Source organism: Kitasatospora sp. NPDC087314 (genome assembly GCF_044744365.1).
GTDB lineage: Bacteria > Actinomycetota > Actinomycetes > Streptomycetales > Streptomycetaceae > Kitasatospora.
Map to the genome: position 1 here is coordinate 340,644 of NZ_JBIUYE010000003.1, position 57,671 is coordinate 398,314.

The 57,671-nt window shown below is 72.6% G+C and carries 44 protein-coding genes and 3 tRNA genes (1 of these 47 only partly in view); 28 read left to right on the forward strand and 19 right to left on the reverse strand.

Going from position 1 to position 57,671, the window contains the following annotated elements; genetic code table 11:
• Window positions 1–428: 428 nt before the first annotated feature.
• From dnaA to ACIO5E_RS08105, 12 genes are all read left to right on the forward strand, one after another.
• Window positions 429–2,300: a chromosomal replication initiator protein DnaA gene (gene dnaA / locus ACIO5E_RS08050; protein WP_400664903.1), complete on the forward strand. Its 1,872-nt coding sequence runs from the start codon at window positions 429–431 to the stop codon at window positions 2,298–2,300.
• Between the two features lie 972 nt (window positions 2,301–3,272).
• Window positions 3,273–4,403: a DNA polymerase III subunit beta gene (gene dnaN, locus ACIO5E_RS08055; protein ID WP_280673898.1), complete on the forward strand. Its 1,131-nt coding sequence runs from the start codon at window positions 3,273–3,275 to the stop codon at window positions 4,401–4,403.
• Between the two features lie 158 nt (window positions 4,404–4,561).
• Window positions 4,562–5,437 carry a phosphogluconate dehydrogenase (NAD(+)-dependent, decarboxylating) gene (gene gnd, locus ACIO5E_RS08060; RefSeq protein ID WP_400664904.1) on the forward strand — a complete coding sequence of 292 codons (876 nt, stop codon included), beginning with the start codon at window positions 4,562–4,564 and terminating at the stop codon, window positions 5,435–5,437.
• A 44-nt stretch (window positions 5,438–5,481) separates the two neighbouring features.
• Window positions 5,482–6,615 (forward strand): DNA replication/repair protein RecF, encoded by a 1,134-nt coding sequence (gene recF, locus ACIO5E_RS08065; RefSeq protein ID WP_400664905.1) that lies wholly within the window; start codon window positions 5,482–5,484, stop codon window positions 6,613–6,615.
• 106 nt (window positions 6,616–6,721) lie between these two features.
• Complete coding sequence (locus tag ACIO5E_RS08070) at window positions 6,722–7,261, forward strand: DUF721 domain-containing protein (RefSeq protein ID WP_280673901.1); 540 nt, start codon at window positions 6,722–6,724, stop codon at window positions 7,259–7,261.
• 269 nt (window positions 7,262–7,530) lie between these two features.
• Window positions 7,531–9,546: a DNA topoisomerase (ATP-hydrolyzing) subunit B gene (gyrB, locus tag ACIO5E_RS08075; protein WP_400664906.1), complete on the forward strand. Its 2,016-nt coding sequence runs from the start codon at window positions 7,531–7,533 to the stop codon at window positions 9,544–9,546.
• Window positions 9,547–9,679: 133 nt separating this feature from the next.
• Window positions 9,680–12,217 (forward strand): DNA gyrase subunit A, encoded by a 2,538-nt coding sequence (gyrA, locus tag ACIO5E_RS08080; RefSeq protein WP_400665352.1) that lies wholly within the window; start codon window positions 9,680–9,682, stop codon window positions 12,215–12,217.
• Between the two features lie 150 nt (window positions 12,218–12,367).
• Window positions 12,368–13,099: a DUF3566 domain-containing protein gene (locus ACIO5E_RS08085; RefSeq protein WP_400664907.1), complete on the forward strand. Its 732-nt coding sequence runs from the start codon at window positions 12,368–12,370 to the stop codon at window positions 13,097–13,099.
• Between the two features lie 260 nt (window positions 13,100–13,359).
• The gene (locus ACIO5E_RS08090; RefSeq protein WP_400664908.1) at window positions 13,360–14,754 is read left to right on the forward strand and encodes a class I SAM-dependent methyltransferase; all 1,395 of its coding nucleotides are present in this window, start codon (window positions 13,360–13,362) and stop codon (window positions 14,752–14,754) included.
• A gap of 16 nt (window positions 14,755–14,770) precedes the next feature.
• Window positions 14,771–14,847: transfer RNA gene (locus tag ACIO5E_RS08095), tRNA-Ile, on the forward strand.
• A 481-nt stretch (window positions 14,848–15,328) separates the two neighbouring features.
• Window positions 15,329–15,457: a DLW-39 family protein gene (locus ACIO5E_RS08100; RefSeq protein ID WP_014137031.1), complete on the forward strand. Its 129-nt coding sequence runs from the start codon at window positions 15,329–15,331 to the stop codon at window positions 15,455–15,457.
• A gap of 211 nt (window positions 15,458–15,668) precedes the next feature.
• Window positions 15,669–15,741: transfer RNA gene (locus ACIO5E_RS08105), tRNA-Ala, on the forward strand.
• Window positions 15,742–15,844: 103 nt separating this feature from the next.
• Here ACIO5E_RS08105 and ACIO5E_RS08110 read toward each other — a convergent pair.
• Window positions 15,845–16,615, reverse strand: a complete 771-nt coding sequence (locus tag ACIO5E_RS08110) for a DUF5324 family protein (protein WP_400664909.1) — start codon at window positions 16,613–16,615, stop codon at window positions 15,845–15,847.
• A gap of 193 nt (window positions 16,616–16,808) precedes the next feature.
• Between ACIO5E_RS08110 and ACIO5E_RS08115 the strand changes: the two genes are divergently transcribed.
• Window positions 16,809–17,657, forward strand: a complete 849-nt coding sequence (locus tag ACIO5E_RS08115) for a rhomboid family intramembrane serine protease (RefSeq protein ID WP_400664910.1) — start codon at window positions 16,809–16,811, stop codon at window positions 17,655–17,657.
• A 335-nt stretch (window positions 17,658–17,992) separates the two neighbouring features.
• Here the strand turns inward: ACIO5E_RS08115 and crgA are convergent, their stop codons facing one another.
• Entirely contained in the window at window positions 17,993–18,241 is a 249-nt protein-coding gene (gene crgA, locus ACIO5E_RS08120; RefSeq protein ID WP_350876761.1) for a cell division protein CrgA, read from the reverse strand.
• Window positions 18,242–18,411: 170 nt separating this feature from the next.
• Between crgA and ACIO5E_RS08125 the strand changes: the two genes are divergently transcribed.
• The 5 genes from ACIO5E_RS08125 to ACIO5E_RS08145 all read left to right on the forward strand — a co-directional run bounded on the left by ACIO5E_RS08125 (window position 18,412) and on the right by ACIO5E_RS08145 (window position 22,170).
• Window positions 18,412–19,176 (forward strand): DUF881 domain-containing protein, encoded by a 765-nt coding sequence (locus tag ACIO5E_RS08125; protein ID WP_400664911.1) that lies wholly within the window; start codon window positions 18,412–18,414, stop codon window positions 19,174–19,176.
• Between the two features lie 69 nt (window positions 19,177–19,245).
• Window positions 19,246–19,425 carry a hypothetical protein gene (locus ACIO5E_RS08130; RefSeq protein ID WP_280673909.1) on the forward strand — a complete coding sequence of 60 codons (180 nt, stop codon included), beginning with the start codon at window positions 19,246–19,248 and terminating at the stop codon, window positions 19,423–19,425.
• Window positions 19,426–19,488: 63 nt separating this feature from the next.
• Window positions 19,489–20,151 (forward strand): aminodeoxychorismate/anthranilate synthase component II, encoded by a 663-nt coding sequence (locus ACIO5E_RS08135; RefSeq protein WP_280673910.1) that lies wholly within the window; start codon window positions 19,489–19,491, stop codon window positions 20,149–20,151.
• A gap of 5 nt (window positions 20,152–20,156) precedes the next feature.
• A complete protein-coding gene (locus ACIO5E_RS08140) occupies window positions 20,157–21,299 on the forward strand; it encodes a class E sortase (protein ID WP_400664913.1) in 1,143 nt (380 codons plus the stop codon).
• A gap of 37 nt (window positions 21,300–21,336) precedes the next feature.
• Window positions 21,337–22,170 carry a class E sortase gene (locus ACIO5E_RS08145; protein WP_400664914.1) on the forward strand — a complete coding sequence of 278 codons (834 nt, stop codon included), beginning with the start codon at window positions 21,337–21,339 and terminating at the stop codon, window positions 22,168–22,170.
• Between the two features lie 101 nt (window positions 22,171–22,271).
• On the opposite strand, the gene pknB is transcribed toward ACIO5E_RS08145, so the two are convergent.
• The 6 genes from pknB to ACIO5E_RS08175 form a co-directional block, all read right to left on the reverse strand.
• Window positions 22,272–24,413: a Stk1 family PASTA domain-containing Ser/Thr kinase gene (gene pknB / locus ACIO5E_RS08150; protein ID WP_400664915.1), complete on the reverse strand. Its 2,142-nt coding sequence runs from the start codon at window positions 24,411–24,413 to the stop codon at window positions 22,272–22,274.
• A gap of 259 nt (window positions 24,414–24,672) precedes the next feature.
• The gene (locus tag ACIO5E_RS08155) at window positions 24,673–26,130 is read right to left on the reverse strand and encodes a peptidoglycan D,D-transpeptidase FtsI family protein (RefSeq protein WP_400664916.1); all 1,458 of its coding nucleotides are present in this window, start codon (window positions 26,128–26,130) and stop codon (window positions 24,673–24,675) included.
• Window positions 26,127–27,503, reverse strand: coding sequence for an FtsW/RodA/SpoVE family cell cycle protein (locus ACIO5E_RS08160; RefSeq protein ID WP_400665354.1), 1,377 nt, complete (start codon window positions 27,501–27,503; stop codon window positions 26,127–26,129). Before ACIO5E_RS08160 ends, ACIO5E_RS08155 begins: the two co-directional genes overlap by 4 nt.
• A gap of 160 nt (window positions 27,504–27,663) precedes the next feature.
• Window positions 27,664–29,301: a PP2C family protein-serine/threonine phosphatase gene (locus ACIO5E_RS08165; RefSeq protein ID WP_400664917.1), complete on the reverse strand. Its 1,638-nt coding sequence runs from the start codon at window positions 29,299–29,301 to the stop codon at window positions 27,664–27,666.
• 53 nt (window positions 29,302–29,354) lie between these two features.
• Entirely contained in the window at window positions 29,355–29,894 is a 540-nt protein-coding gene (locus tag ACIO5E_RS08170; RefSeq protein ID WP_400664918.1) for an FHA domain-containing protein, read from the reverse strand.
• Window positions 29,895–29,940: 46 nt separating this feature from the next.
• Window positions 29,941–30,801, reverse strand: a complete 861-nt coding sequence (locus tag ACIO5E_RS08175) for an FhaA domain-containing protein (RefSeq protein ID WP_400664919.1) — start codon at window positions 30,799–30,801, stop codon at window positions 29,941–29,943.
• Window positions 30,802–31,220: 419 nt separating this feature from the next.
• Here ACIO5E_RS08175 and ACIO5E_RS08180 point away from each other — a divergent pair.
• A tRNA-Leu gene (locus tag ACIO5E_RS08180) sits at window positions 31,221–31,304 on the forward strand.
• Between the two features lie 81 nt (window positions 31,305–31,385).
• Here ACIO5E_RS08180 and ACIO5E_RS08185 read toward each other — a convergent pair.
• Complete coding sequence (locus tag ACIO5E_RS08185) at window positions 31,386–32,534, reverse strand: sensor histidine kinase (protein WP_400664921.1); 1,149 nt, start codon at window positions 32,532–32,534, stop codon at window positions 31,386–31,388.
• Window positions 32,531–33,181, reverse strand: coding sequence for a response regulator (locus ACIO5E_RS08190; protein WP_400665356.1), 651 nt, complete (start codon window positions 33,179–33,181; stop codon window positions 32,531–32,533). Before ACIO5E_RS08190 ends, ACIO5E_RS08185 begins: the two co-directional genes overlap by 4 nt.
• 342 nt (window positions 33,182–33,523) lie before the next feature.
• Between ACIO5E_RS08190 and ACIO5E_RS08195 the strand changes: the two genes are divergently transcribed.
• Complete coding sequence (locus tag ACIO5E_RS08195) at window positions 33,524–35,353, forward strand: phosphatidylglycerol lysyltransferase domain-containing protein (protein ID WP_400664923.1); 1,830 nt, start codon at window positions 33,524–33,526, stop codon at window positions 35,351–35,353.
• A 168-nt stretch (window positions 35,354–35,521) separates the two neighbouring features.
• Window positions 35,522–36,322, forward strand: coding sequence for a hypothetical protein (locus ACIO5E_RS08200; protein ID WP_400664925.1), 801 nt, complete (start codon window positions 35,522–35,524; stop codon window positions 36,320–36,322).
• A gap of 19 nt (window positions 36,323–36,341) precedes the next feature.
• Here ACIO5E_RS08200 and ACIO5E_RS08205 read toward each other — a convergent pair whose 3' ends face one another.
• A complete protein-coding gene (locus tag ACIO5E_RS08205; RefSeq protein WP_400664926.1) occupies window positions 36,342–39,131 on the reverse strand; it encodes a SpoIIE family protein phosphatase in 2,790 nt (929 codons plus the stop codon).
• 279 nt (window positions 39,132–39,410) lie between these two features.
• On the opposite strand from ACIO5E_RS08205, the gene ACIO5E_RS08210 reads away from it, so the two are divergent.
• The 4 genes from ACIO5E_RS08210 to ACIO5E_RS08225 all read left to right on the forward strand — a co-directional run bounded on the left by ACIO5E_RS08210 (window position 39,411) and on the right by ACIO5E_RS08225 (window position 44,870).
• Window positions 39,411–40,622: a rhodanese-like domain-containing protein gene (locus tag ACIO5E_RS08210; RefSeq protein WP_400664928.1), complete on the forward strand. Its 1,212-nt coding sequence runs from the start codon at window positions 39,411–39,413 to the stop codon at window positions 40,620–40,622.
• 99 nt (window positions 40,623–40,721) lie between these two features.
• Window positions 40,722–41,381, forward strand: a complete 660-nt coding sequence (locus tag ACIO5E_RS08215; protein ID WP_280673922.1) for a DUF5819 family protein — start codon at window positions 40,722–40,724, stop codon at window positions 41,379–41,381.
• A 218-nt stretch (window positions 41,382–41,599) separates the two neighbouring features.
• On the forward strand, window positions 41,600–42,715 hold the full coding sequence (locus tag ACIO5E_RS08220) for an HTTM domain-containing protein (protein WP_400665358.1): 1,116 nt from the start codon (window positions 41,600–41,602) through the stop codon (window positions 42,713–42,715).
• Between the two features lie 10 nt (window positions 42,716–42,725).
• Entirely contained in the window at window positions 42,726–44,870 is a 2,145-nt protein-coding gene (locus ACIO5E_RS08225; RefSeq protein WP_400664930.1) for an FUSC family protein, read from the forward strand.
• Between the two features lie 19 nt (window positions 44,871–44,889).
• Here ACIO5E_RS08225 and ACIO5E_RS08230 read toward each other — a convergent pair whose 3' ends face one another.
• Entirely contained in the window at window positions 44,890–45,570 is a 681-nt protein-coding gene (locus ACIO5E_RS08230) for a hypothetical protein (RefSeq protein ID WP_400664931.1), read from the reverse strand.
• Between the two features lie 98 nt (window positions 45,571–45,668).
• Between ACIO5E_RS08230 and ACIO5E_RS08235 the strand changes: the two genes are divergently transcribed.
• Together ACIO5E_RS08235 and ACIO5E_RS08240 are read left to right on the forward strand one after the other, a co-directional pair.
• Complete coding sequence (locus tag ACIO5E_RS08235; protein ID WP_400664932.1) at window positions 45,669–46,316, forward strand: TetR family transcriptional regulator; 648 nt, start codon at window positions 45,669–45,671, stop codon at window positions 46,314–46,316.
• Window positions 46,317–46,321: 5 nt separating this feature from the next.
• On the forward strand, window positions 46,322–47,071 hold the full coding sequence (locus ACIO5E_RS08240) for a TrmH family RNA methyltransferase (RefSeq protein WP_400664933.1): 750 nt from the start codon (window positions 46,322–46,324) through the stop codon (window positions 47,069–47,071).
• 76 nt (window positions 47,072–47,147) lie between these two features.
• On the opposite strand, the gene ACIO5E_RS08245 is transcribed toward ACIO5E_RS08240, so the two are convergent.
• The 5 genes from ACIO5E_RS08245 to ACIO5E_RS08265 all read right to left on the reverse strand — a co-directional run bounded on the left by ACIO5E_RS08245 (window position 47,148) and on the right by ACIO5E_RS08265 (window position 53,755).
• Window positions 47,148–48,503: a peptidoglycan-binding protein gene (locus ACIO5E_RS08245; protein ID WP_400664935.1), complete on the reverse strand. Its 1,356-nt coding sequence runs from the start codon at window positions 48,501–48,503 to the stop codon at window positions 47,148–47,150.
• 216 nt (window positions 48,504–48,719) lie between these two features.
• Window positions 48,720–49,643: a pyridoxamine 5'-phosphate oxidase family protein gene (locus tag ACIO5E_RS08250; RefSeq protein WP_400664937.1), complete on the reverse strand. Its 924-nt coding sequence runs from the start codon at window positions 49,641–49,643 to the stop codon at window positions 48,720–48,722.
• Between the two features lie 19 nt (window positions 49,644–49,662).
• On the reverse strand, window positions 49,663–50,133 hold the full coding sequence (locus ACIO5E_RS08255) for a VOC family protein (RefSeq protein WP_400664939.1): 471 nt from the start codon (window positions 50,131–50,133) through the stop codon (window positions 49,663–49,665).
• Between the two features lie 176 nt (window positions 50,134–50,309).
• Window positions 50,310–51,323 carry a hypothetical protein gene (locus ACIO5E_RS08260; protein WP_400664940.1) on the reverse strand — a complete coding sequence of 338 codons (1,014 nt, stop codon included), beginning with the start codon at window positions 51,321–51,323 and terminating at the stop codon, window positions 50,310–50,312.
• 287 nt (window positions 51,324–51,610) lie between these two features.
• Window positions 51,611–53,755: a protease pro-enzyme activation domain-containing protein gene (locus tag ACIO5E_RS08265; protein WP_400664942.1), complete on the reverse strand. Its 2,145-nt coding sequence runs from the start codon at window positions 53,753–53,755 to the stop codon at window positions 51,611–51,613.
• A 255-nt stretch (window positions 53,756–54,010) separates the two neighbouring features.
• Between ACIO5E_RS08265 and ACIO5E_RS08270 the strand changes: the two genes are divergently transcribed.
• A complete protein-coding gene (locus tag ACIO5E_RS08270) occupies window positions 54,011–54,577 on the forward strand; it encodes a CGNR zinc finger domain-containing protein (RefSeq protein WP_400664943.1) in 567 nt (188 codons plus the stop codon).
• 58 nt (window positions 54,578–54,635) lie between these two features.
• Here ACIO5E_RS08270 and ACIO5E_RS08275 read toward each other — a convergent pair whose 3' ends face one another.
• The gene (locus ACIO5E_RS08275) at window positions 54,636–56,126 is read right to left on the reverse strand and encodes an FAD-dependent monooxygenase (protein WP_400664945.1); all 1,491 of its coding nucleotides are present in this window, start codon (window positions 56,124–56,126) and stop codon (window positions 54,636–54,638) included.
• Between the two features lie 213 nt (window positions 56,127–56,339).
• A protein-coding gene (gene paaN / locus ACIO5E_RS08280) for a phenylacetic acid degradation protein PaaN (protein ID WP_400664946.1) crosses the window boundary here: on the reverse strand, window positions 56,340–57,671 show its 3' portion. It continues 369 nt past the right edge of the window; only the last 1,332 of its 1,701 coding nucleotides appear in the window; its start codon lies off the right edge, out of view; the stop codon is at window positions 56,340–56,342.

Sequence of the window (57,671 nt, forward strand, 5' to 3'; positions counted from 1 at the left end):
TGGCCGTCACCGTGCGTCCGCGTGATCTCCCCTGATACGGAAATCCGGCCCATCACCCCAGTTCGGCTGGGGTTTCAGGCAATCCACGGCGCCCGTGCTGCGCGCCTTATGGAGCGGGTGGACCCGCGGACATGCGGCAGCGGCCATCGACAACTCGACCTGGTTACGGTACGCGGGACGGGGCGCGAGGGTCAAACCAGCCTCTTCGAACGGTCCCCCACGGATGTCCGAAACCCGCTTCGCCCACAGCCTGTGGACAACGACTTGATCCGGCCCTGTTCGCTGACTACCGTTGCAGGACTTGTCTGGTTTGTTCTTAGTGTTTCGTTCCTCGTGGGGTCGGTCCGCCGGAGACGGGCCCACCGATCACTGTCTCCTGATCCACCACCCCCTGCTGGAGCCGCGGGGAACCGAGAAAGCGTGCACCAGTGGCTGATGTCAACAGCGACCTCGTCCCGGTCTGGGCGAGGGTCGTCGAGCGGCTGGTCAGCGACCCGGACGTCGGGGAGATGGACAAGCAGTGGGTGCAGCGCACCCAGCCGATGTGGATGATGCACGACACCGCCCTGCTGGCGACCCCGAACGAGCGGGCCAAGCAGGTGCTGGAGGGCCGGCTGCTGCCGCAGCTCACCGAGGCCCTCAGCCGCGAGCTCGGCCGTCCGGTCCGGATCGCCGTGATGGTCGACGCCAACGCCGTCCCGACCACCCCCGCACCCGCCGCCCAGGCCCCGGCCGAGCCGTACCCCGGCCCGTCCGACGAGGACACCGGCGGCTACGGCGGCCAGGGCTACCAGCAGCCGTACGAGCAGGACTACGAGCGGCCCCGCTACGACACCGGCGGCTACGAGCAGCGCCCGGCGCCGTACGGCGGCCCGGCGGCCGGTCCGACCTGGCCGGGCTACCAGGAGCAGGGCGGCTACCAGGAACACGGCTACCCCGACCAGGGTGGCTACCAGGAGCAGGGCGGGTACCAGGAGCAACCGCCCGCCTACCGCGAGCCCGACGAGCCCGCGCCCCGACCTGCGCCGCGCCCGATGCCCGGCCCGCCCGCGACCACCCAGGGCGACCTGTTCGGCGGCGCGTACGGCCCCGGCCCGAACGAGCAGCCCCGCGCCGGAGCCGGCCGCCGCTCCCCCGGCTCCCGCCCGGCCGGCGGCCGCCCCGCGGACAAGAACGCGCCGGAGCGCGCGACCGAGCGCCCCGCCGTCCCCGGAGTACCCGCCCCGCCGGGCGCCCCGCCGGCCGGCGGCTCGCGCAAGGACGAGCCGGCCGCCCGGCTGAACCCCAAGTACCTCTTCGACACCTTCGTCATCGGCGCGAGCAACCGCTTCGCGCACGCGGCGGCGGTGGCGGTCGCCGAGGCCCCGGCCAAGGCGTACAACCCGCTCTTCATCTACGGCGAGTCCGGGCTGGGCAAGACCCACCTGCTGCACGCCATCGGGCACTACTCGCGCAGCCTCTTCCCGGGCACCCGGGTGCGCTACGTGTCCTCGGAGGAGTTCACCAACGAGTTCATCAACTCGATCCGGGACGGCAAGGCGGACACCTTCCGCCGCCGCTACCGGGACATGGACATCCTGCTCGTGGACGACGTGCAGTTCCTCGCGAGCAAGGAGTCCACGCAGGAGGAGTTCTTCCACACCTTCAACACCCTGCACAACGCGAACAAGCAGATCGTCCTCTCCTCGGACCGGCCGCCCAAGCTGCTGACCACGCTGGAGGACCGGCTGCGCAACCGCTTCGAGTGGGGCCTGATCACCGACGTCACCCCGCCGGAGCTGGAGACCCGGATCGCGATCCTGCGCAAGAAGGCGATCCAGGAGCAACTCAACGCCCCGGCCGACGTGTTGGAGTTCATCGCGTCCCGAATCACCCGCAACATCCGGGAGTTGGAGGGCGCCCTGATCCGGGTCACCGCCTTCGCCAACCTCAACCGGGCGCCGGTGGACCTGGAGTTGGCCGGGATCGTCCTCAAGGACCTGATCCCGGGTGGGGACGAGGACGCCGGTCCGGAGATCACCGCGCAGGTCATCATGCAGCAGACCGCCGCGTACTTCGGGCTGGGTGTGGACGACCTCTGCGGATCCTCGCGCAGCCGCGTCCTGGTGACGGCGCGTCAGATCGCGATGTACCTCTGCCGGGAGCTGACCGACCTCTCGCTGCCGAAGATCGGCGCGCAGTTCGGCGGCCGCGACCACACCACGGTGATGCACGCGGACCGCAAGATCCGCTCGCTGATGGCCGAGCGGCGCTCGATCTACAACCAGGTCACCGAGCTGACCAACCGCATCAAGAGCTAGCGCCGCCGGCTCGGGAGAGCCGGCCCCGCCGTTGCGGGCCGCCGGCCCCGGCACCGCGGGAAAGGGCGTCAGGAGCGATCCTGACGCCCTTTTGGCATATCCACAGGTGTGTACCGCGCATCGGCTGGGCAGAGATGCCCTCGACGGACGTTCCGCCAGTCCACAGCCCGCGCCGAACATCTGACCGGCAATTCGAAAGCCGGGGCCGCGCAGGGCAGTTGTCCACAGGACGGGCGCCCTCCCCGTAGTCCACAGGCCGGGGAGTCCGAAGTTATCCAGAATTCGTCCACAGGCCCGTCACCGCTACGCTCTTCCGCGCAGGTCAGGTGCCTGTGGACTTGTGCACAACGGTTATCCACAGGCTGTGGACAATTGACGGGCCGCCAGTGGGCCATCCGGGTTATCCACCGGTTGTCCCCAGGATCGGGGCGGTTATCCCCAGGTTGTCCACAGAGTGGTCCACAGTTCGGCAACCGTGGGGTGGCGTTCATGCCCTGGTGTGAAAGGCGTCACGTAAAGTTGACCGGCGCCCGTGGATAACCGGGCCCGGATCTGGGGATAGCCCTGGGGATAACCTGTGGATACCCAGCGTGCCCTGTGGGTAACGCTCCGCTGTCCACAGCGAGGCCTGTCCGTCCACAGCCGCCGTCCACAGTCGCTGTGGACAAAAAAGTGGGCCTGACCTGCGGAAACGGGGTTATCCACGGTTTCCACAGGCCCTACTACTACCACTACACCTTTAGACCCATCGACTCGCTTGAAAGTGGGTGGGCCCCGAATCTGTGGACAACCGCCGCCCGACATCTGTTCGGGTTGCTTCCGCCCGTCTGCCCCGTCTGTCGGCGGAGTACGTCAGACTGTCCTCTGCGACTGGAAGCGGAGTGGCAGTGCTCGGTGGACAGCCGAACCGACGATCAAGATCAGACGAACCAGAGTGCGAGCGGGAGCGCTCGATCCAGGAGGCGGTTACCGGTGAAGTTCCGGGTGGAGCGTGACGTCCTCGCGGAGGCGGTGGCCTGGGCTGCCCGCAGCCTCCCGGCACGGCCGCCGGTGCCGGTGCTGGCCGGCCTGCTGCTGACGGCACAGGACGGCAGCCTGGCGCTGTCCGGCTTCGACTACGAGGTCTCGGCCCGGGTCGAGCTGGAGGCGGACATCGAGGAGGCCGGCACCGTCCTGGTCTCCGGCCGGCTGCTGAACGACATCTCGCGCAACCTTCCCAACAGGCCTGTGGAGATCTCCACCGACGGCCAGCGGGTCAGCGTGGTCTGCGGCAGCTCCCGGTTCACCCTCCCCACCCTCCCGGTGGACGAGTACCCGGCCCTGCCCCAGATGCCCACCGCCACGGGCACCGTCCCCGGCGACGTCTTCGCCTCCGCGGTCAGCCAGGCCGCCGTGGCCGCCGGCCGTGACGACACCCTGCCGGTGCTCACCGGCGTGCGGGTCGAGATCGAGGGCGACCGGATCACCCTGGCCGCCACCGACCGCTACCGCTTCGCGGTCCGTGAGCTGCTGTGGAAGCCCGAGCAGTCGGACATCTCCGCCGTCGCCCTGGTGCCCGCCAAGACCCTGCAGGACATCGCGAAGTCCCTGGGCAGTGGCGACAACGTCTCGATCGCGCTCTCCTCGGGCGGGGCGGGCGAGGGCCTGATCGGCTTCGAGGGCGCCGGCCGCCGGACCACCACCCGGCTGCTGGAGGGCGAGTTCCCGAAGTTCCGCAGCCTCTTCCCGACGGAGTTCAACGCCATCGCGGCGATCCAGACCCAGCCCTTCCTGGAGGCGCTCAAGCGCGTCTCGCTGGTCGCCGAGCGCAACACCCCGGTCCGGCTGAACTTCGAGGAGGGCGTGCTGACCCTGGAGGCCGGTTCGGGCGACGACGCCCAGGCCACCGAGCGGATCGACGCCTCCCTGGAGGGCGACGCCATCTCGATCGCCTTCAACCCGGGCTACCTGGAGGAGGGCCTCAAGGCCATCGACTCCGCCTACGCCCAGCTGAGCTTCACCACCCCGACCAAGCCGGCCCTGCTCAGCGGCAAGGCGTCGGTGGACGCCGAGGCGGACGAGGCCTACCAGTACCTGATCATGCCGGTCCGCCTCTCCGGCTGACCTCCCGGCTGACGACCCACAGGCTGTGCACACGGTCTGTGGACGGCCTCCCCCGGTCGGCCCGACCGCGGGGAGGCCCTGCCGCTTCAGCGCGTAGGCTCGGGGAGTGCGGCAACGGCGCCGCCGGCAGGCACGTCACCACAGGTAAGGACTTGGTCATGGAGCTCGGCCTCATCGGTCTCGGCAAGATGGGCGGCAACATGCGCGAGCGGATCCGCCGCGCCGGCCACACCGTCATCGGCTACGACCGCAACCCGGACATCTCCGACGTCGAGAGCCTGCAGGAACTCGTCACCAAGCTCCAGGGCCCGCGGGTGGTCTGGGTGATGGTCCCGGCCGGTGCCGCCACCCAGGCGACCGTCGACGAGCTCGCCGAGCTGCTCTCCCCCGGCGACGTGGTGGTCGACGGCGGCAACTCCCGCTGGACCGACGACATCAAGCACGCCGAGGCGCTGGCCGCCAAGGGCATCGGCTTCGTCGACTGCGGCGTCTCCGGCGGCGTCTGGGGCCTGGAGAACGGCTACGCCCTGATGTACGGCGGCGACGCCGAGCACGTCGCCCGCGTCCAGCCGATCTTCGACGCGCTCAAGCCCGAGGGCGACTTCGGCTCGGTGCACGCGGGCGCGGTGGGCGCCGGCCACTTCGCCAAGATGGTCCACAACGGCATCGAGTACGCGATGATGCAGGCCTTCGCCGAGGGCTGGGAGCTGCTGGAGGCCGCCCCCGAGGTCACCGACGTGCGCGAGGTCTTCCGCAGCTGGCAGGAGGGCACGGTCATCCGTTCCTGGCTGCTGGACCTGGCCGTCCGCGCCCTGGACGAGGACGAGCACCTGGCCAAGCTGCGCGGCTGGGCCGCCGACTCCGGCGAGGGCCGTTGGACCGTCGAGGCCGCGATCGACCACGCGGTGCCGCTGCCGGCGATCACCGCCTCGCTGTTCGCCCGCTTCGCCTCCCGCCAGGACGACTCGCCGCAGATGAAGATGATCGCCGCGCTGCGCAACCAGTTCGGCGGCCACGCGGTCGAGTCCAAGTAACTCCCCCAGGGTTTGTCCACAGAAGGCGAGCGCAGTCCACAGCCATGCACGTCGCGCATCTGTCGCTCGCCGACTTCCGGTCGTACGCCCGGGCCGAGGTCCCCCTCGACCCGGGCGTGACGGCCTTCGTGGGGCCCAACGGCCAGGGCAAGACCAACCTGGTCGAGGCGATCGGCTACGTCGCCACCCTGGGCAGCCACCGGGTCGCCACCGACGCCCCGCTGATCCGGCTGGGCGCCGAGCGCGCGGTGATCCGCACCTCGGTGGTGGACCGCGGCCGCTCCACCCTGGTCGAGCTGGAGCTGACCCCGGGCAAGGCCAACCGGGCCCGGATCAACCGCTCCGACAACGTCCGCCCGCGCGATGTGCTGGGCCTGCTGCGCACCGTCCTGTTCGCGCCCGAGGACCTCAGCCTGGTCAAGGGCGATCCGGGCGAGCGCCGCCGCTTCCTGGACGAGCTGCTGACCGCCCGGGCCCCCCGGCTGGCCGGGGTCCGGCAGGACTACGAGCGGGTGCTCAAGCAGCGCAACGCCCTGCTGAAGACCGCCGCGATGGCCCGCCGGGCCGGTGGCGGCAAGGGCGCCGACCTCTCCACCCTGGAGGTCTGGGACGGCCATCTGGCCCGGGCCGGCGCCGAGTTGACGGCCTTCCGGATCCAGCTGGTGGCCGCCCTGCAGCCGCTGGTGGCGGCCGCGTACGGGCAGCTGGCCCCGGGCGGCGGCGACACCGCCCTGGAGTACCGCAGCTCCTTCGAGGGCGGGCTGCCGACCAGCCGCGAGCAGGCCGAGGAACAGCTGCTGAACGCGCTGCAGGCGATCCGCAAGCAGGAGGTGGAGCGCGGGATCACCCTGGTCGGCCCGCACCGCGACGAGCTGGTGCTCAAGCTCGGCCCGCTGCCCGCCAAGGGCTACGCCAGCCACGGCGAGTCCTGGTCGTTCGCGCTGGCGCTGCGGCTGGCCTCGTACGAGCTGCTGCGCGCCGACGGCGGCGAGCCGGTGCTGATCCTGGACGACGTGTTCGCCGAGCTGGACGCGGCCCGCCGGGACCGGCTGGCCGAACTGGTGGCCGACGGCGAGCAGGTGCTGGTCACCGCGGCGGTCGCCGAGGACGTGCCGAAGGCGCTGGCCGGCGCCCGGTTCGCGGTCGCCGACGGCGCCGTCCGTCGGATCGACGCCTGACTCCCCCGGCACACCCGCAACCGCCGCCCGTGCACTCCCGTAGGCTGGACGGCTCATCGGCGCGCACCCGCGACCGTTGTCCACAGGCTGGGGAAAGGAGATCGCCGTGAGCGAGCCGGCGGAGCGCTCCCCCCAGCCGGGCGACCCGGCACCGACCGGCGCCGACCTCGCCCGCTCCGCCCTGCGGGCGGCCCGGGCCCAGGCGCGGCAGCGCGGCGAGCAGGTCCGGGAGAAGCGCGAGGCGAAGCGGTACGGACTGCGCAGCGGCGCCCGGTCGGACGGCCGCGACCCGGTCCCGTTGGGGGCGGCGCTGAACCGGCTGCTGACCGAGCGGGGCTGGGAGTCCTCGGCCGCGGTCGGCGGGGTGATGGGCCGGTGGCCCCAGATCGTCGGCCCGGACATCGCCGCGCACTGCCACCCCTCCTCCTACGACGACGCCGCCGCGGTGCTCACCGTGCAGTGCGACTCCACTGCCTGGGCCACCCAACTACGCTGGCTGGCAAGGCAGTTGGTGGCCCGTCTGAATCACGAGCTGGGCCACGGCACGGTCCGCACCATCAAGGTGCTCGGCCCGGCGGCGCCCGCCCGGGGCTACGGCCGGCTGCGCGCGCCGGGGAGCAAGGGGCCGGGCGACACCTGGGGCTGACCGCGGGGCCGGCCCCGCGGTGACCGACGCCGAGCGGACCACGATCTTCCGGAACCCCTGACAGCCCTTCCAGGCGCTCTGGGCCCCCGGGGCGAGTATCGGGACACGTGCAGAGGGGATTCAGGGCGGCATATCTGCCTTCAAGGGCTGCCAAACGCCCATCTCTGTCAGTCGTACCGGTAGACTGAGAGCCAAACACTGTTGCTAGTGGCAACCGAGTCTAAACGCCGTGGTCGCACGCCCGCCCGCACGGGGCGGGATTGCGGCCCGTGCTGTGCCAGAGAGGGCGCTTCGTGGCCGATTCCGGCAACCCCAGCCAGACCCCAGACCAGACCGACCAGGCTTCCTACACCGGTAGCAACATCCAGGTGCTGGAAGGCCTCGACGCCGTCCGCAAGCGCCCCGGCATGTACATCGGTTCCACCGGCGAGCGCGGTCTGCACCACCTGGTGCAGGAGGTCGTGGACAACTCCGTCGACGAGGCGATGGCCGGGTACGCCGACACCATCGACGTCACGATCATGGCCGACGGCGCGATCCGCGTCGTCGACAACGGCCGAGGCATCCCCGTGGACATCGTCCCCGGCCAGGACAAGCCGGCCGTCGAGGTCGTGCTCACCGTCCTGCACGCCGGCGGCAAGTTCGGCGGCGGCGGCTACGCCGTCTCCGGCGGCCTGCACGGCGTCGGCGTCTCCGTGGTGAACGCGCTGTCCACCAGGCTCTCCGTGGAGATCCACAAGGACGGCAACACCTGGACCCAGGACTACAAGATGGGCGCCCCGGTGGCCGCCCTGGCCAAGGGGGAGCCGACCGACCGCACCGGCACCACGGTCACCTTCTGGGCCGACAGCGACATCTTCGAGACGACCGTCTACTCCTTCGAGACGCTCTCCCGGCGCTTCCAGGAGATGGCGTTCCTCAACAAGGGCCTGTCGATCTCGCTCACCGACGAGCGCCCCGAGCACGTGGACGAGGAGGGCAAGCCGCTCACCGTCACGTACAAGTACGACGGCGGCATCGCCGACTTCGTCGCCCACCTCAACTCCCGCAAGGGCGAGGTGATCCACCCCTCGGTGATCGACTTCGAGGCGGAGGACAAGGACAAGGCGATCTCGGTGGAGATCGCGATGCAGTGGAACTCCTCCTACACCGAGGGGGTCTACAGCTTCGCCAACACCATCCACACCCACGGCGGCGGCACCCACGAGGAGGGCTTCCGCGCCGCGCTGACCGGCCTGGTCAACCGCTACGCGCGGGACAAGAAGCTGCTCCGCGAGAAGGACGACAACCTCTCCGGCGAGGACATCCGCGAGGGTCTGACCGCGATCATCTCGGTCAAGCTCGGCGAGCCGCAGTTCGAGGGCCAGACCAAGGACAAGCTCGGCAACACGGAGGCCAAGACCTTCGTCCAGAAGGTCGTCTACGAGCACCTCAACGACTGGCTGGACCGCAACCCCAACGAGGCCGCGGACATCATCCGCAAGTCCATCCAGGCCGCCACCGCGCGCGTCGCCGCCCGCAAGGCCCGCGACCTCACCCGCCGCAAGGGCCTGCTGGAGTCCGCCTCGCTGCCGGGCAAGCTCTCCGACTGCCAGTCCAAGGATCCGTCCGAGTGCGAGATCTTCATCGTCGAGGGTGACTCCGCCGGCGGCTCGGCCAAGCAGGGCCGGGACCCGCGCACCCAGGCCATCCTGCCGATCCGCGGCAAGATCCTGAACGTCGAGAAGGCCCGGATCGACCGGGTGCTGCAGAACACCGAGGTCCAGGCGCTGATCTCGGCCTTCGGCTGTGGCATCCAGGAGGACTACGACGAGTCCAAGCTCCGCTATCACAAGATCGTCCTGATGGCGGACGCCGACGTCGACGGTCAGCACATCCGCACCCTGCTGCTCACCCTGCTGTTCCGCTTCATGCGGCCGCTGGTCGAGTCCGGGTACGTCTACCTCGCCATGCCGCCGCTGTACAAGATCAAGTGGGGCAAGGACGACTTCGAGTACGCCTACTCCGACCGCGAGCGCGACGCGCTGATCGCGGCCGGGGTGGAGGCCGGGCGCCGACTCCCCAAGGACGACGCGATCCAGCGCTTCAAGGGTCTCGGCGAGATGAACGCCGAGGAGCTCCGGGTCACCACCATGGACGCCGAGCACCGGCTGCTGCTCCAGGTCACCCTGGAGGACGCCGCCCGTGCCGACGAGCTGTTCTCCGTGCTGATGGGCGAGGACGTCGAGGCACGCCGCTCCTTCATCCAGCGCAACGCCAAGGACGTCCGCTTCCTGGACGTGTGACGCCGCCCGACCGGCAGCGAACCACGTACCAGTCCGCGTGAAAGGAAACTGACCACCAGTGGTCGACGACAACCGTCCCGAAGGCGAACAGCCCGAGACCCCCGCGGCCCCCGAGGCCACCGCCCAGGCGACCATGCGGATCGAGCCGGTCGAGCTCGAGACCGAGATGCAGCGCTCCTACCTCGACTACGCGATGAGCGTGATCGTCAGCCGGGCGCTCCCCGAGGTCCGCGACGGCCTCAAGCCGGTGCACCGACGCGTGCTCTACGCGATGTACGACGGCGGGTACCGCCCCGAGAAGGGCTACTACAAGTGTGCCCGCGTCGTCGGCGACGTCATGGGCAACTACCACCCGCACGGCGACACCTCGATCTACGACACCGTGGTCCGCCTGGCCCAGCCGTGGTCGCTGCGGATGCCGCTGGTGGACGGCAACGGCAACTTCGGGTCCCCGGGCAACGACCCGGCCGCGGCCATGCGCTACACCGAGTGCAAGATGATGCCGCTGGCCATGGAGATGATGCGCGACATCGACGAGGAGACCGTCGACTTCGCCGCCAACTACGACGGCCGCTCGCAGGAGCCGACCGTCCTGCCCGCGCGCATCCCCAACCTGCTCGTCAACGGTGCCACCGGCATCGCGGTCGGCATGGCCACCAACATCCCGCCGCACAACCTCCGCGAGGTCGCCTCCGGCGCGCTCTGGGCGCTGGAGCACCCGGAGGCCTCCAACGAGGAGCTGCTGGAGGCCCTGATCGAGCGGATCAAGGGCCCCGACTTCCCCACCGGCGCGCTGATCGTCGGCCACCGCGGGATCGACGAGGCCTACCGCACCGGCCGCGGCTCGATCACCATGCGTGCCGTGGTCGAGGTCGAGGAGATCCAGGGCCGCCAGTGCTTGGTGATCACCGAGCTGCCATACCAGGTCAACCCGGACAACCTCGCGCTGAAGATCGCCGACCTGGTCAAGGACGGCAAGGTCGCCGGCATCGCCGACGTCCGCGACGAGTCCTCGTCCCGCACCGGCACCCGCCTGGTGGTCGTGCTCAAGCGCGACGCGGTCGCCAAGGTCGTGCTGAACAACCTCTACAAGCACACCGAGCTGCAGACCAACTTCGGCGCCAACATGCTGGCCCTGGTCGACGGCGTGCCGCGCACGCTGTCGCTGGACGCCTTCATCCGGCACTGGGTCAACCACCAGGTCGAGGTCATCGTCCGGCGCACCACCTTCCGGCTGCGCAAGGCCGAGGAGCGCGCCCACATCCTGCGCGCGCTGCTGCGCGCCCTGGACGTGATCGACGAGGTCATCGCGCTGATCCGGGCCTCGGCGAGCGCCGACGCCGCCCGCACCGGCCTGATGGGCCTGCTCTCCATCGACGAGCTGCAGGCCAACGCCATCCTGGAGATGCAGCTGCGCCGCCTGGCCGCCCTGGAGCGCCAGCGGATCATGGACGAGCACGACGAGCTGCAGCGCAAGATCGACGAGTACAACGCGATCCTGGCCTCGCCGATCCGCCAGCGGGAGATCATCTCTGAGGAGCTCACCGCGATCGTCGAGAAGTACGGCGACGAGCGGCGTTCCACCCTCATCCCGTCCGACGGCGACCTCTCGATCGAGGACCTCATCGCCGAGGAGGACATCGTCGTCACGATCACCCGTGGCGGCTACGTCAAGCGGACCCGCTCCGACCTCTACCGCTCGCAGAAGCGCGGCGGCAAGGGCGTGCGCGGCGCGCAGCTCAAGCAGGACGACATCGTCGACCACTTCTTCGTGACGACGACGCACAACTGGATCCTGTTCTTCACCAACCGGGGCCGGGTCTACCGCGCCAAGGGCTACGAGCTGCCGGACGCCGGACGCGACGCCCGCGGCCAGCACGTGGCCAACCTGCTGGCCTTCCAGCCGGAGGAGCACATCACCCAGGTGATGGCCGTGCGCACCTACGAGGACAAGCCGTACCTGGTCCTCGCCACCCGGGCCGGCCTGGTGAAGAAGTCCGCGCTGAAGGACTACGACTCGCCGCGTTCCGGCGGCCTGATCGCGATCAACCTGCGCCAGGACGAGGAGGGCCGGGACGACGAGCTGATCGGCGCCGAGCTGGTCTCCGCCGAGGACGACCTGCTGCTGGTCTCCAAGAAGGCCCAGTCGATCCGCTTCACCGCGACCGACGACGCGCTGCGCCCGACCGGCCGCGCCACCTCCGGCGTCAAGGGCATGGCCTTCCGCGAGGACGACGAACTGCTCTCGATGAACGTCGTCCGCCCGGGGACGTACGTCTTCACCGCGACCGATGGTGGGTACGCCAAGCGCACGGCCGTGGACGAGTACCGTGTCCAGGGGCGGGGCGGCTACGGCACCAAGGCGGCGAAGATCGTCGAGGGCCGGGGCTCGCTGGTCGGCGCGCTCGTGGTCGACGACAGTGACGAGATCATGGCCATCACCCTGTCGGGTGGGGTGATCCGGACGAGGGTTTCCGAGGTTCGTGAAACCGGACGTGACACGATGGGCGTCCAACTGATCAACCTCGGAAAGCGCGATGCGGTCGTGGGCATGGCCCGCAACGCGGAAGCCGAGGACGAGGAGACGGCGGACGACGAGGTCATGGACACCGAGTCCACCGAGACGGCCGAGGGTACGGAGACGACGGTCGGCGGCGACGCCGGGATCTGAACCGAACCACGGGCCGGTGCCGTCGCGTCCAGAGAGAGGACGCGGCGGCACCGGCCGCCGACCAGTTCCGGGCAATCCCGCCGGGCGCTGGATGACGAGTGACGAAGCAGGGCGGTGCCGCCGCCCTGGTGGGAAGTGCGGGAGGACCAGGTGAGTGGAGCCACGGGTGCTGCGGGAGGACCCTCCGGCGGCCGTCCGGGCGCGCAGGGCGGGGGTGGGTACGGCGTTCCGCAGCCGCCGGCCGAGCACTCGGCGTCCACCTCGCTGATGCCACCGGTCGGCGGCGGGGGCCAGGGCGGCGCGACCTACGGCGGCCAGACGCCCCCGCCGCCGCCGGGTGCACCGGCGCCGGGCGGCGGCTTCTCGCAGCCGACCACGTACGCCAAGGGGCAGCCGACCCCGGGCCGGGGCACCCGGACCAGCGGCAACACCCCGCCCGGCGGCACGCCCGTCCCGGGTGCGGCGCGCCGGCCGACCGCCGCGCCCGCGGCCGCCGGCCCGGGCCTCGGCCGGACCCGCAAGGCCCGGCTGCGGGTGACCAAGGTCGACCCGTGGTCCGTGATGAAGGTCAGCTTCCTGCTGTCGCTGGCGGTCGGGATCATCATCATCGTGGCCGCCGCGGTGCTGTGGATGACGCTGGACTCGCTCGGCGTCTTCAGCTCGTTGACCAAGACCCTCAAGGACGTCACGGGTTCGGACAGCACCGGCGGTCTGAACCTGATGGACTACGTGGGCTTCGGCAAGGTGATGACCTTCACCGCGCTGATCGCCGTGGTCGACGTCGTCCTGCTGACCGCGCTGTCCACGCTCTCGGCGTTCATCTACAACGCGGCGGCCGGCTTCACCGGCGGCGTCGAGCTGACCCTGGCCGAGGAGGACTGACCCCGGCCGGATCCTGACCCTGGGTCATCTCCCCGTCCACGGACGGAATGTCCGGGCCCCGCAGGCTGTTGCAGCCTGCGGGGCCCGTCGGCATTTCGGGTGACAGACGGCGACCCGCGGCGTGCCGTCCGGAAGCCGGTCGGCCGCGGTGGGATTAGCTGGATGGCGCCCGGTCCACGCCTGGGAGTGCCGCAGGCCGCCCCCGGTCCGCCCGACCGGGTCGGATGACGTTCCGTAGGACGGCTGGACGGAGGCGCGCGGTGGCGAAGCTCGCAGGTCAACTGGTCGAGGCCCTGGACGGGCTGTTGGGGGTCCCGGTACCGCTGCGGGTACAGGTCTGGGACGGCAGCGTCGCGGGGCCGCCGGGCGCCCCCACCGTGGTCCTGCGCAACCGCCGGGCGCTGCGCCGGCTGCTCTGGCAGCCGGGCGAGCTGGGCCTGGCCCGGGCCTACGTCGCGGGGGACCTGGAGATCGCCCCCGGCACCGACCTCTACGAGGTGCTGTCGGCCGTCGGTCGGTTCGCCGAGCGGCCGGAGATCCGTCGCCTCGACCTCGGCCCGCGCGACGTGCTCGGCGCGAGCGGTCGCCGGGTGCTCGCGGCCGCGCTGCGGGCCGGGGCGCTCGGCCCCGAGCCCACGCCGCCCCCGGAGGAGGTCCGCAAGGCCCGCGGGCGGCTGCACAGCCGCAGCCGGGACCGCGCGGCCATCAGCTACCACTACGACGTCGGGAACGACTTCTACGGGCTCGTACTGGGCTCCTCCATGGTCTACTCGTGCGCCTACTGGGCGCCCGGGGCGAAGAGCCTGGAGGCCGCCCAGGAGGCCAAGCTCGACCTGATCTGCCGCAAGCTCGGCCTACGGCCCGGGATGCGCCTGCTGGACGTCGGCTGCGGCTGGGGTTCGCTGCTGCTGCACGCGGCCGAGCACTACGGCGTCACCGCCGTCGGCGTCTCCATCTCGCGGGAGCAGGTCGCGCTGGCCCGCCGGCGGGTCGAGGAGGCCGGCCTGGCCGGGCGGGTGGAGGTCCGGCTCCAGGACTACCGGGAGATCGTCGACGGCCCGTTCGACGCGATCTCCAGCGTCGGGATGGCCGAGCACGTCGGCTCCGAGCAGTACCGGGTCTACGCCGAGGGCCTCTACGGGCTGCTGGTGCCCGGTGGCCGGCTGCTCAACCACCAGATCGCCCGCCGCCCCGACCACCCCGGTGAGCCGCACCGCACCAGCCCCTTCATCGACCACTACGTCTTCCCCGACGGCGAGCTCTCCCCCGTCGGTTCCACGGTGGCCCGGCTGGAGGAGGCCGGCTTCGAGGTCCGGGACGTCGAGTCGCTGCGCGAGCACTACGGGCTGACTCTGCGCGAGTGGGTGGCCAACCTGGAGGCGCACTGGACGGAGGCCGTCCGGTTGGTCGGCCGCGGCCGGGCCCGGGTCTGGCGGCTGTACATGGCGGCCAGCGCGCTCGCCTTCGAGCAGAACCGGATCGGGATCAACCAGATCCTCGCCGTCCGCAGCACCGAGCAGGGCGGGGCCGGCCTCCCGTCGACCCGCGAGGAGTGGCTGCTGCGCCCGGCCGCGGGAGTGCCGCAGATGGTCACCGGGGTGCCCGCCGCGGGCCCCGCCGACCCGGATTTGGGAGATCGGCCATCGGTCCGCTAATCTTTCAGTGCGGCAAGGGCCTATAGCTCAGACGGTTAGAGCGCTTCCCTGATAAGGAAGAGGCCACAGGTTCAAGTCCTGTTAGGCCCACCACCGCGAAGGGCCCGGAGTCATGCACTCCGGGCCCTTCGGCGTTTCCCCGGCCGCTCCGGGAACCGCGTGCCCCGCCCGGCTGTTCACCGGGGAAGGGACGTGTGGAGGGATGGTGGCGACGTGGCGGTCTTCTGGGCGATGAGCATTCCCGGACTGGTCTGCGCCCTGGTGGTGCTCGCCGCGCTCGACCAGCTCGCGTTACGGGCGCGCCGGTCGCGCTGGGTGCCGTGGCGGGGGCCCGGCCCACGCGGGCCGACCGTACGACAGGAGGTGCGGCGTCAATCCTTCGCCCGGACTGCCGGGTTGGCCGCAGCGGCGGCTGGTCACGATTGGGACACCGGTGTGTATCATCGGCCGCAAGGGCAGTCTGGCACCCGGCAGCCCGCTCGCGCTCGAAACACAACTGGACTCGTCGGCCCGGTCAGTCCGGCCGGAGCACCGACTCTTGAGTCCACCAACGCAAGAAGGACGAGGTCCCGCGGTGAAGAAGCTTCTCCTGGTCGCCCTGGTCGCCCTCGGCGGCTTCTTTGTCTACCGTCAGGTCCAGGCGGACCGCGCCGAGCAGGACCTGTGGACCGAGGCCACCGACCCGGTTCCGGCCGGTCGCTGAACCCCGGACGATCTGACGATCGACGATCTTCGGAGGCGCCCGAGCGCGCCTCCCGGGCCGGCCGGCCCGGTCATCCGACCGGATCGGCCGGACCCCAGGCACCGCCCGGACGCCGCCTCGGCGGCAGCTCCGGTCGGCCCCGGGGGAGGGCGCTGGGAAAAGCGCCGGAACCCGGTACGCTAGTGCCCGTCGGCACCCGCGGTGCCGTCGAGGGGCATTAGCTCAGTTGGTAGAGCGCTGCCTTTGCAAGGCAGATGTCAGGAGTTCGAGTCTCCTATGCTCCACAGCACGCGCGAAGCGGCTGACCTGCACTGGCGGGTCAGCCGCTTTCGCGTTTCCCGGCTCACGTCAGCATCGACATCGACACGCGCGGGTCTGGGCGCCGGGTCAGTGCGGCTTGCGCGGGTCGTGCGGCTTGGGGTGGTCGTCGTCGGGCTTGCCGGGCTCCGCGCCGGGCCCGGCGGTGGCGGGCGGGGCGCTCTGCGGGCCACCCGCGGCGTCCGGGAAGGTGCCGTTGACCGGTGCCGCGGCCGCCGCGCCGGCCGCGTGCGCGCCCGTGGGCCGGTCGGCCGGGGGCTCGACCAGCCACTCCGGGTTGCTGTGCCGGCGCCACCACTGCCAGGCCAGGACGCCGCTGCCGATCGCCAGCGCGCCGGCCACGGCGAGGCCGGTGGCCCAGCCGTTGCACCGCCCCTTCCTGGCGTTGCGGGCGGCGAGCTCGCTGATCTCGGCCGAGGTGACGTGGCCCTGCAGCGCGGTCAGCGCGGCGGCGCCCCGGGTCTGGGCCTCGTGGGCGACCGGGGTGACGGCGGCACGGGCCTCCTCGACGGCCTGGGCGACCCTGGGGCCGACCGTGGAGCGGGCCTGGTCGGCGGCGCGGCCGGCGGACAGGCGGGCCGCCAGAGCGGCCTCCTGGGCCCGGTGGAAGGCCTTCAGGGCGTTCTGCTGGGCTTCGGGCGGCAGGCTGGCGAAGGCGTGACCGAACTGCGGGGCGAGGTGCCGGTCATAGTGGACACGGAGCCCGTGGGCGGCCTGGGCGGCCTTCGGACCGAAGGCGTCCAGGGCAGGGCCCAGACGGTGCTTGGCGCCGTCCGCGAGCTGCACGGCGGTGTCCCGGGTCTTGGCGGCCGTCTCACGGGCCGAGTCCGAAAAGGTCACGAGTTCTCTCCTCCTGGGTGGCGTCCTTTATGCACATATCCACCTGAATGCTGATCATGCATGCTGATTTGTCCATCAGCATGTCGGAGTGGGCCGTACGCGGGGTTCGGAAGAGGTTCCGGGGGCGCCCGGCGCCGGACCGGCCGCAGTAGGCTGGCGATTTCGGTGGTCGCGTACGGGAAGGGAACACCTCATGCTGACCGGCTGCTACCGGCACCCGCAGACGGCCACCGGGGTCTCCTGCACCCGCTGCGAGCGCCCGATCTGCCCGCAGTGCATGGTGGGCGCCTCGGTGGGCTTCCAGTGCCCGGAGTGCGTCGGGGACGGGCACGCCGGGATGCGGCAGGCGACCACCCGGTTCGGCGGGGCGCTGACGCCGGACGGCGCGCTGGTCACCAGGGCGCTGGTCGGGATCAACGTGGTGGTCTTCGTCCTGGCCGCCTACGTGCTCGCGCCGCGGCTGGGCGAGACCTGGTCGCTGTTCAGCGCCGGGCGGGCCGTCCCGGGCGGCCCGGGCGGCGTGGCCGACGGCCCGGGCCAGTGGTACCGGCTGCTGACCGCCACCTTCGTGCACCTCCAGTGGTGGCACATCGGCATGAACATGCTGGTCCTGCTCTGGCTCGGCCCCGCGCTGGAGGAGGCGCTCGGACGACTGCGCTTCCTGGCCCTCTATCTGCTCTCCGGCCTGGCGGGGAGCGCCTTCGCCTTCCTGCTGGCCGGCAACTGGATGAACACCGTGGGCGCCTCCGGGGCGATCTTCGGTCTGATCGGCGCCACGGTGGTGTCGCAGCTGCGCAGCCGGGGCCCGATCGCCCCGGTGATGGCGTTCCTGGTCTTCAACCTGGTCATCACCTTCGCGCGGACGGACGTCATCGACTGGCGGGCGCACATCGGCGGTCTGGTGGTGGGCGCGCTGACGGCGGCCGGTCTGATGTACGCCCCGCGCGAGCGCCGCGGCCTGGTGCAGGGGCTGGCGGTGACGGGCTCGGCGGCCGTGGTGGCGGCGATGCTGCTGATCGGGATGGCCCGCTACGGCGCGTGACGCCGGGGGGTGTTTGTCCACAGCGGGTGCGGGGTTGTGCACAGGCTGTGCGTCGCCCCGGGTGTGGACTGCTGTTCTACGCGTGTCCTGCTGTGCGGTTTTCCCGTTCCCCGAGGGTTGTGCACAGCTGTGGAAAGTCCGCGGCCGCAAAGTTATCCACAGGCTGGGGAGACTTTTCCCCAGTGTGGATAACCATGTGGATAAGCGTGACAGTCCGATTGTGGGGATAGCCGACCGGTTTCCCGCCCGAGTCCGGGCATGCCTGACCGCCGCCCGGGGCGAGCGATCCGAAGCGGCGGAGGCGGCCCGAGAGGGACCTCAGGAGGAGCGGGGCGTCACTTCCACTGGGTGGAGACGCCGAACCCCGCGGCGATGAAGCCGAAGCCGACCAGGATGTTCCAGTTCCGCCAGCTCTCGACCGGGTAGCTGCCGCTGGTCACGTAATAGGTGACGATCCAGACCAGGCCGATCAGGAACAGTGCCAGCATCAGCGGTGCGACCCAACTGCGGCCCGAACTGATCTTCACCGCGGCCGTCGTCGGCGGGGTGTAGTCGGACTTCTTGCGGAGTCGAGACTTCGGCACGAGGAGCTCTCCTGTCGATGCGCTGTGAGACCGCGCAGAGGTGCAGCGGGGGGTCGGTAGGCGGGTGGTGGGCTGTGCGGAACGCAGGGGACCGCTCCCACACATGCCACCGGCGTCCGTTAGCGTAGTGGCTCGGCGGGTCTTAAGGAGATAAGGGTACGGTGCCTAATTTGTCGATTCCCCCTCGGCCGACCGGTACCCGCCGCTCCGGCACCCGAATTGTCGGACGTGCCCTGACGTGCGCGGTCTTCGCACTCGCCGGACTGCTCTTCTACATCAGCGCGCAGACCGCCCGTGGCACCGACCTGCGGACCGACAACTCGCTGCTGAGCCTCGGCGACGTGATACGCCAGCGCAGCTCGCAGAACCAGCAGGCGCAGTCCCAGCTGGCCGACCTCCAGGCCCGCGCGCAGGAGCTCACCGGACAGCAGAGCGGCAATCCCGCCGACGCGGCCCGACTGGACGGCCTGCGGCTCGGCGCGGCCCTGGAGCCGCTGCAGGGCGGCGGCCTGACCGTCACCCTCAACGACGCCCCGCCGAACGCCACCGCGCGCATCCCGGGCGTCCCCGAGCCGGGCGTCAACGACCTGGTCATCCACCAGCAGGACATCCAGGCCGTGGTCAACGCGCTGTGGCGGGGCGGTGCCGAGGGCGTGCAGGTGATGGACCAGCGGCTGATCTCCACCAGCGCCGTCCGCTGCGTCGGCAACACCCTGCTCCTGCAGGGCCGGGTCTACTCGCCGCCGTACGTGGTCAAGGCGGTCGGCCGCACGGACGGCCTGAAGGCCGCCGTGGACGCCGACCCGACGATCCGCACCTACCTCAAGTACGTCCAGGCCTACGGGCTCGGCTGGAAGGTCCAGGAGAGCGGTGACCTGACCCTCCCCGGGTACTCCGGCACCACCGAGCTGCGGTCGGCGGGCGGGCAGCAGTAGCGGACCGGCCCCGCGGTCGTTGATCCCGGGTCTACTCTTGACCCCAGTCCGCTACGTCGAGGGAGCACCATGTACGGCTGGATCTGGCGTCACCTCCCGGGAAACACCCTGGTTCGCGCCGTCATCTCGCTGCTCCTCGTCGTGGGGATCGTCTACCTCCTCTTCACCTACGTCTTCCCGTGGGCGGAACCGTTGCTCCCCTTCGGTGACGTCACAGTGGACGGCGGCGACGGTGCCGCGGCCGGCTGACCCGGCGGCCCTGCTCCGCCACCCAGCCGACCCCGCCCCGCATCCCACGGAGACCACGCGAGAATGACCACCCAGCCGACCGCGCCCCGCATCCTGGTCGTGGACAACTACGACAGCTTCGTCTTCAACCTGGTCCAGTACCTGTACCAGCTCGGCGCCACCTGCGAGGTGGTGCGCAACGACGAGGTGACCGTCGAGCACGCCGTCCGCCGCTCGGGCGAGGAGGGTTTCGACGGGGTGCTGCTCTCCCCCGGGCCCGGGGCGCCCGAGGAGGCCGGCGTCTGCATCGCGATGGTGCACCACTGCGCGGGGATCGGGCTGCCGGTGTTCGGCGTCTGCCTGGGCCTGCAGTCGATCGCGGTCGCGTACGGCGCGGTGGTCGGCCGGGCGCCGGAGCTGCTGCACGGCAAGACCTCGCTGGTCGAGCACGAGGACGGCGGGGTGTTCGAGGGCCTGCCCTCGCCGATGACGGCCACCCGGTACCACTCGTTGGCGGTCGACCCGGCCACGGTGCCGGACGAGCTGGTGGTCACCGCGCGCACCGGCAGCGGCGTGATCATGGGCCTGCGGCACCGCGAACTCCCCGTCGAGGGCGTGCAGTTCCACCCCGAGTCGGTGCTCACCGAGGGCGGGCACCGGATGCTCGCGAACTGGCTGGCGGAGTGCGGCGACCCACGGGCCGTGGACCGGTCGGCCGGGCTCGCCCCGGTGATCGGCCGGGGCTGAGCGGCGTGACCGCGCTGCGTCCGGAGGGGCGTTACCAGCCGGAGGCGGGCCCGTACGAGGGGCAGCCGTACGGCGGCGCGCAGTACGGCAACGGCCAGTACGGCGGCGCGCAGTACGACAACGGCCAGTACGGCAACGGCCAGTACGGCAACGGACAGCACTACGGCGACCGGCCGTACCCGGGGCAGGGTGCCGCCGAGGACGCCTGGGGCGTGTACGAGCAGGCCGAGCAGCCCGCCGCGTCAGGCCCCGAGTACCCGTGGCTGCCCGACCAGACCCTGCAGCTGCGCCTGCCCCTCGACGTCGGCGGGCCGGTGGCCGAGCCGGCCCCGCCCACCGGCGGCCGGGCCGAACGGCGGCGGGCCGCCCAGGGCCGGACCTCCGTGCGCGCGGGCGTGGGGCGGCGCCGGGCGGCCGGCCGCGGTGCCGGGGCGCGGGTGCGGCCCAAGGAATCCGCGGCCGTGGTGACCGCGCGGCTCGTCGGCGAGCTGTGCATCACGCTCGGCGTGGTCATGCTGCTCTTCGTCTCGTACCAGCTCTGGTGGACCAACGTGCAGGCCGACGCGGCCGCCTCCGGTGCCCGAAACCAGTTGGAGCAGCAGTTCGACGCCGCGCAGGCGCCGCCCCAGCCCGGGCAGCCGGCCCCGGACCCGGCCAAGCCGGAGGCGTTCGAGCCCGGCAAGGGCTTCGCCATCATCTACCTGCCCAAGCTGGGGCTGAAGTTCCCGATCGCCGAGGGCACCTCCAAGCCGGCGGTGCTCGACAAGGGCCTGGTCGGCCACTACACCGGCACCGGGATGCCGGCCGACAAGGCGGGCAACTTCGCGCTGGCCGCGCACCGCAACACCCACGGCGAGCCGTTCCGGTACATCAACCAGCTCGGCAAGGGCGACAAGGTCGTGGTGGAGACCGCCACGGCGTACTACACCTACGAGATCACCGGCGGCATCCCGGAGACCTCCCCCAACAACGTGAGCGTGATCAAGCCGGTCCCCAACGGCGCCGGGTACGCGGGCGCCGGCCGCTACATCACGTTGACCACCTGCACGCCCGAGTTCACCTCCAAGTTCCGCCTCATCGTGTTTGGCAAGATGACCGAGGAACGGCCGCGCAGCCAAGGCAAGCCGGCCGCGATCACGGGCGGGTAGCCGCCCGAGCACCCGGCACAGAGGGGGAGCAGCGGAGATGACGGACGAGACCGCGCAGTGGGCCGAGCCACAGGAGGAGGCCTTCCCGCCGCCCCGGCCCGGCCCGGCGCCCGCCCGGCGCGGCCGCGGCCGCGCGCTGGCCGCGCTCGGCGTCTTCGGCGAACTCCTGATAACTCTGGGCCTGGTGCTCGGTCTGTTCGTCGCCTACTCGCTGTGGTGGACCAACGTGGAGGCGGACCGCTCGGCGGCCACGGCCTCCGGCAAACTGCGCGACACCTGGGCCGCGAGCCCGACCGGCACCCCCTCGGCAGCCCCCGGTGCGACGCCCGGTGCGACGCCCGGCGCGACGCCCGGCGCGACGCCCACCGCGCCGTACGCGGCCGGGGACGCGGTCGGCTTCCTGCACGTCCCGGCGATGGGCAAGGACTACCAGGTGCTGATCCGGATGGGCACCGACAGCGCCACCCTGTCCGAGGGCGTGGCGGGGGTGTACGAGCAGCCCTACCGGGCCGCGATGCCCTGGGACGAGGCCGGCAACTTCGCGCTGGCCGCCCACCGGGACGGCCACGGCGCCAAGTTCCACGACCTGGACGCCGTCCACAAGGGCGCCGCGATCGTCGTCGAGACCAAGGACAAGTGGTACGTCTACCGGGTCGACAACACCCTGCCGGAGACCTCCAAGTACGACACCGGCATCGTCGCGCCCGTCCCGGCCGGCTCCGGCTACGCCGGCCCCGGCCGGTACATCACGCTGACCACCTGCACGCCGGTGTACACCTCGCGCTACCGGATGGCGGTCTGGGGCAGCCTGGTCCGGGTGGACGACGTGGACGCCAAGCGCACCCCGCCGCCGGAGCTGCGCTCCTCCTGAGCTCCGCGGAGAACGCCCGAGGGCCCGTCGCAGTCGTCGCGACGGGCCCTCGGGCGTTCCTGCTCAGGACAACCAGGCCTCAGAACCAGGGGAACCAGGGCTTAGTTGTTTCCCCCTTTGGTGTTGGAGGGTGTCGGGGGGACGGGGGGGAGGGGGTCGCCCCCTTTGGGTGGATCGGCCGGCTTCGTGACGAGCTGCACCTGGGTGTTCGGGTCCAGCTGGGTGCCGGCCGGCGGGTTGGTGTTCATCACGGTGGCGTTCGGGTCCGAGGGACCGGACACCACCGTGAAGCCCAGACCGGCCTTCGTCAGCTGCGAGATGGCATCCGACAGCTTGACGTTCTGCAGCGCCGGGACCTGGGGCTTGTCCTGCATCTTGTAGACCGTCAGCGTGATCTTCGTGTTGGCCGGGGCCTTGGTGCCGGCCGGGACGGACTGCTGGGCGACGGTGTTCACCTTGGTCGGGTCGTTGGTCTGTGTCGTCTTCGAGGCGTCGACCTGGAAGCCCTGGCCCTCCAGCTGGGCCTGCGCGACCTCCTTCTGCGCGCCGACCACGTTCGGCACGGGCAGCTTCGCCTTGCCCTGCGAGACGGTCAGCTTGACCGGTGCGCCCGGGTCGGCCGAGCCGGACGCCGGATCCTGGGCGGTGACCGTCTCCTGCGGGGCGGTGTCGTCGTCCTTGTACTCGGTGGTGACGTTGGTGAAGCCCGCGTCGTTGAACGCCTTCGTCGCCTGGTCCTTGGTCTTGCCGATCACGCTAGGCACCGGCGTCTTGGCCGGGCCCGAGGAGATCTGCACCGTGATGGTGGCGTTCTCGGCGACCTGACCGCCGACCACCGGGTTCTGGGTGCAGACCTGGTCCTTCTTGATGTTGGCGTCCGGGCAGGCGATCTTGTCGCCCTCGGTCACCACGAGCTTGGGACCGGCCGCGGCGGCGGCCGTCTTGGCGTCCGCCAGGCTCTTGCCGACCAGGTTCGGCACGGAGACCTTCGGGGCGTCCTTGGTGCCGCCGTTGCCGTTGAACATGGCCTGGGCCACGAAGAAGGTGCCGACCAGGACCAGCACGGCGGCCACCGCCAGCACGATCCAGGAGGTGTTGCTCTTCTTCGGCGGCTCCTCGCCGCGCCGGCCGCCCTCCCGGCCGTAGCCGTCGTCGGGACCGCCGCCCGCCGGGCCGCCGGCGTAGGTCTGGCCGTAGCCGTCGTCCTGGTAGCCGCCCTGCGGCCCGTAGCCGGGCTGTCCGCCGGCCTGCGGCAGGACGGTGGTCGGGCCGCCGCCGGGCTGCTGCGGGAGCACGTTGGTCTGGCCGTACGGGTCGTGCTGCTGCGGGTAGCCGTTCTGGTCGTAGCCGTACCCTGCGGCGCCCATGCCGTACGCGGCGGCCTGCTGGGCGGCGGCCACCGGCAGGCCGTCGAGGAAGCGCTCGATGTCGTCGCGCATCTCGTCGGCGGACTGGTAGCGGTAGTCGCGGTCCTTGGCGAGCGCCTTCAGCACGATCGCGTCGATCTCGGGGCGCACCTCGGGGTCGAACACGGACGGCGGCTGCGGCTCCTCCCGGACGTGCTGGTAGGCCACCGCGACCGGGGAGTCGCCGACGAACGGCGGGCGGACGGTCAGCAGCTCGTAGAGCAGGCAGCCGGTGGAGTAGAGGTCGGAGCGGGCGTCGACCTGCTCGCCCTTGGCCTGCTCGGGGGAGAGGTACTGGGCGGTGCCGATGACGGCCGAGGTCTGGGTCATGGTCATCCCGGCGTCGCCCATCGCGCGGGCGATGCCGAAGTCCATGACCTTGACGTTGCCCTGCCGGGTCAGCATCACGTTGGCCGGTTTGATGTCGCGGTGCACGATGCCGGCGCGGTGCGAGTACTCCAGCGCCTGCAGGATGCCGATGGTCATCTCCAGCGCGCGCTCCGGCAGCAGCCGGCGGCCGGAGTGCAGCAGCTCGCGCAGGGTGGACCCCTCGACGTACTCCATCACGATGTACGGGATGGAGATGCCGTCGATGTAGTCCTCGCCGGTGTCGTACACGGCGACGATCGCGGGGTGGTTCAGGGACGCCGCGGACTGCGCCTCGCGGCGGAAGCGGGCCTGGAACGACGGATCCCGGGCCATGTCGGCCCGGAGCGTCTTCACTGCGACGGAACGGCCGAGCCGGGTGTCATGGGCGAGGTACACCTCGGCCATGCCGCCGCGTCCTAGGACGCCGCCGAGCTCGTACCTGCCGCCGAGGCGACGAGGCTCTTCCATAGTTCCGACCCTCTCCCTCACCCGCCGGTGAGGTTGTGACGTAGGTGTCCCCGCACGCTCTGGGTGACGCCGCGCGGGCCTCGACCGGTTCTCCGGCAGGGCCGTGCGCCGTCTCGCGGGCGGCAACGGGCACACCCGCTGCTGGCGGATACGCTACCGGTCGTACCGCGCCGGGCCGGAGTCGGCCGTCGGCCGATATCAGACCGGTATCCGGACGAGGGTGCCGATCGTGACATTCGACTCACCACCGGGCCCCTCCCTACTTGCCGAGCACGGCCTGCATCACCGCCTTGGCGATCGGGGCGGCCAGCCGGCCGCCGCTGATGCCGTCGCGGTTGTCGGAGCCGTCCTCGACCACGACCGCGACCGCGACCGACTGGCCGTCGGAGGTCTTGGCCCAGGAGGTGAACCAGGCGAACGGCAGCCCGGCGTTGTCCTCGCCGTGCTGCGCGGTACCGGTCTTGCCGCCGACCTGCAGGCCGGGGATCTTGGCGTTCTTGCCGGTGCCGTTCTCCACCACCGAGACCATCAGGTCCTGCATCTTCTGCGCGGTGCTCGGGCTCATCGGCTGGGAGAACTGCTTCTCGGTGTGCTTGGAGATGGTGGTCAGCGAGGCCGAGCGCTCCTGGTCGACCAGGTACGGCTGCATCAGGCTGCCGTTGTTGGCGATCGCGGCGGAGACCATGGCCATCTGCAGCGGGGTGGCGCGGGTGTCGTGCTGGCCGATCGAGTCCTGCGCGGTGCCGTCCAGGCTCGCGCTGTCCGGGAAGATGCTCTTCTCGGAGCGGACCGGGGTGTCGATCGTGCTGTTGAAGCCGAACTTCTCCGCCTGCGCCCGCATCTTCTCCTTGCCGAGGTCGGCGCCCATCTTGGCGTAGACCGTGTTGCAGGACTGGTCCATGCCGGACTTGAGCGTGGCGTTCTCGCAGCGCTCGGTGGGGCTCTCGTTGTTCAGCACGGTGTTGGTGCCGGGCAGCTTGTACGGGTCCGGGGTCGAGGTGGCGTCGTTGATGTTCTGGTACAGGCCGTTCTCGAACGCGGCGGTCGCGGTGACCAGCTTGAACGTCGAGCCGGGCGGATAGGTCTCCTTCAGCGCCCGGTTCAGCATCGGCTTGTTCGGGTCCGCGTTGAGGTCCGTCCAGGCCTTGGAGTCACCGCTCTCGCTGCCGGCGATGGTGCCCGGGTCGTAGGACGGGGTGGAGACCAGGGCCAGGATCGCGCCGGTCTTCGGGTCCAGCGCGACGGCGGCGCCCTTCTTGTCGCCGAGGCCGTCCCAGGCGGCCTTCTGGGCCTTGGCGTTGATCGTCGTGACGACGTCGCCGCCGCGCTTCTGCTCGCCGGTCAGCATGTCCAGGGTGTTGCGGAAGAACAGCCGGTCGTCGGTGCCGGAGAGGATGCCGTCCTCCAGGCTCTCCAGCTGGTTGGATCCGAAGACCTGGGAGGAGTAGCCGGTGACCGGGGCGTACATCGGGCCGTCGGTCCAGGAGCGCTTGTACTTGTAGCGCAGGCCGTTGACGAAGTCGGACTTCGTGACCGGCTGACCGCCGACGATGATGTTGCCGCGCGGGTGGGCGTAGCGGTCGTACTGCTGGCGCTTGTTGTTCTTGTTGGTGGCCCAGGACTCGGCCTGGACGCCCTGCACCCAGTTGGTGCGCACCATCAGGGCCAGGATCAGGACGAGGCAGAAGATCGAGACCCGGCGGATCGGCTTGTTCATCGGGCGGGTCCTCCCTGGCCCTCGGTGGCCGGGGCCGGTTCGACCCCGGGTCGTCGCGCGCTGTCGCTGATCTTCAGCAGGATCGCGATCAGCGCCCAGTTGGCGACCACGGACGAACCGCCCTGGGCGAGGAACGGCATGGTCATACCGGTCAGCGGGATCAGTCCGGTGACGCCGCCGGCCACGACGAAGACCTGGATCGCCATCGCCGAGGCGAGGCCGACGGCGAACAGCTTGCCGAACGGGTCGCGGGCGGCGAGGGCGGTGCGCAGGCCGCGCTGCACCAGCAGCGCGTACAGCAGGAAGATCGCCATCAGGCCGGCCAGCCCGAGTTCCTCGCCGAACGAGCCCAGGATGAAGTCGCTCTTGGCGGCGAAGTTGATCAGCCAGGAGCGGCCCTGGCCGAGGCCCGAGCCGGTCACCCCGCCGGAGCCGAGCGCCATCAGCGACTGACCGATCTGCTCGGTGGCGCCCTTCGGCGGGTGCGGGCCGAAGGCGGCCATCGGGTCCAGCCAGGCGTCGATGCGGACCTTGACGTGGCTGGTGGTCATGGCGACCGCGACCGCGCCGCCGACCGACATCAGCAGGCCGAACAGGATCCAGCTGGTCCGCTCGGTGGCGACGTAGAGCATCACCACGAACAGGCCGAAGAACAGGAAGGACGTGCCGAGGTCGTTCTCGAAGATCAGGATCAGCAGGCTGAGCAGCCAGATGACGACGATCGGGCCGAGGTCGCGGCCGCGCGGCAGGTACAGGCCCATGAAGCGGCGGCTGGCCAGCGCCAGCGCGTCCCGCTTGACCATCAGGTAGCCGGCGAAGAACACGGTCAGGATGATCTTGGCGAACTCGCCGGGCTGGATGGAGAAGCCGCCCAACCGGATCCAGATCTTGGCGCCGAAGTCCTCCGCCCGGGCCGGGAAGAAGGCCGGCGCGGCGAGCAGGACCAGGGCCGCCACCATCGAGATGTACGTGTAGCGCTGGAGCACCCGGTGGTCCTTCAGGAAGACCATCACGGCGATGAACAGCCCGATCCCGAGGGCCGACCAGATCAGCTGGTTCCGGGCTGCCGGGAAGTTGGCGGTCAACAGCTTGCCGGCCTTGTCGAGCCGCCAGATCATCACCACGCCGAGCCCGTTCAGCAGGGTGGCGATCGGCAGTATCAGCGGGTCCGCGTACGGCGCGAAGCGGCGCACCAGCAGGTGTGCGATCAGGGCCAGCGCGCCCATGCCGAGGCCGTAGCCGAGCATGCCGGCGGGCAGTGCGGAGTCCATCGCGAGGCCCACGTTGGCGTACGCGAGGATCGGCAGCACGACGGCGAAGGCCAGCAGGGCCAGCTCGGTGTTGCGCCGGTTCGGCGTGCCCTGCGGGGAGATGGTGGTGTTGCCCCGGCGTCGGCCGGTGGCGCGCTCGGCCGCCGTCCGGCGTCGGCCGGCCCGGCCGGAGTCGCCGCTCAGGTCGTAGGTGCTCACGTGGTGACCGCTCCCTGACGGCCGGCAGCCCCGCTCGGGGCGGGCCTATGTCGGATCACGGAGGTCACTGCTTCGGGCAGGAGTCGGCCCGGCTGCGCTCCTCCTCGGTCAGCCCGGGCAGCTCGCCGGCCGAGCCGGTGTTCGGCGCGGTGGCGTTCGGCGCGGGGGCCGGCGTGCTCGGGGCGGTCGGGGTGGGGGTGGCCTGGGGGGTGCTGGTGGGGGCCGCCGCCGCCGGGCCGCGGGTCTTCTCGCCCGGGGTGGGCGTGGCGGCCAGGAACGTGGCGTGGGTGGCCTGGGTCGTCTGGGGGGTGCCCTGCGCGGCCGGGTTGGCCCGGGCGTCGGCGACCTTCTTGCAGAGCTTGACCCAGCCGTCGAGCTCCTGGACGGTCGTGTTGGCGTCGTTCAGGCTGCCGACCGAGATGGTCTTGCTGAGGTGGCCGCGCTGGTCCTGCGGCAGGTACCGGAGCTCGACGTCCTTGTACGAGGTGTGCACCGAGGACAGGCTCAGGCCGGCCAGGTTCTGGTTGATGCCCTGGTAGACCGCGACGTGGTCGCCGTCCTCGCCGACGTAGTACTGGTCCTGGGTCCACTGGTAGCCGAAGAACCCGGCGCCGCCGAGCAGGCCGAGGGTGACCAGGACGGCGAGCGAGACGGTGAGGCCCCGGCGCCTGCGCTTCGGGGGCGCCTCCTCGTCGAACTCCTCGGTGCCGTACACCGAGGGCTCGCCGGAGCCGTAGCCGTCGTACTCCCCCTCGTAGCCCTCGGCGGGGCCGAAGCCGCCCTGGGCGGCGCCGTAGCCGGCCTCGTAGCCCTCGGCCGGGCCGAAGGCGCCCTGCGGGGCGCGCCCGAGGCCGGCCGCGCGGCCGGCCGGGGTGTCGGCGATCGAGCGGTCCGCGGCGGTCGAGGACGGCGGGGTGTCGGCGACCGCGCCGACCACCACCGGGACGTCGTTGAACTGGCCGCTCATGGTGTCCGTGGCACCGACGTCGATGACGTCCGCCACGATGCAGGTGATGTTGTCCGGACCGCCGCCGCGCAGCGCGAGCTGGATCAGCTCCTGCACGGTCTGCTCGGGCGAGTAGTAGCTGCCGAGGGTGTCCTGGAGGGTCTGGTGGCTGACCGGGCCGGAGAGGCCGTCGGAGCAGATCAGGTAGCGGTCGCCGGCGCGGACCTCGCGGATCGACAGGTCGGGCTCGACCTGGCCGCGGCCGTCGAGCGCCCGCATCAGCAGTGAGCGCTGCGGGTGGGTCTCGGCCTCCTCCGGCGTGATCCGGCCCTCGTCGACCAGGCGCTGCACCCAGGTGTGGTCCTGGGTGATCTGCACCAGCGAACCGTCGCGCAGCAGGTAGGCGCGGGAGTCGCCGACGTGCACCAGGCCCATCCGCTGGCCCGTCCAGAGCATGGCCGTCAGCGTGCAGCCCATGCCCTCCAGCTGCGGGTCCTCCTCGACCATCTGCCGGAGCCGGTCGTTGGCGCCCTGGACGGCGTTGCCCAGCAGGGTCAGCAGGTCGGCGCCCGGCACGTCCTCGTCCAGCCGGACGATCGAGCCGAGCACCTCGGAGGACGCGACCTCGCCGGCCGCCGCGCCGCCCATGCCGTCGGCCACGGCCAGCAGCCGCGGCCCGGCGTAGCCGGAGTCCTCGTTCCCCTCCCGGATCAGTCCCTTGTGGGAGCCGGCGGCGAAGCGCAGCACCAGGGTCATGCGACCTGTGCCCCCCTCTGGGTCATGGACGGGATGCTGTCCCTCATGCGCTACTACTTCCGCAGTTCGATGACGGTCCTGCCGATACGGATCGGCATGCCCGGCTGGAGCGGGGTGGGCGCGGTCAGGCGCTGCCGGTCCAGATAGGTGCCGTTGGTGGAGCCTAGATCCTCGACCGTCCACTGCCCAGTCTGATCCGGATAGATCCTGGCATGCCGGGAGGACGCGTAGTCGTCGTCCAGCACGATGGTGGAGTCGTGCGCACGGCCCAGGGTGATGGTCTGGCCCTGGAGCGCGACGGTGGTGCCGGCCAGCGAGCCCTGCACCACCACGAGCTGGGTCGGGGCGCCGCGGCGGCGGCCACCGCCCTGGGTCTGGCCCGCGGCAGCGGCGGCCGGGGCGGGCGTGGCGCGCCCGGTGGCGGCCGTGGTGGCGGCACCGCCCGAGGGCGCAGCAGCGCCGCGACGGGAGGACCGGGGGTTCACCTTGGTCCCGAACAGGTCGCTGCGGATCACCTGGATCGCGACGATGACGAACAGCCACAGCACGGCCAGGAAGCCCAGCCGCATGACCGTGAGGGTCAGTTCTGACATGGCCGGCCCGCCTGTCGGTGAGCGAGGCGCGCGAACAACTCGGACACTACCCTTCGACCTGTCGGTAGACGATGGTGGTGGAGCCCACGACGATGCGGGAGCCGTCGCGGAGCGTAGCGCGCTGGGTGTGCTGGCCGTCCACCACGATGCCGTTGGTGGATCCCAGGTCGAGAACCATCGAAGGGGTGCCGGGGCGGATCTCGGCGTGCTTGCGGGAGACCCCGGGGTCGTCGATCCGCACGTCCGCCTCGGTCGAGCGGCCGAGCACGCAGGCCGCGCCGGTGATCTGGTGGCGGGCGCCGTTCACCTCGATCCAGCGGCGGACCGAGGCGCCGTGGCCGGCGCCGGGGAACGCGCGGACGTTGCCGCCGGACGTCGCGGGCGGGCCCGGGGGCATCGCCGGGGGCGCGGCCGGTGGCGGCGGGGGCGCGTTGAACTGGCCGGCGCCCTGCTGCTGCCACGGTGCGCCGGGGGCCGGGGCGGCCGGCTGGCGGTCGTAGCCGGGCTGCTGCGGGGCGTACTGCTGCGGTTCCTCGGCGGCCAGGGTGCGGCTGCGCACCCGGTACAGCCCGGTGTCCAGGTCGTCGGCCTTCTCCAGGTTCACCTGGAGCGGGCCCATGAAGCTGTACCGCTGGGCCTCCGCGTACTCGCGGACCATGCCGGCCAGCTCGGTGCCCAGCTGCCCGGAGTAGGGGCTGAGCCGCTCGTGGTCGTGCGGGCTCAACTCGACGATGAAGTCGTTCGGCACGACGGTGCGGTCGCGGTTCCAGATGCTCGCGTTGTTGTCGCACTCGCGCTGCAGCGCCCCGGCGATCTCCACGGGCTGGACCTCGGACTTGAACACCTTGGCGAAGGTGCCGTTGACGAGACCCTCAAGTCGCTGCTCGAACTTCTTCAGCACTCCCATGGGGCACCCCCTTCCAGGGTTCGTTCGCCTGCCTGCCGACCGGATCCCACCCGGGAGTCGGTCGTGCCTACTTGCGGTACTTCCGTACTGATCGTATCCACGCCGGGCCCTTCCGTACGGTTCCCGGACAGCGTGGTGCCCGGGGGTGGGCTCGGACACACAGGGTGACGCATACCGGGTACGGCACGCCAGGTGTGCCCGCCCGGACGGGCTCCCATCCCCCGCTCACCCGTTCGTCGTGCATCCGTTCGGATGCGGTTCGTCCCGCCGAAGAACGGATTCGGAGCGGCCCCCCGGGTCGTGCTACTGTTTTCCACGTCGGAAGGGCCGCCCGCAAGGGAAGCCGCTCCAAGGAAACGCGAAGACCACATGGTACCGAGCGGTTCCGAAGATCGGTCGGCAACGAAGACGACACCCATGCGCGGGTGGCGGAATAGGCAGACGCGCTGGATTCAGGTTCCAGTGCCCGAAAGGGCGTGGGGGTTCAACTCCCCCCTCGCGCACAGCGAAGCCCCGCAGATCTACGGATCTGCGGGGCTTTCTCGTTGTTCCGTCCGCGGTTTCGAGTGCGGTGCCACACAGGATCAGGAACGGGTGGCGGGCAGCTCGGCGCGGACCTCGAAGCCGCCGTCCTGGGTGGGGCCGGCGGTGAGGGTGCCGCCCAGCAGCTGGGCGCGCTCGCGCAGGCCGACCAGGCCGTGGCCGCCGCCCGGCAGCGTCTCGGCCGGGCGGACCGGAGGTGCGTCGTTGCGCACCTCGACCCGCAGCCGGCGCCCCTTCGCCCGGACCTTCACGTGCACGGCCGCCTCCGGCGCGTACTTGGTGATGTTGGTGAGCGCCTCCTGGACGGTGCGGTAGGCGGCCCGCTCGACCGCCTCCGGCCATGGGCGGTCACCGGGGTTCAGTTCGGTGTCGGCGGCCAGCCCGCTCTCCGCGATCAGCCGGGGCAGGTCGGCCAGCCGGGGCTGCGGGGCGAGCGGGGCGTCGGGGCGCGCTCCGGCGGTGCCGCGCAGCACCCCGACCATCTGGCGCAGCTCGTCGAGGGTGCGGACGGCCAGCTCGCGGATGGTGCGGGCGGTGGTCGCGGCGGCCGGGTCGCCGGTGCTCACCTGGAGCGCGCCGGCCTGGATGCTGATCAGGCTGACCTGGTGCGAGACCACGTCGTGCATCTCGCGGGCGAGCCGGCCGCGCTCGTCGAGCAGCACCCGCTCGGCGAGCAGCCGGCTCTCCCGCTCCTGGCCGCGGGTCAGCTCGTCGAGCCGGGCGGCCAGCTCCCGCCGGGTGCGGGAGAGCAGCCCGGTGGCGGCCGGGCCGGCGGCCAGCATCACCGACTGGATGGCGTAGAGCGCGGTGTCCCGGCTCAGTTCGAGGGTCTGCTCGGACAGTGGCCAGTGGAAGAACTCGACCAGCGTGAACAGGGTCGCGCAGGGGATGACGACCCGGCGGCGGGGGCGCTCGGCGGCCACCGTGTACACGGCGGTGATCGGGGCCAGCCAGATGTCGTCGACGTAGCTGCCGGGCATGGTGAGCAGCAGCACCGCCACCGGGAAGCGGCGGCGCCAGAACAGTGAGACGGCGGCCAGCGCGGAGAGTGCGAGTTGCCACCACGGGGTGCCCCGGGCGACCAGGGCGGCGTCCAGCAGGGAGTACAGGACGGGCAGCAGCAGCATCAGCCAGGGTGCGGTGCACCAGGCCGGGAGCCGTCTGGACGGCAGCTGTTCGGTGGTCGTCATGCCCCGTCGCCGGGTTTCGGCCGGACCAGCCCGGCCCGGTGGGCGAGCACCGCCGCCTGGACCCGGTTGGCCGCGCCGAGCTTGCCGAGGATCGCGCTGATGTGGTCCTTGACGGTGCCGGTGCCGAGGAAGAGGCGGTCGGCGATCTCGGCGTTGGACAGGCCCTCGCCGAGCAGGGCCAGCACGTCCAGCTCCCGCCCGGTCAGGGTGCGGGCGAGCGAGGTGGCCTCGGCGTCCGGGCCGCCGCCGTCCACGTAGCCGCCGATCACGGTGCGGGTGACGGTCGGGGACAGGATGTTGCCGCCCGCCGCGAGCACCCGGACGGCGTGCACCAGCTGCTCGGGGGCGGTGTCCTTGAGCAGGAAGCCGGCGGCGCCGGCCCGCAGCGCGGTACCTATGTACTCGTCGGTGTCGAAGGTGGTGAGCATCGCCACGGCGGGCGGGTCCGGCAGGGCGCGCAGGCGGCGCAGCACCGAGATGCCGTCGAGGTCCGGCATCCGGATGTCGAGCAGCACCACGTGCGGGCGCAGGCTCTGGACGAGCTCCTCGGCCTGGCCGCCGGAGCAGTCGCCGACCACCTCCAGATCGGGGGCGGAGCCGACGATGAGGCCGAGGCCGGAACGGACCAGGATCTCGTCGTCCACGATCAGCACGCGGGTGTCGGTGATGGTGCCTCCTCGGTTCGGGCGGCCGGGCTCGGGCGGTCCGCGCGGGTCGTTTCGAGAGTAGGGGTAGCCGGGGCGGGGCGCCGAACGGATGGCGGGTCTGCACCCCCGCCGTTCGGCGGGGGTGGGAATCCGCTACCCGGTTCACGCAATTCTCAGGCCGGGTGGGGAACCATGGAGTTGGCTGCCCTTTGTCGGCCTGCTCCACGCGGTGGGCGCCCGGTCGAGGTGAGGGCCGCCGGTCAGTCCGTCGGGCCCGTGCGGGCGCCCGGCGCCGGGCCGTGTGCGGATGCGCCCCACCATCTGATCGTTTGGAATTGAGCTGTGTCGTCCACTGTGAAGTCGGAGCCGTCCGCCACGTCCACCGGGCCCCGGCCCGTCGGCGTGCTCGCCCGGTGGCGTCCGAGGGCCGCCGTGGCCTCCGTCTGGTACCTCAGGCTGCTGGCGCTGCTGAACGTGGCGACGGTGCTGCTGGTGCCGTTCCGGGACCAGGTGACCGAGCACAACGAGGGTGAGTACTTCACCCCGTACCTGATGACCGCGGGCCTGGCCAGCGCGGTCCTGTCGATCTTCCTCGCCGTCGCGATGCGGCGTCGCAAGCGGGCCGCCTGGATCTTCAACATGGCGCTGTCCAGCCTGTTCGCGCTGCTGTACCTGGCGGTCATGGTGCTGCCCGGAGAGCACTTCAACCGGCACCCGCTCAACTACATCTCCACCGTGCTGACCTGCCTGTTCGTGCTGTCGCTGGTGGTCGGGCGCAAGGAGTTCACCTCCAAGGGCGACCGTTCCAACCCGAAGACCGCGGCCGCCGCGTTCGTCGCCGGGCTGCTGTTCGGCGGCGGGGTCGGCGCACTGCTGGTCTGGATGACCAACGGGCTGGGCGGGGCCGACTTCTGGGACCTCTTCCGGTACTCGGTCGGCCGGATGATCACCATCACCCCGACCGAGCACCTGCGCTCGGTGATCTCCGCGCCGACCTGGGTGAACGCGGCGATCAACGCGATGGGCGCGGTGCTCTTCCTGCTGGTCCTGTACGTGGCCTTCCGCAGCCCGCGCGGCAAGGAGCTGCTGAACCCCGAGGACGAGGCGAAGCTGCGCTCGCTGCTGGACAAGCAGGGCGAGCGGGACTCGCTCGGCTACTTCGCGCTGCGCCGGGACAAGGCGGTGATCTTCTCCCCCAGCGGCAAGGCGGCGGTGACCTACCGGGTGATCGGTGGGGTCTCGCTCGCCTCGGGCGACCCGATCGGCGACCCGGAGGCCTGGCCGGGCGCGATCGACGCCTGGCTGTCCGAGGCCCGCGAGCACGCCTGGGCGCCGGCCGTGATGGGCGCCTCCGAGGAGGCCGGGGTGATCTACGCCCGGCACGGGCTGGACGCGCTGGAGCTGGGCGACGAGGCGATCGTCGAGCTGGACGAGTTCTCGCTGGACGGCCGGGCGATGCGGGTGGTCCGCCAGGCGTACAACCGGGTCAAGCGGGCCGGGTACACGGTGCGGATCCGCCGGCACGAGGACATCCCCGAGCGCGAGATGGCCGAACTGGTGGCCAAGGCCGACCAGTGGCGCGACGGGGCGACCGAGCGCGGCTTCTCGATGGCGCTCGGCCGGCTCGGCGACCCGGGCGACGGCCGCTGCGTGATGCTGGAGTGCCACGACGGCGACGGCGAGCTCAAGGCGCTGCTGAGCTTCGTCCCGTGGGGCCCGGACGGGCTCTCGCTGGACCTGATGCGCCGGGCCCGGGACACCGAGAACGGCCTGATGGAGTTCATGGTCATCGAGCTGCTGCAGCGCGCCGACGAGGTCGGGCTGAAGCGGGTGTCGCTGAACTTCGCGATGTTCCGCTCGGTCTTCGAGCGCGGCTCGCGGCTCGGCGCCGGTCCGGTGCTGCGGCTGTGGCGTTCCATCCTGGGCTTCTTCTCGCGCTGGTGGCAGATCGAGTCGCTGTACCGGGCGAACGCCAAGTACCGGCCGATCTGGGAGCCCCGCTACCTGCTCTTCGAGAAGAGCAGTGAGATTCCGCGGATCGGCATCGCGAGTGCGCGGGCCGAGGGCTTCATCGTCGCGCCGAGCCTGCCCGCCCTGTTCCGCCGTCGGCACGCCGGGGCCGCCATGGTGGCGCCCCGCCTCCCGGTCGCGGCGCGGGACGGGAAGGGGTAGCCCTCCGCCGGGGGGCGGAGGGGACCGGACAGCCGGATGGGGGTGGGATCGGGGATATCCCTCCCCCCAGAGGATGACCCTGCTCCCCATCAATGCCGATGTGGATTTGTTAAGAGGCTTCTAATGTTGGAGTAGTTGGGAAAGTACGGGGATTCAGGAGAAACGGCTGTGATTGACAGGACCCACGCGGGGGGCGTGCGAAAGGGGCCGCTGGCAGTAGCCAGATCGGCCGCTGTCGCCGAGTGGGGGACGTTGTACGGGACGGTCCGGGACGCGGTGGTGCGGCGGAAGTTCGCCGCCGTTCCGATGGCCACGGCGGCGACGTTTCTGATCCTGCTGTTCAGCATCACCCAGCATCTGCCGGGCGGTGAGCGCTTCGTCAACCACATCGGGGTGGTGAAGGCGGCGCTGCCGCTGGACGTCTCGCTGCTGCGGACGCCGCTGTCGCTGTACGTGCCGGCGCTGGACCTGCCGGTCTGGGGCGCGCTGGCCCAGGTGTTCGTGGTCTTCGGCATCGCCGAGATCGTGCTCGGCCGGCGGATGACCCTGGTGGTGGCCTACACCTGCACCCTGGCGGGCACGCTGTTCGCCCGGATCGGCGTGGCGCTCGGCCCGGGCCACGTGTTCGGCTTCCCGAAGTGGGTCGCCTACGTGCGGGACACCGGGCCGTCGGCCGCGGTGGTGGCGCTGGCGATCTGCATCGCGTTCCGCTGCCGGGCCTGGCTCACCGCCGGTCTGGTGGTGGCCACGATGGTCGGCGAGGCGGTCGTGCTGCCGAACCTGGCCGGTCTGGAGCACGTGGTCGCGGTGATCACCGCGCTGCTGCTCGCCGTGTCGGTCGAGGTGTTCGGGGACTTCTGGCCCCGGGTGCTGAACGGGGTCGGCGCCGCCACCTCGGTGGCCGCGGTCGCCTCGCGGGAGGTCGCGGTGGAGGCCCGGCGCGGGGCGGCGGGCGCGGTCACCCCCTGACCGGCGCCGGGTCCGGCCGTCAGGCGTGCGGCAGGGGGAGTTCGAACCAGACGACCTTGCCGACCGCCTTGCGGGCGGTGCCCCAGCGTTCGGCGAGCTTGGTCACCAGGGTGAGGCCGCGGCCGGTCTCGCCGAGCTGCTCGGCCGGCTCCAGCGAGGGCAGGTTGTGGTTGTCGTCGCTGACCTCGACCAGCAGCTTGTCCACCCGGATCAGCTGGAGCTGGACCCGGTCCCTGGCCACCCGGACGGCGTTCGTGACCAGCTCGCTGACCAGCAGCTCGGTGATGTCGCTGAGCGCCTCCAGGTGCCAGCCGGCCAGCTGCTCGCGGACCAGTGAGCGGGACCGGCGCACCTCGCGGTGGTCCACCGTGAGGTCCCAGGTGGCCACCTCGGACGGGGCGACGCCGTCGAAGCGGGCCACCAGCAGGGCGACGTCGTCCTTCCGGTCGTCCGAGTGCAGCCGCTTGAGCACGACGTCGCAGGCTTGTTCGGGGCTCTGCCGGGGGTCGATCAGGTTGCCGCAGAGCGCGGCCAGGCCCGCCCCTATGTCACCGCCCCGGACCTCGACCAGGCCGTCCGTGCACAGCACCAGCATCGAGCCGTCCGAGACGTCGATGGTCTTGGCCACGAACGGCACCCCGCCGACCCCGATCGGTGCGCCGGCCGGGATCTCCAGCAGCTCGCCGGAGCCGTCCGGGTGGACCAGCACCGGCGGGACGTGGCCGGCGCTGGCCAGCTCGCAGGTCCGGTTGATCGGGTCGTAGACCGCGTACAGGCAGGTGGCGAGGTGGTCGTCGCCGAGCTTGTGGGCCAGGTTGTCCAGGTGCCGCAGCAGCTGGCCGGGCGGCAGGTCGAGTGCGGCGAGGGTCTGCATGGCCGTCCGGAAGCGGCCCATCGCGGCCGCCGAGTGCAGGCCGTGACCCATCACGTCGCCGACCACCAGGGCGACCCGGCTGCCGGGCAGCTGGATCGCGTCGAACCAGTCGCCGCCGACCTCGGCCTTGGGGTCCCCCGGCAGGTAGCGGTGGGCGATCTGGACGCCGGGGATCTGCGGCGGACGGGTCGGGATCATCGAGCGCTGCAGGGTGGTGGCCACCCTGGCCTCGGCGCGGTGCAGCCGGGCGTTGTCGAGCGAGAGCGCGGCCCGGACGGCCAGCTCCTTGAGCGTGGCGGCGTCGCTCTCGTCGAAGGGCGCGCGGTCCGGCAGCCGGAGCAGCTTGAGGATGCCCAGCACGGTGCCCCGGGCGGACAGCGGCACCACCAGCATCGAGCGGCCGGTGACCACCGGGGCCAGCCGGGCCCCGCCGAGCGCGATCGCGTAGTCGACCGCGACGTCCGCGCTGACCACCGGGACCAGCACCGGCTGGTTCAGCTGCAGGGCCATCCCGGGCGGGGTGCGGCGCGGCATGCTGACCAGCGAGCCCTCGGAGAGCACGTGGTCCCAGGCGCCGCTGGTCTCGTTGTAGACCAGGGCGACCCGGCGGAGCATGGTGTCGTCGTCCGGCCGGGCGACCGGCAGCTCGGAGTCGGAGATCAGCCCGTCCACCAGGTCCACGCAGGCGAAGTCGGCGACCCGGGGGACCAGCACCTTGCAGAGCTCGTGCGCGGTGAAGCCGAGGTCCAGGGTGGTGCCGACCTTGCCGCCGACCTCGTTCAGCAGCGCCAGTTGCTCGCCGGCCTGCCCGTTGGTCAGGAACGGGCCCAGCCGCCCGGGCGGACAGCCCTCGGCGTCGCCCGGGGCCTGGGCGGGAAGTGCCTGATCGGCGCGGCGGGCCGGGTGGCCGGTGGCGGGCGGTTCGACGGCGGCCGGCTCGATGGCGGGTCCTCCTCCGGTCGGGGACGGGACGGCCTGGGACAGGGCGGTCGGGGCCGGGGTGCTCAGGGACGGAACACCCGCCGGGGCGCCGGTGGGCTGGGCGGCGGACCGCTCGGCGGCCTCGCGCTGGGCCGGCAGCGGGCCGGACGGCCGGCCCCGGACGGTTCGGGCCGCGGGCGAGGACTGCTCGGGCTGCGGCGGCGGGCCGACCCGGGCGGCGCGTTGCTGGGCGGTCGGGTAGCGGCGGCCGAGTCCGGCGGCGGCGTGCGCGGCGGAGGCCTGCGGGTCCGCGGGCAGGACCGGCAGTACGGTCGCCGGGTCCAGCCGCAGCGCGGGCAGACCGGCCTGGTCCAGCACGTCGAGCAGCAGCGCCCGGCGGTCGGCCGAGCCGGCCGGCAGCAGCCTGGCCAGCTGGTCGGCCGGCAGGAGACCGGCGCGCAGCCGGCCGGGCGGGGTCAGGGCCGCGCCCAGCCGGTGGAAGCCGCCCCGGGCGGGTGGGGTGGCGGCGAACGGCAGCAGCCGCTCGCCGAGCGCGAGCCGGGGCCCCGCGGTGCGCAGCGGCCGGGCGTCGGCGGCGAGGGCGAGCAGGCCGCCGGGCGGGTCGGGCAGCGGGTAGGCCCACCAGAGCACGTCGCGCAGGTGCTCCTCGCGGTCGATGACGGCCATCTGGCCGGCCCAGGGGCGGCCGGTCGCGGTCAGTGCGGCCAGGGTGTCCAGGGCGTCGCAGCGGCGGCGCAGGACGGGCCCGGTGGCCTGCCCGGGGGCGCCGAACGGCTCCACGGCGGGCAGCAGGCCGCTGGCCGGGCGGTCGTGGGCGACCTCGGCGCGGTGCCCGAACAGCTCCTCGGCGGCCCGGCTCCACTGGGCGATCCGTCCGGTCCGGTCGACCAGGACGAGGGCGAGCCGGACCAGGGCGGCCACGCCGGTCGGGTGGTCGCCCGGCACGGTCTCGGCGTCCGCCGGACGCGGTGTGGAGTTGGACTCGGCCACCATGGATTCGGTCTGCTCCCGCCTGGCCGCCACACCTGGAGGCGGCCGTCTCTCCGGAGGAAGGCACGCTGTGTGGGTACCAGCGAAGCACGGACCGGGCCGGGCTCGATAGCGAAACGGGGAGATTCCTCAGGATCGGTTGCGTGTCGCGCAGCGCGCGCCGGTTCGCACTCCTCGTTCACCCGGACGGGGCTTTCGCGCACGAGGGTAGGGTGGCAGGCCGGGCCACCCCGCGAGGCGGCTCCGCAGGACGCAGCCGGCCGGACGAGACAGAGGCGAGAAGTGACCGCGCAGAGCCCCGTCCGCTGGACGGACCCGCAGCAGCAGGAGTTGGAGGAGCGGGTCGCCGCCGCCGAACTCGCCTGGCTCAGCATGGACGTCGACGTGCAGACGCTGCGGGTCGAGATCGACAACTTCGCCCTGATCCACCATCAGCTGCTCGGCCCGCTCTACGCCCGGCTGGACGAGCTGGAGGCGCTGGTCGCCGAGGCGGTCGCGGCCCGGACCGGGCGCCCCGAGGACCTCCGCCGGGCCGCCGAGGCCCGCCGCCAGGTCGACGAACTGCCCGACCTGGACGCGCTGTTCGACTCCGTCCGGGAGCAGGAGGCGGCCCCGCCGCCCGCCGCGCCGGCCCGGGTGCGCCCCGGGCGGGACGCCCAGCGGGTCTACCGCGAGCTGGTCCGCCGCGCCCACCCCGACCTCAGCACCGACCCGGCCGAGCAGCAGCGCCGGGCCGCGTTCCTGACCCGGGTCAACGAGGCCTACGCGCTCGGCGACGCCGCCGCGCTGGAGGGCCTGGCCGCCGAGTGGTCCACCGCGCCCGAGGCCGCACCCGCCGCCGACTCCCCCGACCGGCTGGAGTGGCTGCGCCGCCGGCTGGAGTGGCTGACCGGCAAGATCACCGAGACCGCCACCGAGCAGGTCCGGCTGGAACAGACCCCGATGGGCCAGCTGCTCGCGCTGGCCCCGCAGGACCCGGACCGGCTGCTGGAGCAGCTCGCCGAGGAACTGCTCGCCAAGGCCGCCGCCCAGCAGGCCGAGCTGGAGCGGCTGCTCGGTGGCCCGGCCGCGGGCGACGGCCACCGGCGGCCGGTGGGCGACAATGGCACCGACCCGACCCTCCCCCAGCCTTCGGCCGGGAGGAACCCCCACCAGGAGAGCCACACGATGTTCGCGCAGATCCCCTCCGCCACCGCCGCCGCCGTGCCCGCCGACGCCGTCCTGCTGGACGTGCGCGAGCAGGACGAGTGGGACGCCGGCCACGTGGACGGCGCGCTGCACATCCCGCTCGGCGAGGTGATCGCCCGGATCGGCGAGCTGCCGGACGGGAAGCTGTACGTGCTCTGCCGGGTCGGCGGCCGCTCCGCGCAGGTCGTCCAGTACCTGGTGCAGCAGGGCCGGGACGCCGTGAACGTGGACGGCGGCATGTACGCCTGGGAGGGCGCGGGTCGTCCGATGGTGAGCAGCACCGGCCAGGACGCCTTCGTGCTCTAGCGCCGTCTTCGAACTGCCGATGCCTGCCGGTAGGGCAGGATGGGCGCGCGACCGCGCGGGGACGGGCCCGGGCGGCGCGCCGACCGGGCAGGGGAGACCATGCCGGAGACGACGGGCCGCCCGGCCGCCGGACGGGTCTGGTCGACGCCCGCGCAGCTCGTGCTCGGCCTGGCCGGGGCGGTGCTGGTCGTCGGCACCGGGCTCTTCCTCGCCGCGGTGTTCCTGCACGTCGCGCCCGCCAACTCGGTGTCCCGGCAGTACCGGGACGAGGTCGACGGCCTGGTGTACCCGGAGTTCGAGCAGAACTGGAAGCTGTTCGCGCCCAACCCGTTGCAGCAGAACGTCAGTCTGGACGCCCGGGTGCGCACCGCCGTCGACGACGGCACCACCCGCACCCGTGACTGGACCGGGCTGACCGCGCAGGACCTCGCCGCGATACGGGGCAACCCCGCCCCCAGCCACGTCGACCAGAACCTGCTGCGCCGGGCCTGGGACTTCTACGACGGCTCGCACAACCCGCAGGACGAGGCGCTGACCAACCCGCGCGGCAAGCTCGCCGAGCAGTACCTCAAGCGGATCGCCCTGCAGCGGATCGGTCGGGAGGTGGACGGCGAGCGGATCCTGGAGATCGAGTTCCGGGTGACCGCGGCGACCGTCCCGCCGCCGTCCTGGAGCGGCGAGGCCGCGCCGCCGGCGCCGCGGGTGCGAGAGCTGCCCTGGTGGCCGGTGGGCGACGAGGACTACCGGGGGCTCGGATGAGCGAGGTGTCGCCGGAGACGTCGGCGCAGGCGTCGGCAGAGGTGTCCGCGCAGGCGTCCGCAGAAGTGTCGCCGGAGGTCTCGCAGCCGGTCGGGCCGGGGCGGCTGGAGGGCATCCCGCGCCAGGTCGGGCAGTCGGCCGACCCCGGCGTCGGCGCCGGCCCTTGGCCCGGTCCGGCGCCGCGCGGGCCCGGCCCGGCCGAGTCGGCCGCCCGGGCGATGGCGGCCTTCACCGGGCGGGCGCTCGGCCGCCACCAGGCCGCGGTGGTGCGGATCGGCTTCGGGCTGGTCTGGCTCGCCTACCTGCTGCGCGAATGGCCCCACCGGCGGGTGCTGTACGGCGACCGGTCGCCCTGGTCGATGGACCTGGCCGAGCGCCTGCTGTCCGACAACGGGGCGTTCACCGTGCTGCCGTGGTTCGGCGGGCGGCCCTGGTTCGAGCTGGTCTACCACCTGGCGGTGCTGGCCGCCGTCGCGGTGGTGCTGGGCTGGCGGACCAGGGCGAGCACGGTGCTGTTCCTGGTCACCGTGCTGTCGCTGCAGAACCGCAACGTCTTCCTCGGCGACGGCGGCGACAACGTCGTCCACCTGATGGCGGTCTACCTGGTCTTCACCCGCTGCGCCGAGGTCTGGTCACTGGACGCTCGACGGGCCCGGTCCGGGCGCGGCGGGGTGGTGCTCTGGGCGGTGCTCGGCGCCGTCCTGGCGGCCTGTCAGTTCGGCGGTTTCGCCGGGGAGAGCCTGACCTGGACGGCCCGGACCTTCCCGTACGTCGGCTGGGCGCCGCTGTTCTGGGGGCTCTGGGTGGTGGCCGGGCTCTGGTGGACGCTCGGGCGGCTGCGGCCGGACGGCGAACCGCGCGCGGTGCTCGACGCGCTGGCGAACATGGTGCACAACTGCGCGATGCTGGTGATCGCCGTCGAGGTGGTGCTGATCTACGCCACGGCCGGCTGGTACAAGGTGCAGGGCTCGCGCTGGCAGGACGGCACCGCGCTGTACTACCCGCTGCACCTGGACTACTTCACGCCCTGGCCGGGGCTGTCCGCGCTGGTCGGTTCGGCGCTGCTGCCGGTCTTCCTGATCTCGTACGGCACGGTGGTCGTGCAGGTCGCGTTCCCGTTCACGCTGTTCAACCGGCGGGTCAAGAACGTGCTGCTGGCCGTGATGACGGCCGAGCACCTGGGGATCGCGCTGCTGCTCGGGCTGCCGGTGTTCTCGCTCGCGATGATCGCGGCGGACGCGGTGTTCCTGCCGACCGGCGCGCTGCTCTGGCTGGCGGCGCGGCTGCGGCGGATTCGGCGGCCACGGGTGCCGGTGGCTCAGGGCGTGCCCTAGGCTGACCGCCATGTCCTGGTTTGACGCCCTTCGTGACACCGCGCGGACCGGGCTCACCCTCGACCGGGCGCTCACCGACCCCAAACGGGCCGTCCGCGGGGCTGTCGCCGTCGCCCTGGTGCTCTTCCCGACCCTGGCGATCGGGGGGCCGGCCCTCGCCACCTCCGCCGCCATGGGCGCCTTCATCGCCGGCACGGCCACCTTCCAGCGCAGCTTCCGGCCCCGGGCCAGCCTCGCCGTGGCGGCCGGCCTCGGACTCGGCACCAGCACCTTCCTCGGCTACCTCGCCGCCGGGGTCACCGGCCTCTTCCCGGTGCTGCTCGCGGTCTGGGCCTTCGGCGCCGGGCTGGCCTGGGCGATCGGGCCGACCGCCGGGATCGTCGCCGCCAACACCGTCTCGGTGATGCTGATCGTCGTCCAACTCCCCGTCAGCGTGCTCGCGGCCCTCGGCCACGGGCTGATCTGCGCGCTCGGCGGCGTCGTCCAGGCCGTCGTCATCACCCTCTGGCCGATCGGCAGTTGGACCGCCCAGCGGGACGCCCTCGCCGACACCTATGCCGAACTCGCCGACTACGCACGTCGGTTGCGTCAGGACCCGACCGCGCACGTCGACCCGGCGCCGTTCATGACCGCCCGGCACGCCGCGGCGCTCACCCCCTGGCAGGACCGCCACCGGCCGCCCGAACTGCGCGGCCTGCGCGGCCTCGCCGAACGCATCCGGCCCACCCTCGCCGCGCTCGCCGACCCCAAGGTCGGCGCCCCCGCCGAAGGGCCGGAGCGCGACCGGGCCCGCGAGGTCCTGGCCGCCGCCGCGGAGGCCATGGACGCCCTCGCCCGGGCCATCCGCACCGGTGATCCCGTCCAACTGACGCGCTCAGCACCGTCGTTGACGCTCGCTCCGCCGGTCGACGGCCCCCGGTTGCAGGGAGCCGCCCGGCGCTCGTCCCGGCGGCTCGCCGGTCTGCTGCGCAAGGCCTCCGACGCCCTCGACCGCGGCGACGAGGACACCGTCAGCACCCCGGTGGTCGGGGCCGGCGGGGCGCTGCACAAGCCGCCGCTGTTCCGGATGCTGCCGGTCGCGCTGCGCTCGGTGCAGCGCCAGCTCCAGCCGCGCTCGGCGGTCTGCCAGCACGCCGTGCGGCTCGCCGGGGTGGTCACCGTCGCCTACCTGCTGGCCCGGCTCATCGGGTTCCACCACGGCTACTGGGCGCCGATGACCGCCGCCATGGTGATGCGGCCCGACTTCGCCCAGACCTACAGCCGGGGCGTCGCCCGGCTGGCCGGCACCGTCGTCGGCGTCGCCGTCTCCACCCTGGTGGTGCAGCTCACCCACCCCGGCCAGTGGGTGCTGGCCGCGCTCGCGGTGCTCTGCATCGGCGGGGCGTACCTCACGCTGAAGACCGGGTACGCGCTGATGACCGTCGGCATCTCCTCGTACGTGGTGTTCCTGCTCGGCCTGCAGCCCGGCGACCCGCTCGCGACCGCGTTCGAGCGGGTCGGGCTCACGCTGCTGGGCGGGTCGGTGGCTCTGGTGACGTACGCGCTCTTCCCCACCTGGCAGACCGCCCGGCTCGGCGAACGGCTGGCCGAGTGGCTGGCCGCCGCCGGGCGGTACGCGGGCGCGGTGATCGCCTGCTACGAGAACCCGGCCGCGCCGCGTGGACGGGCGGTGCGGACCGCGCTGCTGGACTCCCGGGAGGCCCGCTCCGAGCTGCTCCAGGCCATGCAGCGCGCCGACGCCGAACCCGGTCGGCACGCCTCCGGGCTGCCCGGGGTGAACCGGCGCCAGGTCGACCGGGCCCGGGCGGCCGTCGGGCACCTCGGGCGGGTCGCCGTCCTGCTGGAGGCCCACCTGCCGGCCGCCGACGCGGACCCGGTGCCGGGGACGGCGGAGTACGCGGAGGAGCTGCGGCTGGCCACCGCGCTGGCGGGGGCGGCGCTGCTCACCGGGCAGCCGGTGGAGTTCGGCGCCGTGCGGGAGGCGCAGGCGCGGTTGGAGGATCGGCTGGCGCAGGCGCCGGCGGGGGTGCAGCGGGACGTCGTGCGGGCGGCGACGCGGCTGTTGGGGCAGGCGTTGAAGGACCTGGAGCGGGCGCTGCGGGGGCGGGAGGACATCCGGGGGCCGGAGCCGCGCAGGCCCGGGGACCGGCGGTAGGCCGGTCCCCGGGCCGGGGTCAGGCGGTGCGGGCGGCGGCTTCGACCCAGTTGGCGAACTCGCAGGCGAAGTGCCACTGGTGGCCGGTGCCGAGGAGCTCGGGGGCGGCCGCGGGGAACTGGACGGTGAGGCGGATCCGCAGGCCGTCCGGGGTGTCGGCGAACTCGTGCATCACCCGCAGCACCTCGGTGCCGTCGGCAAGGGTGCCGGTGCCGCCGATGCGGACCGGGAAGGCCTCGTGGCCGGGCCCGGCGATCGGGACGTCGTCGTGGAAGCGCAGGAAGAAGCGGGCCGGGCCGGTGCCGAGGGTCTCGATGATCTCGACCCGGTCGCCGGTGGGGTCGGCCAGGTAGTGCTCGGGGTTGGCGGTGAGCAGGGCGTCCCGGTCGGCCGCCTGCAGGCGGCCCTGCCACCAGGCGAGGAAGCGGGCGGCGTCGATGCCGGCGGTGGTGAGCTCGGTGACGGCGGTGCGCCACCGGCCGCCGGAGGCCCGGGCCCAGGCGGCCAGGGCGGTGTCGGCGGCGGTGGTGTCGGGGGTGAGCAGGTCGCGCATCCGGTCGTCGCCGAGGCGCTGCTTGAGCAGGCGCAGGGCGGCGCGGGCGCGGTCGAGCTCCCAGGCGAGGACGGCCTCGCGCGGGTGGCGGGTGCCGTCGATGTCGGTGTGGACGGCCAGCACAGTGGTGCTCGCGGTGGTGCTCACGGCGTCGCTCCTCGGCTCCTCAACGATACGGAGAGATTTTCTCCGCTTGGCTGACGCTAGCATAGGGGGAGAGAATTTCTCCGGTTAGGGAGTTGCCGATGAGGGCCGACGCGGAACGCAGCCGGCGCAGGATCCTGGACGCCGCCTGCGAGGTGTTCCTGGAACGGGGCCCGGACGCCCCGCTGGACGCCGTGGTCCGGCGGGCCGGGGTCGGCCCGGCCACCCTCTACCGGCGCTTCCCCGACCGGGAGGCGCTGGTGCGCGCGCTGGTCACCGACCTGCTGGCCCGGCTCACCGAGGCCGCCGACCGGGCCCGGCTCACCGAGGCCGACCCCTACCGGGCGCTGCGCCGCTTCGTGCACGCCGCCGCCGACCTGCGGATGGGCGCGGCGATCGTGGTGCTGCTGGAACGGCTGGTGGTGGACGAGGACCTGGTCGCCGTCCGCCGCGGCGCCGTCACCGCGGTCGAGGTGCTGCTGCGCGCCGCCCAGGACGCCGGGCGGCTGCGGGCCGACGTGGGGATGGGCGACCTGGTGCTCCTCTGTGTCCGGGTGTCCCGCCCGCTGCCGGGCGCGCTGGCCGCGCTCGACGCGGACGGCTCGCTGGTCCACCGGCACCTGGACCTCGCGCTCGCCGGGCTGGCCGCCGAGCCGGCCGGCCCGGCGGGCCCGCCGCTCGGCTTCGACGAGGTGATCGCCGCCGCCGGCCGCCCCGGCGAGCCCGCCCCGGGCGGGGTGGCAGAGTGAACGCCATGGACGACGAGGTGCTGCGGGCGTGGCGGGCGGGGGAGCGGGAGCCGGGGGCGGTCCTGCTGGACGGGTTCCACGTGCTGAAGCACGCGCTGCGCTTCGGCGGGGACGTCCGGCGGGTGCTGACCGCCGACCGGGCGGCGCTGCTGGCACTGGCCGGGGAACTGGCGGCGGACGTCGTGCCGGCGCTGGACGCGCTGGCGGTGGAACTGCCCGAGGCGCGGCTGCGGACGCTGGCGCCCCGGCTGCACCCGACCGGGGTGGTCGCGCTCGCCGTGCGGCCCTCCGTCGAGGCGAACCTGGCGGCCCTGGCGCGGCGTCCGCGCCCGGCGCCGGTGGTGCTGCTGGAGAACCCGCGCAACCTGGGCAACGTCGGGGCGGTGATCCGGCTGGCGGCCGGCTTCGGCGCCACCGGGGTGGTGACCACCGGCGACCTGGACCCCTGGCACCCGAACGTGCTGCGGGGCAGCGCGGGCCTGCACTTCGCCACCGCGGTGGAGCGGCTGGCCCTGCCGGAGCTGCCCGCCGGGCCGCTGTACGTGCTGGACCCGGAGGGGGCGGACATCCGGACGCTGCCGTTCCCGGACGACGCGTTGCTCGCCTTCGGCACCGAGCGGCACGGCGTCTCGGCGGAGCTCAGGGCGCGGGCGGACCACCTGGTCTCGGTGCCGATGCAGCCGGGGGTGTCCAGCTTCAACCTGGCGACCAGCGTGGCGATGGGGCTCTTCCACTGGATGTCGTCGAAGGGGTGAGGCGTGACGCCGGGGTGAGGCGTGGCGCCGGGGTGAGGCGTGGCGCCCGCCGGGGCGGGCACCACGCCACGGCGCGTCAGGAGAAGAGCCGGCGCCAGGTGTCCGGGCCGGGGTAGCCGTCGGCCTCGGCGCCGCGCCAGCCCTGGGCCTGCTGGAACGCCTGTACGGCCCGGCGGTCGCTCTCGCTCCAGCGCGGTCCGGGGCCGACGCCGTAGGAGCCGCCGAAGCCCTTGCGGACCAGTTGCTCGCCGAGCCGGCGGACCCAGTCGTTGTTCTGACCCGGGCCGAAGTACTGCCGGCCGGGGAAGGCGGCCGCCCCGGTGCCGGGCCGGACCGGCGGCGGCAGCGGGGCGTCGGCGTCGACGGCGCGGCCCTTGTCGTTGACCAGGTAGTCCCAGGTGTCCTTGCCGGGGATGCCGTCGGCCTCGGCCCCGCGCCAGCCCTGGGCCTGCTGGAACGCCTGGGTGGCCTTGCGGTCGGCCTCGCCCCAGCGCGGACCGGGGCCCTCGGTGTAGAACCGGGCGCCGCCGCGCTGGACCAGCAGCTGGCCGAGCTCGGTGACGTACGCGTTGTTCGCGCCGGGGCCGAACTTGTCCGCGCCCGGGAAGGCCGTGACGGAGGTGCCGTCGTTGCTGCCGTCGGACAGGCCGGTGTAGCGGTACGGGACGTAGGAGCCGGAGTTGTTCCAGTAGGCGTACGGGGTGTCGCGCTTCTTGGTGCCGGGGGAGGTCTGCTCGTAGGCGAGGTAGCGGGTGCGGGAGGAGTCCGTCCAGCCGCCGAAGATCGCCACGTGCGAGCCGGCCTGCGGGTCGGCCGGGTTGTTGTAGACCAGCACGTCGCCGGGCTGGAGGTCGGCCTTGCCGATCCGCTCGGCGAAGTTCGGCAGGGTCCAGGTGGTCTGGCTGCTGCCGAGGCCCCAGGCCATCGAGACGAAGCCGGAGCAGTCCTGCCGGTAGCCGTCCGACCAGTAGCGGCCCATGCTGTACGGCACCTGCTGGTCGACCCAGCCCTGGGCGCGCTGGATGATCTGCGCCCGGGTGAGAGGCTGGGCGGCGGAGCGCGGGGCGGCGAAGGCGCGGGTGCCGGAGGGGCGGGTACCGGAGGCTTCGCCGTAGAGGCCGCTCACCTCGCCCTGCGGGGTCTGCGGGGGCCGGGCGGCGGAGCTGCCGCCGCCCGGAGTGGGGCCGGGGGTGGGGGCTGCGGCGGCCTGCCCGGCGGCGGCCGTGCCACCGCCTATCGCGGTGCCGACCGCGGCCATCAGCACCGCGGCCCGGCGGCGGATGCTGCGGGCTGCGGCGTGCCCGCCCTCGTGCACCGGTGCGGCGTGCAGCCGGGCGCGGCGGCGGGTGCTGCAGCCCCCGCATATGCAGTCCTCCTCCGGTTCGACCTCGTCGAACTCCAGCAGCGGGGACAGGTGGTCGGTACGGGTCATGCTCCGCCTCTTTCCTGCGGTCTTCCTGGTCGACGCCTGACGGCGTGACAGGACTGGCCTTCCCGGGCCGGCTCCGCGTGTTATCGGGACCAAAGTCCCAAAGCGGGCGGAACGTGGCGCGGCGGATTACGCCGGGCGGGTGACGGCCGTTCGGCGGCCCGGGCGTGGCGCAGGTGGGGCGGAGGAGGTAGGGCCGGTGCGGACCCTGGTGGGTGGTCAGGCGCCGCGGGTGGGTGGGTTGGCCGGGGAGTATTCGGGATCGGTCCAGGTCAGCGGGGTGGCGTCGGCCAGTTCGAGGACGCCGGTGACGGTCAGTTCGACCGTCCGCTCGGCGCCCGGGGCGGCCTGCCGGGCCTCGGCGGACCAGTCCGTCCGGGCCTCGCCGGTGACCAGTAGCGCCCCGCCGGTCTCCCAGTCGGGCAGCAGCAGCCCGGCTCGCGGGTCCAGCTCCAGGTTGCCGAGGGTCAGGAACATGCTGTTGCCCGGGTACTCGGGCCAGCGCAGCCGGTCCGGCGCCACCGCCTGCAGGAAGCCCGGGAAGCCGCCCCGGTGGGAGGCGTCCACGCTGCCGTCCGGGCCGGTGGTGGCGATGAAGAAGGTGTCCACGGTGGCCGCGGTCAGCCGCTGCAGGGTGGACAGCGCCGGCCCGGCGGTGACCGCGCGCGGCGCCCCGGCGGCCGGGCGGTCCTGCGGGCTGCGGCGCTGGATGTACTTCGGGCAGTTCGAGATCACCTGCTCGGCGGCGACGGTCAGGCCGCCCCGGCCGTCCGGGGTGGAGCGGCCGTTGAGCCGCATCCGGCGGCGGCCGGCCGGGTCCAGCGCGATGGTGCCGACCCGGGCCGGGCGGGCCAGCGCCTCGGCCAGCGGGTCGGCCCCGGCCGGGTGGGCGGCGACCGTCATGGTCCGCTCGTCCGGGGCCCGCAGGAAGCCGGCCGGGCCGGTCAGCTGGGTGGCCCAGACCCGGCCGTCCCGGTCGGCGGCGCCGACGACCAGCATCCGCCGTTCGGTGAGGAAGCGGGCGGCCACCGGTGGGACGGTGTCGCGGATCGACCGGCCGACGTGGTCGGCGCGCTCGCTCACCCCGGCCCGGGCCTGCGCGGCCCGCTCGCCGGGGTGGTAGGGCGGGCTGGTGGTGGGCATGGCCGGCTCCCCGGAAGTCCTAGAAGAAACCGCAGGTCGGGGCGTCGGCGGTGGGCGCGGCGGCGGTGGTCTCGGCCACGCCGGTGCGGGTGTAGATCTCCAGCCGGATGCCGTCCGGGTCGGTGAAGAAGATGCCGCCGGAGGCCGAGCCCTCGCTGTGCGGGACGACGCCGTCGTAGGCGAAGCCGGTGCCCAGCTCGCGCAGCAGCGACTCGGCGGCGCGGACCTCGTCGAGGCTCTCGACCTCGAAGGAGAGGTGGTGCAGGCCGGGGGCGGTGGTGGCGAAGGCGCCCTCGCTCTGCTGCCAGAGCGTCACCACCAGGCGGCCGTCCCGGCCGAGCAGGGCGAAACGGCGCTGCGGGTCGGTGCCCTGGTGGGTGACCTCCAGGCCGAACAGGGCGCGGTAGAAGTCGACCGAGCGGTCCAGGTCGGTGACGTTCAGTCCCACGTGGCCGGTCTGCAGGGTGTGGAGCAGGGTGGTGCCGGACATGCCTGATCACTCCCGGGGTTGGGGCGGCCGACCAGGCCGCTGCCTAACCGGTACTCATAAAAGTACGAGTTAGGTGATGGGGCGTCAACCGGTTTGGAGGCATGAAGGGGTTAGATCCGGGTGCGGGCAGGCGGAAGACCCGCCGGGCCCGGAGCCCGACGGTTCGACGGGGACGGTTACTGCCACTCCCAGCGGATGCCGATGTGGCCGGGCTGCTGGTCCGGCGCCAGCACGTGGGCGCTCGCGGAGGCGCCGATCCAGAGCTGTTCGCGGCGGTGGTCGACGTCCGCGCCCGGCTCGCGGTCGTAGCGCTCGCAGTGCGCCGGGACGGCCGCCGGGTCGAAGTGCACCTGGAGCACGTACTCGCGCACCGGGGAGGCGAAGCGACGGCTGTACTCCAGCGTCGGGCCGCCCGGCGGGATCTCCACCTCGTACTCGAAGACCGTGCTGTCGCCGAGTGCCAGCGGGCGGTCCAGCATCAGCTCGCCGACGGTCAGGCCGACCTCCGGGCGACGCCGGACCCGGCCCAGCCGGCCGTGCCGCACCGAGGTGATCTCCGGGCAGCCGGTGGCCTCCTCGTCGGCCTTGTGCACGACCAGGCAGCGGCCGACGCCGCCGACGGTGGCGCGCACCACCTGGCGCATCCGCAGCAGGTTGCCGCGCCGCTCGGCGTCCACGTAGTACGAGTCGTGGATGCTCAGCCGCTCCAGCTCGCCCGGCGGCGGGGCGTCCAGCTCGGCGAAGATGTCCGCGATCTGCTGCTCGCCGGGCCAGACGTCCTCCAGCCCGAGGTGGCAGGTGTTCGCGGCGGCGGCCCAGCGGCCGCGCGGGCGCGGGGGGCCGAGCAGCGAGGTGAGCGCGCTGTGCGGCAGCCCGAGCAGCTCCTCCAGCAGGTGGACGGCGCGCAGCGAGCTGGCCCGCTCGGGCTGGCTGCGCCCGCGTCTCCAGTAACTCAGCGTCGTGACACTGACTCTGACGCCACGTTGGGTGAGCGCGGCCCTGATCCGGTCCAGGCTGAGGCCGCTGGCCTCGATGGCCACGTGCAGGGTCTCCGCGAAGCCGCCCGTGGCGGCGGGCCGCCCGGCGGGCGGGGGCGCCGGCACCGGTGCGGGTACGGACGGGCCGGGGTGCTCCGGGCGCAGCCCGACCAACCGGAGCCGCGCGGAGTCCTGAGGCTGCTGTGCGGCCATGCGGTAACCCTCCCCACCACGTGAGTCCGGTGGGAGCGGGGCGGTGTCGAGGCTCGCCACCGACGGCTTCACCGAGCTTTGGGGAACCCTATGCACGGTCGAGAGGCTACGTCATCAGTCGTGCGTATGACAGTGGTCACGGCAGGTGAACCGCAGGGTTATTGATCTTGAAACAGTGTGGAAACACGCGCTCCCGCCGCCGGGGCGGCGGGACGGACGCGACGCCGCCGGGGCGGGCCGTGTCGGCGCCGCCCCGGCGGGGGTCAGGTGGTGCTACCGGCTCGTGGTCAGTTGACGTTCAGCGCGACGTCGTCGATCACGAAGCTGGTCTGGTTGGAGCCGTCCTCGGTGCCGGTGAACTTGATGGTCACCGTCTGGCCGGCGAAGGAGGAGAGGTCCAGGGTGCGCTGCACGTAGCCGGCCGCGGCGTTCACGTTGGAGTACGTCGCCAGCGTGGTGCTGTTGGCCTGGACGGTCAGCTTGTCGTACGCGGTGGAGCCGGTCTCCGCGGTGTCGATGTGCAGCCAGAAGGTCAGGCTGGCGGACTTGCAGCCGGTCGGGATCGAGACGGTCTGCGACATGGTGTCGGTGTGGGCGCTGCCGTAGCCGTCCATCCAGGCCTTCCAGCTGCCCGAGTGGGCCGGCTGCGAGGAGCTGTTGTCGACGACGCCGCTGGAGGCCGTCCACGGGGCCGCGCTGCCGGTCTCGAAGCCGCCGTTGCCGACCAGCTGGGCCGCGGTGCAGCCGCCGGGCGGCGGGGTGGTGCCGCCGCCGAGCAGGGCGGTGGTCAGGCCGTCGGCGATCGGGGAGCCCCAGCCGGTGACCTGGTCGTAGCCCGCCTTGGCCGGGAAGTCCTGGTTGGACCCGCTGGTCACGTCGTGGAAGGCGCCGGCGGCGCCGCTGCCGTTCGCGACCGAGTACAGCCGGGGGCTCGCCTCGCCCAGGACCGGCTGTGAGGCCGCCTTGGCCTTCTGGTTGAACTGGGCCGCGTAGCCGGACCACAGCGGCGCGGCCGCGCTGGTGCCGCCGTAGACGTTCCAGGAGCCGCCCGTGTAGATCGCGAAGCCGCTCGCCGGGTCGGCGTTGGAGGAGACGTCGGGGACGGTGCGCATGGTGCCGCTGACCCCGGTGCCGGTCTGCCAGCTCGGCTTGCTGAACACGGTGGAGACGCCGCCGCCGGCGGTGCTCCAGGCGCTCTCCGAGGAGTAGGTGGTGCCGGACACCTTGAGGTTGGTGCCGCCGACACCGGTCTGGTGCGGGCTGGACGCCGGGAAGTCGACCGCCTTGACCGACGAGCCGCTGGTGGAGCGGGTGCAGTCGCGCGAGCCGTCGTCACCGGAGGCCGAGAAGATCGAGATGCCCTGGGCGGCGGCCTGCTTGAAGGCGTTGTCGACCGCCGTCATCGAGGCGGCGGTGGTGTCCGGCTCGCAGGAGCCCCACGAGATCGAGACGACCGAGACCTTGTTGTCGGCCACGATCTTGTTGGCCATGTCGATCTCGCCCTGGTCGCTGTTGGGCGCCTCGTAGACCAGCTGGGTGGCCTTCGGCGCCGCGCCGCGGACGATCTCGCTGTCCAGCTCGACCTCGCCCTGGCCCTGGCCGGGAGCGGAGTCGTAGTTGGCGCCGTCCACCGAGACCGTGGAGACCGCCGGGCCGCTCAGGCCGTACTGCGAGTCGTAGGTGGTCAGGTTGGAGGACTGGTAGCCGTCGAACTCCCAGAGGGCGACCGTCACGCCGGTGCCGTCGGCGCCGGTCTTGTTCAGGTTGTAGGCGCCGTCGTACTGCGACGGGCCGAAGCCGCTCGGGGTGGCGGAGGCCGCGTTCGGGGTGATCGAGTTCGGCTTGGCCAGGCGGTTCTTGCGCACCGCGTGGTTGTCCAGGCCGCTCACGCCCTGGACGATGCCGGCCAGGTCGGACGGGATCGAGGCGGCGTCGTCGTTGGCGAAGAAGGCCCGCTGCAGCTGCGGGTCGACGTAGGCGCTCTCGTGGGTGCCGAAGGCCTGCGAGACCTGCGCGGTGGTGCCGTGGGCGCTCACCACCTGGCGGTTGGCGCTCACCTCGGTGACGGTCAGGCCCTGGGCGGCCAGGTAGGCCTTGACCTGGTCGACGGAGGCCTGGGACGGCCCGAACTGGGCGGTGAACTGCTCCGGCGTCAGGTACTTGCCGAACTCCGGCGCGCCGGGCGTGGTGACCGCGGTGAGGAAGCGGTCCAGGGCGTCGGTGTTGCGCAGCTTCAGGCTGACGGCCACCGAGATCTGCTGCTCGGCCGGGACGTCACCCTTCTTCTCCGAGTGGGCCACCGCCGGGTTGACGGTGTTCGGGAGCGCGACGCGGGGCGCGGGGGCGGCCTGTGCGGTGGAGACGCCGAGCGAGACGGCGGTCAGGGGCAGTACGGCTATCGCCGCGGCGAGGGCAAGAGAGCGGGGGCGCAACGGATCCTCCTCTTGGCCGGCTGTGGGGGCCGGCAAGGGGCCAGGCGTTCCGGGTCGAGAACGCTGGCTAGAACATGACAGAACCAGTGACGGAAGTGGCTCATGATCAAGCAATCGATTGCTAAAAAACAGTCAACTGTGGACGCCTGGAAATGCGGCCGTTCCATACAGTGAATGGCCGGAATTCCGGAACCGGTCCATACCAATTGGGGTCGGAGGGGCGGACGTAGAATCGGCTGGAGCCGAGGGAGAACGATGACTGACGTGATGGCGGACCCGAGGGACCCCCGACCGCTGATCGGTGAGCCGCTGGCGCTCGACCTGCTGAACACGCGGTGGTCCGGCACGCCCGTCAACGACCTGCTGGCCGAACCGGACGGGTACGGGATCTGGCTCTCCTCGGCCGGCCTCGCCGACCGCTGCCGGGTGGCCGATGCCGGGCTCGCGGCCCTGCGGGAGGCCCGTGCGGCGCTCGCCGGCGCGGTCCAGGACCTCGACGCCACGGGCGAGTTGGGGCCGGAGGCGGTGGCCGGGCTGAACGGCGTGCTGCGGCACGGGCGGCTACGGCGGGAACTCGACGGGCAGGGGCCGACCGAGCACGTCGAGGTGGACCGGGCGGAGTGGCTCGCGGCCTGGCTGGCGGTGGACGACTTCCTCGACCTGCTCGACCAGGGGGCACACCGGATCAAGCAGTGCGCGCACGAGGCGTGCATTCTGCATTTCTTCGACACGTCGCAGAACGGGCGGCGCCGGTGGTGCCGGATGGCGGTGTGCGGGAATCGGGCGAAGGCGGCGCGGCACTATGTGAAGGGCCGGGCCTGACCGGCGGCCCGACGGAGGGTCGGCGGGTGCGGGGATCGCCGCACCCGCCGACGCCGGGTCAGGCCGGGTCGCCGAGCCAGCTGGTGAGGGCGGCGCGCAGCTCGCCCTGGCCGGGGTCGACAGCGGCCCAGGCGGCGTAGCCGTCCGGGCGGATCAGCAGGACGGTGTCGCGCAGCTTGCCGTGCGGGTCGGCCGGGGCGGCGGTGACCATGCGGTCCGCCCAGGGCTCGGCGGCGGCCAGTTCGTCGTTGCTGACGAGCACGAACCGCCCGGCGCGCAGCGCCTCGTAGAGCCGCTCGGGGGCGGCCGGGGCGCCCTCGACGGGCTTGCGCAGGGCCGTCAGCCGCAGGTCCGGGACGCGCTTGCCGACCTGCGGGTGGGCGTCCTTCGGGGCCGGGTAGGCGATGCCGATCCCGGAGATCATCCGGGCGCCGCGTTCGGTGACCAGGTCGAGGTGGCCGCCGATCGTGGTGAGCGCCCCGCGCAGGGCGCGGGTGGGCGCGGACTCGGCGAGCGCGAGCCGGATCAGCGCGCCGGAGGTCCGCAGCACCGTCCGGCCGACCGGGTGCCGCTCGCTCTGGTAGGTGTCGAGCAGGGCGTCGGTGGCGTGGCCCTGGAGGGCGGCGACGAGCTTCCAGGACAGGTTGGCGGCGTCCTGGAGGCCGGTGTTCATGCCCTGGCCGCCGGCCGGCGAGTGGCAGTGGGCGGCGTCGCCGGCCAGGAAGACCCGGCCGGAGCGGTAGTTGGGGGCCTGACGTTCGTCGCTGTGGAAGGTGGAGCTCCAGCGGACGTCGTGCAGGCCGTGGTCCTCGCCGAGGGCGGCCCGGGCGATGGCGGCGAGGCGCTCCGGCGAGGGGCTGGAGCCGTCCGGCTGCCGCTCGGCGCGGTCCCAGGCGATGAGGCGGTACCAGCCGTCGCCGAAGGGGGCGAGGAAGGCGAAGCCGGCCTCGTTGGCGCCGACGGTGACGGCGTCGGCGGGCTCGCGCTCCAGCCGGACGTCGGCGAGCATCACGGAGTCGACCACGGACTCGCCGGGGAAGGGGATGCCGAGCAGGTCCCGCACGGTGGAGTGGACGCCGTCGGTGCCGACCGCGTACCGGGCGTGGTGGCTGCCCCCGTCGCGGGTCTCCAGCGTGACTCCCTCGGCGTCCTGGCGCAGGGCGGTGACCTCGGCGCCGCGCAGGATGGTCGCGCCGGCCTGCTCGGCGCGTTCCTGGAGCAGCCGTTCGACGTGGTACTGCGGGGTGATCAGGACGAACGGGAAGCGGGTGGGCAGCGAGCCGAGGTCCACGCCGAAGCGGTTGAACATCTTCAGGCTGGTGAGCGGGCGGCCGGTGGCGATCAGGTCGTCGGCGAGGCCGCGGGCGTCCAGGAGCTCCAGGCTGCGGGCGTGCACGGCGAACGCCCGGGTGAGGTTGGACTCGGCGGCGCGCTTCTCCAGGACGGTGACGCCGACCCCGGCCGCGGCGAGATCGCCGGCCAGTAGCAGTCCGGTCGGTCCGGCACCGACGATCAGGACGTCGGTGGCGGTCGTCGGCTTCGCGGTCATGTGTCAGCTCCCGGTGTTCGGAGGGCGGTTGGACGCCGGTTCCCGGCGTTCTCCCAGACTCCATCATCGCGGGCGTGCCGGAAGCTGTGAACCGCCGGGCCCCGGGGTGGGCGATCACCGGGCTCGGGGGCCGTGAACCGCCGGGCCCCGGCGACGGGTGATCGCCGGGGCTTCGGGGGACGAGCGGAGGGTCAGGGGCGGACGGGCGGGGGCTCAGCCGTGGCGGCGGACCTCCACGGTGCGGAACCGGTTGGCGACGAACGCGCCGTCGCAGTAGGCCGAGTTGGCGGCCGGGTTGGCGCCGGTGCCGTGCAGGTCGGAGAAGGCGGCGGTCTGGTTGGGGTAGACGCCGCCGGTCAGGTTGAGCGACAGCGAGACGCCGGCGTCCAGCGCGGCCTCGACCAGCAGGGCCTCCACCTCGGGCGAGGTGGTGTAGCCGGAGGCCGTCATGGCGCCCTTGTCGCGGACCGTGGTGCGCAGCAATTCGACGGCGGCGGGGGTGGATTCGACGGCGACGGCGAAGGATACCGGGCCGAAGCACTCGGTGCGGAAGACCGCGCGGTCGTCCGGCTTGTCGGCGTCCAGCTTGACCAGCGCGGGGGTGCGGACGGTCGCGCCGGGGAAGTCCGGGGAGGTCACCGCGCGCGGGGCGAGGGCGAGTTCGCCGTACTCGCCGCCGGCCGCGGCGGCCGAGCGCTGCAGCACGCCCGGGTTGACCACGGCGCCGAGGATGCCCGCGGCGCGGGCGTCGTCGGAGAGCAGGCCGTCGATGGCGGCGGCGAGGTCGGCGACCACCTCGTCGTAGGACTTGTCGCCCTGGTCGGTGGCGATGCCGCCGCGCGGGATCAGCAGGTTCTGCGGGGTGGTGCACATCTGGCCGCTGTAGAGCGAGAGGGCGAAGGCCAGGTTGCCGAGCATGCCCTTGTAGTCGTCGGTGGAGTCGATGACCACCGCGTTGACGCCGGCCTTCTCGGTGTAGACCTGGGCCTGCCGCGCGTGCTCCTCCAGCCAGTCGCCGAAGGCGGTGGAGCCGGTGTAGTCGATCAGCCGGATCTCGGGGCGGACGGCGAGGGTCTGGGCGACGGTGCCGCCCTCGTGCTCGACGGCCAGGCAGACCACGTTGGGGTCGTAGCCGGCCTCGGCGAGCACCTCGCGGGCGATCCGGACGGTCAGCGCGAGTGGCAGGACGGCGCGCGGGTGCGGCTTGACCAGCACCGGGTTGCCGGTGGCCAGCGAGGCGAACAGGCCGGGGTAGCCGTTCCAGGTGGGGAAGGTGTTGCAGCCGACCAGCAGCGCCAGGCCGCGCGGGACGACGGTGAACTCCTTGGTCATCACCAGCGGATCGCGCTTGCCCTGGGGCTTGGTCCAGCCGGCCCGGCGGGGCAGCCGGGTCTGCTCGGCGTAGGCGTAGGCGACGGCCTCCAGCCCGCGGTCCTGGGCGTGCGGGCCGCCGGCCTGGAAGGCCATGCCGTAGGCCTGGCCGGTGGTGTGCATGACGGCCTGGGCGAACTCGTGGGAATTGGCGTTGATCCGGTGCAGGATCTC

Coding starts and splice junctions, on each gene's coding strand:
- gnd (WP_400664904.1), top strand. CDS start 4,562: ATGGAGCTCGGCCTCATCGGTCTCGGCAAGATGGGCGGCAACATGCGC.
- recF (WP_400664905.1), top strand. CDS start 5,482: ATGCACGTCGCGCATCTGTCGCTCGCCGACTTCCGGTCGTACGCCCGG.
- gyrA (WP_400665352.1), top strand. CDS start 9,680: ATGCGGATCGAGCCGGTCGAGCTCGAGACCGAGATGCAGCGCTCCTAC.
- ACIO5E_RS08115 (WP_400664910.1), top strand. CDS start 16,809: ATGCTGACCGGCTGCTACCGGCACCCGCAGACGGCCACCGGGGTCTCC.
- ACIO5E_RS08130 (WP_280673909.1), top strand. CDS start 19,246: ATGTACGGCTGGATCTGGCGTCACCTCCCGGGAAACACCCTGGTTCGC.
- ACIO5E_RS08135 (WP_280673910.1), top strand. CDS start 19,489: ATGACCACCCAGCCGACCGCGCCCCGCATCCTGGTCGTGGACAACTAC.
- ACIO5E_RS08145 (WP_400664914.1), top strand. CDS start 21,337: ATGACGGACGAGACCGCGCAGTGGGCCGAGCCACAGGAGGAGGCCTTC.
- pknB (WP_400664915.1), bottom strand. CDS start 24,413: ATGGAAGAGCCTCGTCGCCTCGGCGGCAGGTACGAGCTCGGCGGCGTC.
- ACIO5E_RS08155 (WP_400664916.1), bottom strand. CDS start 26,130: ATGAACAAGCCGATCCGCCGGGTCTCGATCTTCTGCCTCGTCCTGATC.
- ACIO5E_RS08165 (WP_400664917.1), bottom strand. CDS start 29,301: ATGACCCTGGTGCTGCGCTTCGCCGCCGGCTCCCACAAGGGACTGATC.
- ACIO5E_RS08170 (WP_400664918.1), bottom strand. CDS start 29,894: ATGTCAGAACTGACCCTCACGGTCATGCGGCTGGGCTTCCTGGCCGTG.
- ACIO5E_RS08175 (WP_400664919.1), bottom strand. CDS start 30,801: ATGGGAGTGCTGAAGAAGTTCGAGCAGCGACTTGAGGGTCTCGTCAAC.
- ACIO5E_RS08185 (WP_400664921.1), bottom strand. CDS start 32,534: ATGACGACCACCGAACAGCTGCCGTCCAGACGGCTCCCGGCCTGGTGC.
- ACIO5E_RS08205 (WP_400664926.1), bottom strand. CDS start 39,131: ATGGTGGCCGAGTCCAACTCCACACCGCGTCCGGCGGACGCCGAGACC.
- ACIO5E_RS08215 (WP_280673922.1), top strand. CDS start 40,722: ATGCCGGAGACGACGGGCCGCCCGGCCGCCGGACGGGTCTGGTCGACG.
- ACIO5E_RS08220 (WP_400665358.1), top strand. CDS start 41,600: ATGGCGGCCTTCACCGGGCGGGCGCTCGGCCGCCACCAGGCCGCGGTG.
- ACIO5E_RS08225 (WP_400664930.1), top strand. CDS start 42,726: ATGTCCTGGTTTGACGCCCTTCGTGACACCGCGCGGACCGGGCTCACC.
- ACIO5E_RS08235 (WP_400664932.1), top strand. CDS start 45,669: ATGAGGGCCGACGCGGAACGCAGCCGGCGCAGGATCCTGGACGCCGCC.
- ACIO5E_RS08240 (WP_400664933.1), top strand. CDS start 46,322: ATGGACGACGAGGTGCTGCGGGCGTGGCGGGCGGGGGAGCGGGAGCCG.
- ACIO5E_RS08245 (WP_400664935.1), bottom strand. CDS start 48,503: ATGACCCGTACCGACCACCTGTCCCCGCTGCTGGAGTTCGACGAGGTC.
- ACIO5E_RS08250 (WP_400664937.1), bottom strand. CDS start 49,643: ATGCCCACCACCAGCCCGCCCTACCACCCCGGCGAGCGGGCCGCGCAG.
- ACIO5E_RS08255 (WP_400664939.1), bottom strand. CDS start 50,133: ATGTCCGGCACCACCCTGCTCCACACCCTGCAGACCGGCCACGTGGGA.
- ACIO5E_RS08260 (WP_400664940.1), bottom strand. CDS start 51,323: ATGGCCGCACAGCAGCCTCAGGACTCCGCGCGGCTCCGGTTGGTCGGG.
- ACIO5E_RS08270 (WP_400664943.1), top strand. CDS start 54,011: ATGACTGACGTGATGGCGGACCCGAGGGACCCCCGACCGCTGATCGGT.
- ACIO5E_RS08275 (WP_400664945.1), bottom strand. CDS start 56,126: ATGACCGCGAAGCCGACGACCGCCACCGACGTCCTGATCGTCGGTGCC.